Annotated in this window: 46 protein-coding genes and 1 other RNA gene; 28 read left to right on the top strand and 19 right to left on the bottom strand. The window is 60.0% G+C overall.

Annotated elements, in window-relative coordinates; translation table 11 throughout:
- Positions 1-156: 156 nt before the first annotated feature.
- Positions 157-849, bottom strand: a complete 693-nt coding sequence (locus tag QZR14_RS26690) for an alpha/beta family hydrolase (RefSeq protein WP_311998181.1) — start codon at positions 847-849, stop codon at positions 157-159.
- A 94-nt stretch (positions 850-943) separates the two neighbouring features.
- On the opposite strand from QZR14_RS26690, the gene ccoN (QZR14_RS26685) reads away from it, so the two are divergent.
- The 10 genes from ccoN (QZR14_RS26685) (at position 944) to QZR14_RS26640 (ending at position 9,046) form a co-directional block, all read left to right on the top strand.
- Positions 944-2,368, top strand: a complete 1,425-nt coding sequence (gene ccoN / locus QZR14_RS26685) for a cytochrome-c oxidase, cbb3-type subunit I (protein WP_311998180.1) — start codon at positions 944-946, stop codon at positions 2,366-2,368.
- 10 nt (positions 2,369-2,378) lie between these two features.
- Entirely contained in the window at positions 2,379-2,987 is a 609-nt protein-coding gene (gene ccoO, locus QZR14_RS26680) for a cytochrome-c oxidase, cbb3-type subunit II (protein WP_003223389.1), read from the top strand.
- Positions 2,988-2,990: 3 nt separating this feature from the next.
- The gene (locus QZR14_RS26675) at positions 2,991-3,188 is read left to right on the top strand and encodes a cbb3-type cytochrome oxidase subunit 3 (RefSeq protein ID WP_311998179.1); all 198 of its coding nucleotides are present in this window, start codon (positions 2,991-2,993) and stop codon (positions 3,186-3,188) included.
- Positions 3,185-4,135 (top strand): cytochrome-c oxidase, cbb3-type subunit III, encoded by a 951-nt coding sequence (gene ccoP, locus QZR14_RS26670; protein ID WP_311998178.1) that lies wholly within the window; start codon positions 3,185-3,187, stop codon positions 4,133-4,135. The genes QZR14_RS26675 and ccoP (QZR14_RS26670) overlap by 4 nt, the downstream gene beginning before the upstream one ends.
- A 485-nt stretch (positions 4,136-4,620) precedes the next feature.
- Positions 4,621-6,063 (top strand): cytochrome-c oxidase, cbb3-type subunit I, encoded by a 1,443-nt coding sequence (gene ccoN, locus QZR14_RS26665; RefSeq protein WP_123463551.1) that lies wholly within the window; start codon positions 4,621-4,623, stop codon positions 6,061-6,063.
- A complete protein-coding gene (gene ccoO, locus QZR14_RS26660; RefSeq protein ID WP_007905434.1) occupies positions 6,063-6,671 on the top strand; it encodes a cytochrome-c oxidase, cbb3-type subunit II in 609 nt (202 codons plus the stop codon). Before ccoN (QZR14_RS26665) ends, ccoO (QZR14_RS26660) begins: the two co-directional genes overlap by 1 nt.
- A gap of 5 nt (positions 6,672-6,676) precedes the next feature.
- Positions 6,677-6,862 (top strand): CcoQ/FixQ family Cbb3-type cytochrome c oxidase assembly chaperone, encoded by a 186-nt coding sequence (locus QZR14_RS26655; protein ID WP_003175465.1) that lies wholly within the window; start codon positions 6,677-6,679, stop codon positions 6,860-6,862.
- Positions 6,859-7,842, top strand: a complete 984-nt coding sequence (ccoP, locus tag QZR14_RS26650) for a cytochrome-c oxidase, cbb3-type subunit III (RefSeq protein WP_123463553.1) — start codon at positions 6,859-6,861, stop codon at positions 7,840-7,842. The genes QZR14_RS26655 and ccoP (QZR14_RS26650) overlap by 4 nt, the downstream gene beginning before the upstream one ends.
- 530 nt (positions 7,843-8,372) lie before the next feature.
- Positions 8,373-8,627: a type II toxin-antitoxin system Phd/YefM family antitoxin gene (locus tag QZR14_RS26645; RefSeq protein WP_191630901.1), complete on the top strand. Its 255-nt coding sequence runs from the start codon at positions 8,373-8,375 to the stop codon at positions 8,625-8,627.
- A complete protein-coding gene (locus QZR14_RS26640) occupies positions 8,627-9,046 on the top strand; it encodes a type II toxin-antitoxin system VapC family toxin (protein WP_250604035.1) in 420 nt (139 codons plus the stop codon). The genes QZR14_RS26645 and QZR14_RS26640 overlap by 1 nt, the downstream gene beginning before the upstream one ends.
- 37 nt (positions 9,047-9,083) lie before the next feature.
- Here QZR14_RS26640 and QZR14_RS26635 read toward each other — a convergent pair whose 3' ends face one another.
- On the bottom strand, positions 9,084-10,088 hold the full coding sequence (locus tag QZR14_RS26635) for a metallophosphoesterase family protein (RefSeq protein WP_250604034.1): 1,005 nt from the start codon (positions 10,086-10,088) through the stop codon (positions 9,084-9,086).
- Positions 10,089-10,667: 579 nt separating this feature from the next.
- On the opposite strand from QZR14_RS26635, the gene ccoG reads away from it, so the two are divergent.
- From ccoG to hemN, 6 genes are all read left to right on the top strand, one after another.
- Complete coding sequence (gene ccoG, locus QZR14_RS26630) at positions 10,668-12,083, top strand: cytochrome c oxidase accessory protein CcoG (RefSeq protein WP_250604031.1); 1,416 nt, start codon at positions 10,668-10,670, stop codon at positions 12,081-12,083.
- A gap of 11 nt (positions 12,084-12,094) precedes the next feature.
- The gene (locus QZR14_RS26625; protein WP_311998177.1) at positions 12,095-12,634 is read left to right on the top strand and encodes a FixH family protein; all 540 of its coding nucleotides are present in this window, start codon (positions 12,095-12,097) and stop codon (positions 12,632-12,634) included.
- Between the two features lie 320 nt (positions 12,635-12,954).
- Positions 12,955-15,405, top strand: a complete 2,451-nt coding sequence (locus QZR14_RS26620) for a heavy metal translocating P-type ATPase (RefSeq protein ID WP_311998176.1) — start codon at positions 12,955-12,957, stop codon at positions 15,403-15,405.
- 24 nt (positions 15,406-15,429) lie between these two features.
- Positions 15,430-15,642 (top strand): cbb3-type cytochrome oxidase assembly protein CcoS, encoded by a 213-nt coding sequence (gene ccoS / locus QZR14_RS26615; protein ID WP_016984738.1) that lies wholly within the window; start codon positions 15,430-15,432, stop codon positions 15,640-15,642.
- Positions 15,635-16,318: a sulfite exporter TauE/SafE family protein gene (locus QZR14_RS26610; RefSeq protein WP_016984739.1), complete on the top strand. Its 684-nt coding sequence runs from the start codon at positions 15,635-15,637 to the stop codon at positions 16,316-16,318. The genes ccoS and QZR14_RS26610 overlap by 8 nt, the downstream gene beginning before the upstream one ends.
- A gap of 167 nt (positions 16,319-16,485) precedes the next feature.
- Complete coding sequence (gene hemN / locus QZR14_RS26605; protein ID WP_250604025.1) at positions 16,486-17,868, top strand: oxygen-independent coproporphyrinogen III oxidase; 1,383 nt, start codon at positions 16,486-16,488, stop codon at positions 17,866-17,868.
- Here the strand turns inward: hemN and QZR14_RS26600 are convergent.
- Positions 17,865-18,347, bottom strand: a complete 483-nt coding sequence (locus QZR14_RS26600; RefSeq protein WP_250604023.1) for a hypothetical protein — start codon at positions 18,345-18,347, stop codon at positions 17,865-17,867. The genes hemN and QZR14_RS26600 overlap by 4 nt on opposite strands.
- A 154-nt stretch (positions 18,348-18,501) precedes the next feature.
- On the opposite strand from QZR14_RS26600, the gene fnr reads away from it, so the two are divergent.
- Both fnr and QZR14_RS26590 read left to right on the top strand, forming a co-directional pair.
- Positions 18,502-19,236 carry a fumarate/nitrate reduction transcriptional regulator Fnr gene (fnr, locus tag QZR14_RS26595; protein ID WP_123448571.1) on the top strand — a complete coding sequence of 245 codons (735 nt, stop codon included), beginning with the start codon at positions 18,502-18,504 and terminating at the stop codon, positions 19,234-19,236.
- Positions 19,237-19,314: 78 nt separating this feature from the next.
- Positions 19,315-19,863, top strand: coding sequence for an adenine phosphoribosyltransferase (locus tag QZR14_RS26590; RefSeq protein ID WP_034152844.1), 549 nt, complete (start codon positions 19,315-19,317; stop codon positions 19,861-19,863).
- A 90-nt stretch (positions 19,864-19,953) separates the two neighbouring features.
- On the opposite strand, the gene QZR14_RS26585 is transcribed toward QZR14_RS26590, so the two are convergent.
- The 5 genes from QZR14_RS26585 to dnaX all read right to left on the bottom strand — a co-directional run bounded on the left by QZR14_RS26585 (position 19,954) and on the right by dnaX (position 25,721).
- Entirely contained in the window at positions 19,954-21,102 is a 1,149-nt protein-coding gene (locus tag QZR14_RS26585) for an acyl-CoA dehydrogenase family protein (protein ID WP_311998175.1), read from the bottom strand.
- A 154-nt stretch (positions 21,103-21,256) separates the two neighbouring features.
- Positions 21,257-21,859 (bottom strand): recombination mediator RecR, encoded by a 603-nt coding sequence (recR, locus tag QZR14_RS26580; protein WP_122607290.1) that lies wholly within the window; start codon positions 21,857-21,859, stop codon positions 21,257-21,259.
- Positions 21,860-21,925: 66 nt separating this feature from the next.
- Positions 21,926-22,960: an NADP-dependent oxidoreductase gene (locus QZR14_RS26575; RefSeq protein ID WP_311998174.1), complete on the bottom strand. Its 1,035-nt coding sequence runs from the start codon at positions 22,958-22,960 to the stop codon at positions 21,926-21,928.
- Positions 22,961-23,224: 264 nt separating this feature from the next.
- A complete protein-coding gene (locus QZR14_RS26570) occupies positions 23,225-23,563 on the bottom strand; it encodes a YbaB/EbfC family nucleoid-associated protein (protein WP_016984747.1) in 339 nt (112 codons plus the stop codon).
- 67 nt (positions 23,564-23,630) lie between these two features.
- Positions 23,631-25,721, bottom strand: coding sequence for a DNA polymerase III subunit gamma/tau (gene dnaX / locus QZR14_RS26565; RefSeq protein WP_311998173.1), 2,091 nt, complete (start codon positions 25,719-25,721; stop codon positions 23,631-23,633).
- 145 nt (positions 25,722-25,866) lie between these two features.
- Here dnaX and QZR14_RS26560 point away from each other — a divergent pair, with 145 nt between their 5' ends.
- The gene (locus QZR14_RS26560; protein ID WP_311998172.1) at positions 25,867-26,616 is read left to right on the top strand and encodes a substrate-binding periplasmic protein; all 750 of its coding nucleotides are present in this window, start codon (positions 25,867-25,869) and stop codon (positions 26,614-26,616) included.
- Positions 26,617-26,827: 211 nt separating this feature from the next.
- Here QZR14_RS26560 and ffs read toward each other — a convergent pair.
- The 6 genes from ffs to QZR14_RS26530 form a co-directional block, all read right to left on the bottom strand.
- Positions 26,828-26,924: signal recognition particle sRNA small type (gene ffs, locus QZR14_RS26555), an RNA gene on the bottom strand.
- Between the two features lie 134 nt (positions 26,925-27,058).
- A complete protein-coding gene (locus QZR14_RS26550; protein WP_311998171.1) occupies positions 27,059-28,222 on the bottom strand; it encodes a zinc-binding metallopeptidase family protein in 1,164 nt (387 codons plus the stop codon).
- Between the two features lie 186 nt (positions 28,223-28,408).
- Positions 28,409-30,766: an NAD-dependent DNA ligase LigA gene (gene ligA, locus QZR14_RS26545; protein WP_311998170.1), complete on the bottom strand. Its 2,358-nt coding sequence runs from the start codon at positions 30,764-30,766 to the stop codon at positions 28,409-28,411.
- Between the two features lie 145 nt (positions 30,767-30,911).
- Positions 30,912-31,775: a cell division protein ZipA gene (gene zipA, locus QZR14_RS26540; RefSeq protein WP_311998169.1), complete on the bottom strand. Its 864-nt coding sequence runs from the start codon at positions 31,773-31,775 to the stop codon at positions 30,912-30,914.
- A 260-nt stretch (positions 31,776-32,035) separates the two neighbouring features.
- Positions 32,036-35,524 carry a chromosome segregation protein SMC gene (gene smc, locus QZR14_RS26535; protein ID WP_311998168.1) on the bottom strand — a complete coding sequence of 1,163 codons (3,489 nt, stop codon included), beginning with the start codon at positions 35,522-35,524 and terminating at the stop codon, positions 32,036-32,038.
- Positions 35,525-35,526: 2 nt separating this feature from the next.
- Positions 35,527-36,186 (bottom strand): GntR family transcriptional regulator, encoded by a 660-nt coding sequence (locus QZR14_RS26530; RefSeq protein ID WP_250604003.1) that lies wholly within the window; start codon positions 36,184-36,186, stop codon positions 35,527-35,529.
- A 268-nt stretch (positions 36,187-36,454) separates the two neighbouring features.
- On the opposite strand from QZR14_RS26530, the gene xdhA reads away from it, so the two are divergent.
- The 4 genes from xdhA (at position 36,455) to guaD (ending at position 42,622) form a co-directional block, all read left to right on the top strand.
- A complete protein-coding gene (gene xdhA / locus QZR14_RS26525) occupies positions 36,455-37,909 on the top strand; it encodes a xanthine dehydrogenase small subunit (RefSeq protein ID WP_311998167.1) in 1,455 nt (484 codons plus the stop codon).
- The gene (gene xdhB / locus QZR14_RS26520) at positions 37,902-40,301 is read left to right on the top strand and encodes a xanthine dehydrogenase molybdopterin binding subunit (protein WP_311998166.1); all 2,400 of its coding nucleotides are present in this window, start codon (positions 37,902-37,904) and stop codon (positions 40,299-40,301) included. The genes xdhA and xdhB overlap by 8 nt, the downstream gene beginning before the upstream one ends.
- 145 nt (positions 40,302-40,446) lie before the next feature.
- Positions 40,447-41,304 (top strand): xanthine dehydrogenase accessory protein XdhC, encoded by an 858-nt coding sequence (xdhC, locus tag QZR14_RS26515; RefSeq protein WP_311998165.1) that lies wholly within the window; start codon positions 40,447-40,449, stop codon positions 41,302-41,304.
- Between the two features lie 13 nt (positions 41,305-41,317).
- Positions 41,318-42,622: a guanine deaminase gene (gene guaD / locus QZR14_RS26510; protein ID WP_311998164.1), complete on the top strand. Its 1,305-nt coding sequence runs from the start codon at positions 41,318-41,320 to the stop codon at positions 42,620-42,622.
- A gap of 224 nt (positions 42,623-42,846) precedes the next feature.
- On the opposite strand, the gene QZR14_RS26505 is transcribed toward guaD, so the two are convergent.
- A complete protein-coding gene (locus tag QZR14_RS26505) occupies positions 42,847-43,611 on the bottom strand; it encodes a GntR family transcriptional regulator (RefSeq protein WP_007918375.1) in 765 nt (254 codons plus the stop codon).
- 354 nt (positions 43,612-43,965) lie between these two features.
- Between QZR14_RS26505 and QZR14_RS26500 the strand changes: the two genes are divergently transcribed.
- The gene (locus QZR14_RS26500) at positions 43,966-45,156 is read left to right on the top strand and encodes a benzoate/H(+) symporter BenE family transporter (protein ID WP_311998163.1); all 1,191 of its coding nucleotides are present in this window, start codon (positions 43,966-43,968) and stop codon (positions 45,154-45,156) included.
- A gap of 242 nt (positions 45,157-45,398) precedes the next feature.
- On the opposite strand, the gene QZR14_RS26495 is transcribed toward QZR14_RS26500, so the two are convergent.
- The gene (locus tag QZR14_RS26495) at positions 45,399-45,743 is read right to left on the bottom strand and encodes a YggL family protein (protein ID WP_095189455.1); all 345 of its coding nucleotides are present in this window, start codon (positions 45,741-45,743) and stop codon (positions 45,399-45,401) included.
- 233 nt (positions 45,744-45,976) lie between these two features.
- Between QZR14_RS26495 and dacB the strand changes: the two genes are divergently transcribed.
- Positions 45,977-47,437, top strand: coding sequence for a D-alanyl-D-alanine carboxypeptidase/D-alanyl-D-alanine endopeptidase (gene dacB, locus QZR14_RS26490; protein WP_311998162.1), 1,461 nt, complete (start codon positions 45,977-45,979; stop codon positions 47,435-47,437).
- Between the two features lie 135 nt (positions 47,438-47,572).
- Here the strand turns inward: dacB and QZR14_RS26485 are convergent, their stop codons facing one another.
- Positions 47,573-49,954, bottom strand: coding sequence for a sensor domain-containing diguanylate cyclase (locus tag QZR14_RS26485; protein ID WP_311998161.1), 2,382 nt, complete (start codon positions 49,952-49,954; stop codon positions 47,573-47,575).
- 144 nt (positions 49,955-50,098) lie between these two features.
- Positions 50,099-52,369, bottom strand: coding sequence for a bifunctional 23S rRNA (guanine(2069)-N(7))-methyltransferase RlmK/23S rRNA (guanine(2445)-N(2))-methyltransferase RlmL (gene rlmKL, locus QZR14_RS26480; protein WP_311998160.1), 2,271 nt, complete (start codon positions 52,367-52,369; stop codon positions 50,099-50,101).
- A gap of 532 nt (positions 52,370-52,901) precedes the next feature.
- On the opposite strand from rlmKL, the gene rmf reads away from it, so the two are divergent.
- On the top strand, positions 52,902-53,117 hold the full coding sequence (gene rmf, locus QZR14_RS26475) for a ribosome modulation factor (RefSeq protein WP_003223300.1): 216 nt from the start codon (positions 52,902-52,904) through the stop codon (positions 53,115-53,117).
- Between the two features lie 186 nt (positions 53,118-53,303).
- Here the strand turns inward: rmf and QZR14_RS26470 are convergent, their stop codons facing one another.
- A complete protein-coding gene (locus QZR14_RS26470) occupies positions 53,304-54,326 on the bottom strand; it encodes a quinone-dependent dihydroorotate dehydrogenase (RefSeq protein ID WP_311998159.1) in 1,023 nt (340 codons plus the stop codon).
- Between the two features lie 223 nt (positions 54,327-54,549).
- Between QZR14_RS26470 and QZR14_RS26465 the strand changes: the two genes are divergently transcribed.
- Positions 54,550-55,761, top strand: a complete 1,212-nt coding sequence (locus tag QZR14_RS26465; protein WP_311998158.1) for a CmpA/NrtA family ABC transporter substrate-binding protein — start codon at positions 54,550-54,552, stop codon at positions 55,759-55,761.
- Positions 55,762-55,776: 15 nt separating this feature from the next.
- Positions 55,777-56,352: an ANTAR domain-containing response regulator gene (locus QZR14_RS26460; RefSeq protein ID WP_007916390.1), complete on the top strand. Its 576-nt coding sequence runs from the start codon at positions 55,777-55,779 to the stop codon at positions 56,350-56,352.
- Positions 56,353-56,765: the final 413 nt, after the last annotated feature.

Raw genomic sequence — 56,765 nt, 5'->3', positions numbered from 1 at the left:
GAGGGATGGCCGTAAGGGCGAAACCCTAAGTGGCCGTTACCGCAGGAATGGATGTGCATACAGATCGAAAAATGTGTCGCGTTCAAGATCTACCCCCTCACCCCAGCCCTCTCCCCCAAGGGGGCGAGGGGGAAAGGGAGCCGATCTTCATCTGGTTCAGAATTTTGGTACACCCTTGAGAAACTCGGATACTTTCTGCGCAGCGCCGGCCAAATGCTGCTCATGGGTAAACCCGGAAACCTTCAACGGCTTCAAATCATGATCCCCTGCCACCAGCCACGCCACCTCAATACTCGGTGACAAGCTGTAAGCCTCAACCGACCCACGATTGCCCAGCGCATCCCGCTCCCCCTGCACAATCAAAGTCCGCGCCTGCAAAGAAGCCAAATGCTCAACCCGCGGCTTCTCCGGCTTCCCCACCGCATAAAACGGATAACCCAAGCACACCAACGCATCAGCCCCCAACTCATCAGCCAGCAGACTCGCCATCCGCCCGCCCATCGACTTCCCGCCAATGGCCAAAACCCCAGTGACATGACGCCGCACCTCGGCATAAACCTCACGCCAACATTCCTGCAATTTCCCCGCAGGATTCGGCGGACGCTTCACCCCATCCACCCGCCGCTGCGCCATATAAGGAAACTCAAACCGCAACACATTCACCCCAAGCCCGGCAAGGCGCCCAGCCATATCAGTCATCCACTCGCTATCCATCGGCGCACCAGCACCGTGGGCGAGGATCAACGTCGCGGAAGCGTCACCACTGGCGGCGTCCCAAAGCCATCCATGATCGAGCACACACTGCGCCCATTGATCCCCGTCAATACTGGCCTTGTGCTGTTTGTCCATGCTTGCCTCGCTTTTAGTCTGCCTATAACTCCAGACGAAGGATTCGCGGCGTTCTCGCGCGCGCTCACTTCGGCTGAACCGTGGATGGGGAACCATGAACACTTCTATCAGTACCGCCTACAACTACAAGGTGGTCCGCCAATTCGCCATTATGACGGTGGTGTGGGGCATCGTCGGCATGGGCCTCGGGGTTTTTCTCGCGGCTCAATTGGTCTGGCCCGAACTCAACTTCAATTTGCCCTGGACCAGTTTCGGCCGTCTGCGCCCGCTGCACACCAACGCGGTGATCTTCGCGTTTGGTGGCTGTGCGCTGTTCGCCAGTTCGTTCTACTCGGTGCAACGCACCTGCCAGACTCAGCTGTTTGCGCCGAAAATCGCCGCATTCTGCTTCTGGGGCTGGCAACTGGTGATCCTGTTGGCGGCGATCAGCCTGCCACTGGGTTACACCAGTTCCAAGGAATACGCCGAACTGGAATGGCCGATCGACATCCTGATCACCATCGTCTGGGTCGCCTACGCCATCGTGTTCTTCGGCACGATCATGCAGCGCAAGACCAAGCACATTTATGTGGGCAACTGGTTCTTCGGCGCGTTCATCATCACCGTGGCGATTCTGCACATCGTCAACAACCTTGAGTTGCCGGTGAGTTTCACCAAGTCCTACTCGGTATATGCCGGTGCAACCGACGCGATGGTGCAATGGTGGTACGGCCACAACGCCGTAGGCTTTTTCCTCACCGCCGGTTTCCTCGGGATGATGTACTACTTCGTGCCGAAACAGGCCGAGCGTCCGGTGTATTCGTATCGCCTGTCGATCGTGCACTTCTGGGCCTTGATCACCCTGTACATCTGGGCCGGCCCGCACCACTTGCACTACACCGCGCTACCGGACTGGGCGCAGTCGCTGGGCATGGTGATGTCGCTGATTCTGCTGGCACCGAGCTGGGGCGGCATGATCAACGGCATGATGACCCTCTCGGGCGCGTGGCATAAGTTGCGCAGCGACCCGATCCTGCGCTTCCTCGTGGTCTCGCTGGCGTTCTACGGCATGTCGACCTTCGAAGGTCCGATGATGGCGATCAAGACCGTCAACGCCCTCTCCCACTACACCGACTGGACCATCGGCCACGTACACGCCGGCGCTCTGGGCTGGGTGGCGATGATTTCCATCGGCGCGCTGTACCACATGATCCCGAAAGTCTTCGGCAAAGAGCAGATGCACAGCGTCGGCTTGATCAACGCGCACTTCTGGCTCGCCACCATCGGCACCGTGCTCTACATCGCCTCGATGTGGGTCAACGGCATCGCCCAGGGCCTGATGTGGCGCGCGGTCAACGAGGACGGCACGCTGACCTACTCCTTCGTCGAAACCCTGGTGGCCAGCCACCCAGGCTTCGTCGTGCGGCTGGTGGGTGGGGCGATCTTCCTCAGCGGCATGTTCCTGATGGCTTACAACACCTGGCGCACCGTGCGGGCCTCGCAGCCTGCTGACGTCGTTGCTGCCGCGCAGATGGCCTGAGGAGTCCGCCATGAAACACGAAACGATTGAAAAGAACGTCGGCCTGTTGATGTTGCTCATGGTGTTCGCCGTGAGCATCGGCGGCCTGACCCAGATCGTCCCGCTGTTCTTCCAGGACGTCACCAACAAACCGGTGGAAGGCATGAAGCCCTACACCGCGCTGCAACTGGAAGGCCGCGACATCTACATCCGCGAAGGCTGCGTCGGCTGCCACTCGCAGATGATCCGGCCGTTCCGCGCCGAAACCGAGCGCTACGGGCACTACTCGGTGGCCGGTGAAAGCGTCTGGGATCACCCGTTCCTGTGGGGTTCGAAGCGTACCGGTCCGGACCTCGCCCGGGTTGGCGCGCGCTACTCGGATGACTGGCACCGCGCGCATTTGTACAACCCGCGCAACGTCGTACCGGAATCGAAAATGCCGGCCTACCCGTGGCTGGTCACACAAGCGGTCGACAGCAGCCACACCGAAACCAAGCTCAAGACCATGCGCACCCTCGGCGTGCCGTACACCGACGACGACATCAGCGGCGCGGTGGCCAGCCTCAAGGGCAAGACCGAAATGGACGCCCTCGTCTCCTACCTGCAAGTGCTCGGCACTGCGATCAAGAGCAAGAGGTGAGCCATGGTCATTGAAATGAGCACAGGCCTGATACGTGGCCTCGGTACGGTCGTGGTGTTCGTCGCCTTCGTCGGTTTAACGCTTTGGGTGTTCAACCGCAAGCGCACCCCGGAGTTTGCCGAAGCGCGTCTGCTGCCGTTCGCCGATGAACCGCAACCCGACACTACCCAAGCACCTGAAACAAGGAGTACCCGGCCATGACCACCTTCTGGAGTACGTGGATCTGCGTACTGACCATCGGCAGCCTGATCGGCCTGACGTGGCTGCTGATCGGCACCCGCCGGGGCGAAACCAAGGGCAGCGTCGACCAGACCATGGGCCACAGCTTCGATGGCATCGAGGAGTACGACAACCCGCTGCCGCAGTGGTGGTTCATGCTGTTCGCCGGCACGCTGGTGTTCTCTGTGGGCTATCTGATCCTCTATCCGGGCCTGGGCAACTGGAAAGGCATCCTGCCGGGTTACGAGGATGGCTGGACCGGCGTCCACGAGTGGGAAAAGGAAATGAACAAGGCCGACGCCAGGTTCGGGCCGATCTTCGCCAAATTTGCCGCGATGCCGGTGGAAGAAGTGGCGAAGGATCCGCAGGCGCTGAAAATGGGTGGTCGGCTGTTCGCTTCCAACTGCTCGGTGTGCCACGGCTCCGACGCCAAAGGCGCGTTCGGTTTCCCTAACCTCGCCGACAGCAACTGGCGCTGGGGTGGCGACGCCGACACCATCAAGACCACCATCATGGGTGGCCGGATGGCGGCAATGCCGGCCTGGGGCGAAGTGCTCGGTGAGGCGGGAGTGAAGAACGTTGCCGCTTACGTGCGCCACGAACTGGCCGGCCTGCCATTGCCGGCGGACAGCAAAGCTGATCTGCAAGCCGGACAGCAGGCGTTCAGCACCACTTGCGTAGCCTGTCATGGGGCAACCGGCCAAGGCACTGAAGCCATGGGTGCGCCGAATCTGACGCACCCGGCCGGGTTTATCTATGGCACCAGCCTGACCCAACTCGAGCAGACCATTCGCCATGGCCGCCAGGGTCACATGCCGGCGCAGAACGAATTGCTGGGCAACGATAAAGTGCAACTTCTGGCCGCCTATGTGTACAGCTTATCGCACGGATTGAATACAGAAAAACTGATTACTGAAGACAAAAAATAGTAAGCATTGCGCACACCTCTGCCGCATCGTTCTCGGTGCGGCAGCATCCAGCCCCTTTGCGACGCATTGTCGCACCCCTTCACACCCTCTCCTTTCGGTTCCTCTGATTCGGGTCTACGCTTGCTCGATGCGGACTGGCTTGTGCCGGTTCCAGGTCAACGTTGACTGCTGTGTTCTGCGAACCGGCTGACTGATGTGGCCGCAAACGCCGGTAGATACCGGCTGTCGTGCCATATACCGTCCGTCACCCGAACCGGGCGTTTGAACACACCCCGTTACAAGCGACCTGAACCCCTCGCTTTTTTCATCCGCTGCGACATTTTGTCCGAGGCCGATTTTGTCCTTACGCGGCGCATGGAAAGGCCGCAGAATCAGCGTTGGAAAGCATTGACCCAGGTCATGGCGCGTTGCAATGACCCCCTGCTCTCTGCATACTTGCGGCCGATTTTAATCCTAATAAAACACCCAAACCGTGGAACCTTAGAATGAGCACAGCAATCAGTCCGACTGCTTATAACTATAAGGTAGTCCGCCAGTTCGCCATCATGACGGTGGTCTGGGGGATCCTTGGCATGGGGCTCGGTGTCTTCATCGCCTCGCAACTGGTTTGGCCGGAGTTGAACTTCGGTCTGCCGTGGACGAGCTTTGGACGCCTGCGCCCGTTGCACACAAACCTGGTGATTTTCGCCTTCGGTGGTTGTGCACTGTTTGCCACTTCCTACTATGTCGTGCAGCGAACCTGCCAGACGCGACTGATTTCCGACAGCCTCGCGGCCTTCACCTTTTGGGGCTGGCAAGCGGTGATCGTCGGCGCGATCATTACCTTGCCGCTGGGTTACACCACCACCAAGGAATACGCGGAACTGGAATGGCCACTGGCTATTTTGCTGGCGATTGTCTGGGTCACCTACGGTCTGGTGTTCTTCGGCACCATCACCAAGCGCAAAACCAAGCACATCTATGTGGGTAACTGGTTCTACGGCGCGTTCATCGTCGTCACGGCGATGCTGCACATTGTCAACCACGCCTCCCTGCCGGTGAGCTTCTTCAAGTCCTACTCCGCCTATTCGGGCGCGACCGACGCGATGATCCAGTGGTGGTACGGCCACAACGCGGTGGGCTTCTTCCTCACCACCGGTTTCCTCGGGATGATGTACTACTTCGTGCCGAAACAGGCCGAACGTCCGATCTACTCCTATCGCCTGTCGATCGTGCACTTCTGGGCACTGATCACCCTGTACATCTGGGCCGGCCCGCACCACCTGCACTACACCGCACTGCCGGACTGGGCACAGTCGCTGGGCATGGCGATGTCGATCATCCTCCTGGCACCAAGCTGGGGCGGCATGATCAACGGCATGATGACCCTCTCGGGCGCCTGGCATAAGCTGCGCACCGACCCGATCCTGCGCTTCCTCGTGGTCTCGCTGGCGTTCTACGGCATGTCGACCTTCGAAGGTCCGATGATGGCGATCAAGACCGTCAACTCGCTCTCGCACTACACCGACTGGACCATCGGCCACGTACACGCCGGCGCTCTGGGCTGGGTGGCAATGATTTCGATCGGCGCGATCTACCACATGATCCCGAAACTGTTCGGCCGTGCGCAGATGCACAGCGTTGGCCTGATCAACGCGCACTTCTGGCTCGCGACCATCGGCACCGTGCTGTACATCGCGTCGATGTGGGTCAACGGCATCACTCAGGGCCTGATGTGGCGTGCAATCAACGACGACGGCACCCTCACCTACTCGTTCGTTGAGGCGCTGCAAGCCAGCCACCCGGGTTACATCGTTCGTGCCCTGGGCGGTGCGTTCTTCGCCAGCGGCATGTTCCTGATGGCTTACAACGTCTGGCGCACCGTGCGCGCCTCGAACCCGGCTGAAGCCGAAGCCGCTGCCCAGATCGCTGTCGTTGGAGCTCACTGATGAAGCATGAAGCTGTCGAGAAGAATATTGGCCTGCTGGCCTTCTTCATGGTCATCGCCGTCAGCGTTGGCGGCCTGACCCAAATCGTTCCGCTGTTTTTCCAGGACGTGACCAACAAGCCGGTCGAAGGCATGAAGCCGCGCACCGCTCTTGAACTGGAAGGCCGCGACGTTTACATCGCCAACGGCTGTGTCGGCTGCCACTCGCAGATGATCCGTCCGTTCCGTGCCGAAACCGAACGCTATGGTCACTACTCGGTGGCCGGTGAAAGCGTCTGGGACCACCCGTTCCTGTGGGGTTCCAAACGCACCGGTCCGGACCTGGCCCGTGTTGGCGGTCGTTACTCCGATGACTGGCAGCGTGCGCACTTGTACAACCCGCGCAACGTGGTGCCTGAGTCGAAAATGCCGGCTTACCCGTTCCTCGTAGAAAACAAGCTCGACGGCAAAGACACCGCCAAGAAAATGGAAGTGTTGCGCACGCTCGGCGTCCCTTACACCGACGAAGACATCGCCGGGGCCAAGGATGCCGTGAAGGGCAAAACCGAAATGGACGCGCTGGTGGCCTATCTGCAAGGCCTGGGCACCATCATCAAAAGCAAACGGTGAATTAGATGGATATCGGGATGATTCGTGGCCTGGGCACCGTTGTCGTGATGGTGGCCTTCATCGGTCTCGCGCTGTGGGTGTTCAGCCCCAAGCGCAAGTCGGAGTTTGAAGACGCGACCTTGTTGCCTTTTGCGGATGATCCCGAAGCCATCAAGCACGTCGAGCAAGCTTCTAGGAGTAACAAAGAATGACTACATTCTGGAGTCTGTACGTCACAGTCCTCAGTCTCGGTACGATCTTTTCCCTGACCTGGCTGCTGCTGTCGACCCGCAAGGGCCAGCGCAGCGAACAGACGGACGAGACCGTCGGGCACTCTTTCGACGGGATTGAGGAGTACGACAACCCGTTGCCGAAATGGTGGTTCATGCTGTTTGTCGGCACCATCGTTTTTGCCTTGGGTTACCTGGTGCTGTACCCCGGCCTGGGCAACTGGAAAGGCCTGCTGCCGGGCTACAACTACCTCGATAACGACAAGCAGACCGCGTTCGCCAACGGCCAGACCGGCTGGACCGGCGTGCACGAGTGGGAAAAGGAAATGGCCCGCTCGGACGCCAAGTTCGGTCCGATCTTCGCCAAGTTCGCCGCGATGCCAATCGAAGAAGTCGCCAAGGATCCGCAAGCACTGAAGATGGGTGGCCGCCTGTTCGCCTCCAACTGCTCGGTGTGCCACGGCTCCGACGCCAAAGGCGCTTACGGTTTCCCCAACCTGACCGACGCCGACTGGCGCTGGGGCGGCGAGCCGGAAACTATCAAGACCACCATCATGGGCGGTCGTCACGCGGTGATGCCGGCCTGGGCTGAAGTAATTGGCGAGCAAGGCGTTGCCGACGTGGCAGCCTTCGTGGTGACCAACCTGGATGGGCGCAAATTGCCCGAAGGCACCAAGGCAGACCCGGCCAACGGCGGCAAACTGTTTGCGGCCAACTGCGTGGCCTGCCACGGTCCGGCCGGCAAAGGCACACCCGCCATGGGCGCGCCTGACCTGACCCACCCGGGCGCGTTCATCTACGGTTCGAGCTTCGCGCAACTGCAGCAGACCATTCGTTACGGCCGTCAGGGCCAGATGCCTGCGCAGGAACAACTGCAAGGCAACGACAAGGTGCACTTGCTGGCGGCGTATGTTTACAGCCTGTCCCACGGTGAAAAAGCACCGGAAGCGAACGCCGAGTAAGGCCAACGCTTGAAGCAAAAAAGGCCCCGCCAATGTTGATTGACGGGGCCTTTTTTCGTGCCGGCATTCATGACTTGAAACGTTTGCTCAATAGACCTGAGGAAAGCTGCCCTGTAGGTTTTTCTCACGCCGATGAGCAGCATCGGGACAACCTTCAAGGATGAAGCCCACATGTCAAAAAATCACGAAAATACACTGCCAAAACGGTTGCAACCTCGCCCTGATCATGAGGCAACGCCGGTAAAAACGCCCACGGCACCCGCACGCTCACCATCGCCAGACACCGTGGGCCATCCACGTAACGGGGGCGGTCTGGACGGTCTCGGCGGCGGCCGATTGCCCTGACAAGTGGCAGCAAAACACAGCGAATATACGTCCAATATCCTGCGCCCCAGCCCTCTGGCTGGGGCGCTTTCGCCGGTGCCGTTATGACAGTGATAAACCGATCGTCCGCAACCCACCTTTCCGATTGCTGGGCAAACGCCAACGTAGTAACGTTTCTACACCCGAATCACTGGAGGCCGAAAATGATGGCCATCACGACCATTTCCAGCCGCGAGTTCAACCAGGACACCAGTGCCGCCAAAAAAGCCGCGCATCAGGGCCCGGTCATCATTACCGATCGTGGCAAGCCTGCCCATGTACTGCTGAGCATCGAGGAATACCAGAAGCTGACCGGTAGCCAGACCAGCATCGTCGATCTGCTGGTGATGCCGAATGCGCCTGACATCGAATTCGAACCCGAGCGCGCCGTCATCACTCCTCGCAGCGTGGATCTGTCCTGATGTTTCTACTGGATACCAATGTAGTTTCCGAACTGCGAAAACCCCAGGCCGACAAGCAGGTGGTGACATGGGCACACAGCGTCGCCCCGGCCAGCCTTTATTTATCGGCAATCACTGTGCTGGAGCTGGAAACCGGCATTCTGCGTATTGAACGCCGCGACCCGCCACAAGGAGGGAAGCTGCGTCACTGGCTCGAGCATCACGTCAAACCCGCATTTTCCGGAAGAATCCTCTCGGTCGATACCGCCGTCGCTACCCGTTGCGCGCAGCTGCATGTACCTGATCGCAGCAACGAATGCGACGCCTTGATCGCCGCCACCGCACTTGTACATGGACTGACGCTGGTCACCCGTAATGTTGCCGACTTCCAACTCAGCGGCGTTCATCTGATCAACCCATGGACCGCTGCCAATCACTGATCATAAAAGCCCCGCCAGATCACTGGCGGGGCTTTTTTCATGGGCGATTGGCAAAGATCGAATGCACCGCCGTGGTATCGATCAGCGTTCGATTGCGCCACTGGTTGTCCTTCACCAGATAGACCTGCAACTGCTTGCGGTCTTCGGTAAAACTGGCAATCAGATAGGTTTGTTGAGACGTACTGCCGCTCAGGTACATGGGCACGTTACCCTCCCAATAGGAATCGCCTCCCTCCTTATGCAAATGGCCAGCAAAGATCGCCGTCACTTGGTATTTATTGACCATGTCGTGGAAGCGCTTCTTTTGCGCCTGGGTCCCCTTGTGGTTGAACGGTTTATGCATATTGATGATGATCGCGTACCCCGAGACTCGCGCCAGTCTCAGATCCGTTTCGAGCCAGTCCAGCGCATCGTTGATTTCAAACGTCGTCGGGTTCAGTGGATGAGCAATCCGGTTGGTATACGTCGGTTCGTTATTGAGCTGAACCATATGAACTTCGCCGATGTTTTTTGAATAGGCGAGACTGCCGGAGTACTTCTTGCTGAGAAGGCCACTGGTGATTTTCAGATCAAAGCTGTCGACTTTTCCCTCATGATGCTCTTTGAACTCGACGATACTTCCCGCGGCACAACTATTGGTAAAACAATCATCAACATTATTTTCATAATCGTGATTACCCAAGCCGTACAAGTAATCACCTTTGAAGTGTTTATTCAGTAAGTCCTTCATGAACGAACGCTGCCAGCCATGACCAAACGCGGTGATATCGCCATTGATCATTAAAGGTACTTGCGCTTGAGAGCCGTGCTGATTTCTGAATTCGGCAATACTCCCTAGCTGAGTATCAACCAGCCATTTCGAGCGGACCCCGAATTCGGCATCGGATTCGGGGTCGCGGTCGTCGGTCTTGTCGGTCCAGGGATATTGAGTATCCGAGGCAAACACCATGTGTTTCGGCGTTCCGGTTATAGCCTGCGCCGAGGCAACCGCCGCCAATAAACAAACACCCAGCACTACACTTGCTAACTTGTTAAAAGTCATACATTGAATTCCATTCAAACTAATCATTTACACGCGAAAGACGTTTCGCGAAAACAGAACTTATTCGAAAAAACAGAAAACTTCAAAGCACTCACGAAGAACAATCAATTAGATATATTTCAGACACAGAGAACCTACAACTTGAACAACCAGCAAAACACTTAAATCAAACATGAAAATCTGCACGACCTGGCGCCGCGCAAACAACCTTCAAAGCCTCGTTTAAAACAGGCAAGCGTCGAGTGGTGCAAGCGTTCCTGAACATGACGCCATTCGTACGCGCGCCAGATTGAACCAGGTTTTTTCGCAGGATCGCGATGGCAGTGACAGCGGATTGCTCTCCCATGGAAACAATGAAGTAGCCCTCAGGCCAAAACCGTCCATACTCAACAAGTCAATTGACCTGCATCATGCTTTGCTGCATTCGCTACACCATTCAGGTTTTTTACCCAACGCGACCAAAGGTCGCACCCTTGAACCAGAGCGACCGGCGTATCATTGCGCCACTGCAACACCCCTTTTTGACCTGGGTTGGCACGTATCGACCGAGGCATTTTTCCACTGCCGTGGGATGCAATGATGAGCAACCAGATTCCGGTACACGACGTCACACCACCGAGTAAAAACGCGAACAACAGCGTTGATCTTTACGCCTCTCGAGAAAAAATCTACACCCGTGCTTTCACCGGCCTGTTCCGCAACCTGCGGATGATGGGCGGCGCGGCATTGTTCCTGCTGTACTTCGGGACGGTGTGGTTGAACTGGGGCGGTCATCAGGCCGTGTGGTGGAACCTGCCGGAGCGCAAGTTCTTCATTTTCGGTGCGACCTTCTGGCCACAGGATTTCATTCTGCTCTCGGGCCTGTTGATCATTGCCGCGTTCGGGCTGTTCTTCATTACCGTGTATGCCGGGCGAGTCTGGTGCGGCTACACCTGTCCGCAAAGTGTGTGGACGTGGATTTTCATGTGGTGCGAGAAGGTCACCGAAGGCGACCGCAACCAGCGCATCAAGCTCGACAAGGCGCCGATGAGCGGCAACAAGTTTCTGCGCAAATTCGCCAAGCACGCGCTGTGGCTGCTGATCGGTTTCGTCACCGGCATGACCTTCGTCGGCTATTTCTCACCGATCCGTGAACTGGTCTTTGAGTTCTTCACCGGCCAGGCCGATGGCTGGTCGTATTTCTGGGTCGGTTTCTTCACCCTCGCCACCTATGGCAACGCCGGTTGGCTGCGCGAGCAGGTGTGCATCTACATGTGTCCGTACGCACGCTTCCAGAGCGTGATGTTCGACAAGGACACACTGATTGTTTCCTACGACCCGCGTCGCGGTGAAAGCCGTGGTCCACGCAAGAAAGGCGTCGATTACAAGGCCTTGGGCCTGGGCGACTGCATCGATTGCACCATGTGCGTTCAGGTCTGCCCGACCGGTATCGACATCCGTGACGGTCTGCAAATCGAGTGCATCGGCTGCGCCGCGTGCATCGATGCCTGCGACAGCATCATGGACAAGATGGATTACCCGCGCGGGCTGATCAGCTACACCACCGAACACAACCTCTCGGGCCAGAAAACCCATAAACTGCGCCCGCGCCTGATCGGCTATGCCGTGGTGTTGCTGGCGATGATCAGCCTGTTGGTCACCGCGTTCTTCATGCGCTCGCTGGTCGGTTTCGACGTCAGCAAGGACCGCGTGCTGTATCGCGAGAACGCCGAAGGCCGGATCGAAAACGTCTACAGCCTGAAGATCATGAACAAGGATCAGCGCGACCACACCTATGTGCTGGAAGCCGCCGGTCTGCCGGACCTGCGCCTGCAAGGCAAGCGCGAGATCAAAGTCGCAGCCGGCGACATCGTCAGCATGCCCGTCGAGTTGTCGAGCGCACCGGAACAACTGCCATCGAGCACCAACGAGGTGAAATTCATCCTCAAGGATGCCGATGACGACAGCGTCCACGTTGAAGCCAAGAGCCGATTCATCGGCCCACAAATCCGTTGAGAGAACTGAACATGCCCGCAGCAAACGCCGCAAGTCCCTGGTACAAGCACATTTGGCCATGGATCATCATCGCGATTCTGGCCTGTTCGGTGACCCTGACCCTGTCCATGGTAACCATCGCGGTGAACAACCCGGACAACCTGGTCAACGACAACTACTACGAGGCCGGCAAAGGCATCAACCGTTCGCTGGACCGTGAGCTGTTGGCGCAGAATCTGAAGATGCGCGCAGCGGTGCATCTGGATGACGTGACCGGCGAAGTTGATCTGCGCCTGAGCGGTGACAGTCAACCGAAAACGCTGGAGTTGAACCTGATTTCGCCGACGCAGCCGGAGAAGGATCGCAAGATTGTCCTGACCCGCAGCGAGACCGAAACCGGGCGTTACATCGGTCAGTTGGGTGACAAGGTTGAAGGTCGCCGGTTTGTTGAACTGCTCGGTAGTCAGGATGATCATGTGTGGCGCATGTTCGAAGAAGAGCTGGTGAGCCATGACAAGGAGCTGTTGTTGGGTGACGAGCCGCTGCAAGGTGCCGAAGACTTGAAGAAGTAAACAACTTCAAAAGCCCCCTCACCCTAGCCCTCTCCCCCAGGAGAGGGGACTGATCTCGAGCGTTTGCACGTTTTGTGTATGACAGTGAAAATCCAGGCGACTGAGCCTGTTTTCAGGCTCACACCGATCGGCTCCTTCTCCCTCCGGGAGAGGGGACTGATCTCGAGCGTTTGCACGTTTTGTGTATGACAGTGAAGATCCAGGCGACTGAACCTGTTTTTTCCGGCTTACACCGATCGGCTCCCTCTCCCTCCGGTAGAGGGCTGGGGTGAGGGCAAGCGGACAACTCCAATGCAAGGGCTTACTCCCTCAACGATGCCATGACCACTCCACTCCCCTGCTACCACTGCGCCCTGCCCGTCCCGTCCGGCAGCCGCTTCACCGCTGTCGTACTCGGGCAACCCCGCGAGTTCTGCTGCCCGGGCTGTCAGGCTGTGGCCGAAGCCATCGTCGCCGGCGGCCTGGAAAGCTATTACCAACACCGCAGCGAAGCCTCGGCCAACCCCGAAGCGCTGCCAGTGCAGCTGACCGATGAACTGGCGCTCTACGACCGCGCTGACGTCCAGCAACCCTTTGTTCGTCATGAAAGCGATCTGGCCGAAACCACGCTGTTGATGGAAGGCATCAGTTGTGCCGCCTGCGGCTGGCTGATCGAAAAACACCTGCGCACGTTGCCCGCCGTGGCCGAAGCAAGGCTGAACCTGTCCAACCATCGCTTGCATGTACGCTGGGCAGACGCGCAATTGCCGCTGAGCCAAGTGCTCGCCGAACTGCGCCATATCGGTTACGCCGCCCACCCGTATCAGGCCGATCGCGCCAGCGAACAACTGGCCAGCGAAAACCGCCTGGCCCTGCGCCAGCTCGGCGTGGCGGGGCTGTTGTGGTTTCAGGCAATGATGGCGACCATGGCCACCTGGCCGGAATTCAATATCGACCTCAGCCCGGAGTTACACACGATCCTGCGTTGGGTGGCGCTGTTCCTGACCACGCCGATCGTGTTCTACAGCTGCGCGCCGTTCTTCAAAGGCGCGATGCGCGATCTGCGCACACGCCACCTGACCATGGATGTCTCGGTGTCGCTGGCGATCGGCAGTGCTTACATTGCCGGGATCTGGACCTCGATCACCGGGGTCGGCGAGTTGTATTTCGACGCGGTGGGAATGTTTGCGCTGTTCCTGCTTGCCGGCCGCTATCTCGAACGCCGTGCCCGCGAGCGCACCGCCGCCGCCACGGCACAACTTGTGAACCTGTTGCCCGCCTCGTGCCTGCGCCTGGACAACGACGGTCAGAGCGAACGCATCCTGCTCAGCGAACTGCGCCTCGGCGAGCGGATTCTGGTGCAGGCTGGCTCGATTCTGCCGGCGGACGGCAAGATCATCGACGGCCAATCGAGCATCGACGAATCGCTGCTCACCGGCGAATACCTGCCGCAACCGAGAAGCCTCGGCGACAGCGTCACCGCTGGCACGCTCAATGTCGAAGGCGCGTTGACCGTGGAAGTTCAGGCGCTGGGCCAGGACACGCGCCTGTCGGCCATCGTCCGTCTGCTCGACCGCGCCCAGGCAGAAAAACCGCGACTGGCGGAAATCGCCGACCGCGCCGCGCAATGGTTTTTGCTGCTGTCGCTGATTGCCGCAGCGGTCATCGGCTTGCTCTGGTGGGAGCTGGATTCGTCGCGGGCGTTCTGGATTGTCCTCGCCATGCTCGTTGCCACCTGCCCCTGCGCGCTCTCACTGGCAACGCCGACCGCGCTTACCGCCGCCACCGGCACCCTGCACAAACTCGGCTTGCTGCTGACCCGTGGTCATGTGCTGGAAGGCTTGAATCAAATCGACACGGTGATCTTCGACAAGACCGGCACCCTCACCGAAGGCCGACTGGTGCTGCGCTCGATTCGCCCACTTGGCGCACGCGACAGCGATCAATGCCTGAGCCTAGCCGCCGCGCTGGAAAACCGCTCGGAACATCCGATTGCCCGCGCCTTCGGCCGTGCGCCGCTGGCCGCTGAAGAAGTTCATAGCAGCCCGGGGCTTGGCCTCGAAGGCTTGGTCAATGGACAGCGTTTGCGCATTGGTCAGGCGGATTTTGTCTGCGCCCTCAGCGGTGCGAGCGCGCCCGACATGCCGAACGAGGCCGGCCAATGGCTGCTGCTCGGTGACACTCAGGGGCCGCTGGCTTGGTTCGTTCTTGACGACCGCTTGCGTGACGACGCCCCGGCGCTGCTCGCCGCTTGCAAGGCGCGTGGCTGGCGCACATTGCTGCTGTCCGGCGACAGCTCGCCGATGGTCGCCAGTGTGGCGGCAGAACTCGGCATTGATGAGGCCCGCGGCGGCTTGCGCCCGGACGACAAACTGCAAGTCCTGCGACAGTTGCACAAGGAAGGTCGCAAAGTGCTGATGCTCGGCGACGGCGTCAACGATGTACCCGTGCTCGCGGCGGCGGACATCAGCGTGGCCATGGGTTCGGCCACCGATCTGGCGAAAACCAGTGCCGATGCGGTGTTGCTGTCCAACCGCCTCGACGCCTTGGTGCAGGCCTTCACGCTGGCGCGGCGGACCCGTCGGGTAATCATCGAGAACCTGCTGTGGGCGGCGCTGTACAATGGCCTCATGTTGCCGTTCGCCGCCCTCGGCTGGATCACGCCGGTATGGGCTGCCGTCGGCATGTCGATCAGTTCGCTGACCGTGGTGCTCAATGCCCTGCGCCTGACTCGTCTGCCGAGTCCGCCGCCGGCCAGCACCCGATCGCACACCCGCCCGCTGCCGGCCTGAGCCGCACGGGCACCTGGAGTACCGATGCCAGCTCTCTACGTGATGATCCCGGCCGCCCTGCTGATCGTGGCCATCGCCGTTTACATCTTCTTCTGGGCGGTGGACAGCGGCCAGTACGACGACCTCGACGGCCCGGCGCACAGCATCCTCTTCGACGATCAGGATCCTAACCACACCGCGGCGGTCGACGAAGCCAACCCCAACAAACCGGACGACAAGGCCCCACCCCATGCTTGAACTGGCGCCACTGCTGGTATCGGCATTGATCCTCGGCTTGCTTGGTGGTGGCCATTGCCTGGGCATGTGCGGCGGCTTGATGGGCGCGCTGACCCTGGCGATTCCCAAGGAACAGCGCAGCCGGCGCTTTCGCTTGTTGCTGGCGTACAACCTGGGGCGAATCCTCAGTTATGCCACGGCCGGATTGCTGATTGGCCTTGCAGGCTGGGCGGTCGCGAATAGCCCAGCGGCATTGTTCATGCGCGTGCTGGCCGGGTTGTTGCTGATCGCCATGGGTTTGTATCTGGCCGGTTGGTGGAGCGGGCTGACGCGCATTGAAAGCCTTGGACGCGGTCTGTGGCGCTACATTCAACCGGTCGCCAACCGCCTGCTACCAGTGTCGAGCCTGCCCCGGGCGCTATTGCTTGGCGCGTTATGGGGCTGGCTGCCGTGCGGGCTGGTTTACAGCACGCTGCTGTGGTCAGCGAGTCAGGGCAATGCACTGGACAGTGCGTTGTTGATGCTCGCGTTCGGCCTCGGCACCTGGCCGGTGCTGCTCGCCACAGGCCTTGCGGCGGAACGCGTCACTGCCATTTTGCGTAAACGCAGCGTGCGCATGGCCGGTGGATTGCTGGTGATCCTGTTTGGTATCTGGACATTGCCCGGCCCGCATCAGCATTGGCTCATGGGCCATTAAGATCAAAAGATCGCAGCCTTCGGCAGCTCCTACCTTTGGAATGCGTTTCCCTGTAGCTGCCGAAGGCTGCGATCTTTTGATCTTATGCTGTTGATGCAAATCAAGAGCCCCACCACCGCCCCCCGATAGACTCGCCACACTGCCAGCCTATCCGGGGGAATGCCCGCATGCTCGACGCCATTCGTTGGGACTCTGATCTGATCCGCCGCTACGACCTGGCGGGGCCGCGCTACACCTCGTATCCGACGGCCGTGCAATTTCACAGTCAGGTCGGCACGTTCGACCTGTTCCATGCCCTGCGCGATAGCCGCAAGGCCCTGCGCCCGTTGTCGCTGTACGTGCACGTGCCGTTCTGCGCGAACATTTGCTACTACTGCGCCTGCAACAAGGTCATCACCAAGGATCGTGGTCGCGCCCTGCCCTACCTGCAGCGGCTGGAGCAGGAAATCCAGTTGATCGCCTGTCACCTCGACCCGGCCCAGAAAGTCGAGCAACTGCACTTTGGCGGTGGCACGCCGACTTTTCTCAGTCATGACGAACTGCGCCAGTTGATGGCGCACCTGCGCAAGCATTTCAATCTGCTGGATGATGATTCCGGCGATTACGGCATCGAGATCGACCCGCGTGAAGCCGACTGGTCGACCATGGGCCTGCTGCGCGAGCTCGGCTTCAATCGGGTCAGCATCGGCCTGCAAGACCTCGATCCGGCGGTGCAGCGTGCGGTCAATCGCCTGCAAAGTCTGGAGGAAACCCGCGCGGTGATCGATGCGGCGCGCACCCTGCAGTTTCGCTCGATCAATATCGACTTGATCTACGGCTTGCCCAAGCAGACCCCGGAAAACTTCGCCCGCACCGTTGAGGAAGTCATCAGCCTGCAACCGGACCGACTCTCGGTGTTCAACTATGCGCACCTGCCGGAGCGTTTCATGCCGCAGCGGCGGATCAACAGCAATGAACTGCCTGCGCCCGCGCAAAAACTGGAAATGCTTGAGCGCACCATCGAGCAACTGACCGCCGCCGGCTATCGTTACATCGGCATGGATCATTTCGCCCTGCCCGATGATGAGCTGGCCATTGCTCAGGAAGAAGGAACCCTGCAGCGCAACTTCCAGGGTTACACCACTCACGGCCATTGCGACTTGATTGGTCTGGGGGTTTCTGCGATTAGCCAGATCGGTGATCTGTACTGCCAGAACAACAGCGATCTCAGCCAATACCAGAACACCCTCGCCGCTGCTCAACTGGCGACCAGCCGGGGCCTGGTGTGCAATGCCGATGATCGCTTGCGTCGCGCGGTGATCCAGCAGTTGATCTGCAATTTCAGCCTGGAATTCGCCGCGATCGAGCAGCAGTTCAACATCGATTTTCAGGGTTATTTCGGCGCGCTGTGGCCGCAGCTGCAAGGCATGGCCAGCGATGGCCTGATTGAACTGGATCGCGAGCGGATCGTCGTGTTGCCGGCAGGACGTCTGCTGGTGCGCTCGGTGTGCATGGTGTTCGATGCATACCTGGAACAGCAGAACCGTCAGCGTTTTTCGCGGGTAATCTAGTTTTTTGTCAGCAACGAACCAACGCTCAGATTCTGATCCGCGGTCAGCCCGGACTGCCCGACCACTTTGGACAAAGCCAGATTGGCCGTGATCAGACCGGTATTCAACGCGGCGATGGCGCCGCGCAGTGCAGCAGCCTTGATGATCTTTTCTTCGTTGGAAAGGCGCTTGTCGGCCATGATCGCTTCGATGAGTGCCTTTTTCTCGGCAATCTGTTTTTGCAATTTGCGGATCATCTTCAGCAATTGCTGGATGTTCTCGGGGAGGCCGCTGTTCTCGATATCGCTGTTTTCGCCCCCGACACTGGCGGATTTTGCAATCGATGCACCGGACAGCGACACTTTGACGCCCTCGACCAAGGTCGGGGTTGCCTCTTCGGACAAACCGGGATCGCGCGCATTGCCGGACGCAACTTTAAACGCTTCCGGCGTTGCCGCAATGTCGCTGCTACCGGGGCCCAGCGTACCAATGGCGGCCATCGAATCGTTCCTTGTATGCACGTTGATACCTGTTTATCGGCTGCTGGCCCTGCGGCTTTACGCCCGTAGGGCAAAGTCGCCCCAGACTGGCCTGAATGTCCTCCCGTGGGTTACCCTTACGGCTTATGTGTGTTTTCCCACAAGGATCTAAGAAATGTCCGAGCCAGTTAAACTGCGCGCTCACAACCAGGCCCATTGCAAGGATTGCAGCCTGGCCCCTCTCTGCCTGCCACTTTCTCTGAATCTGGAAGACATGGATGCGCTGGACGAGATCGTTAAACGCGGCCGCCCGCTGAAAAAAGGCGAGTTCCTGTTCCGCCAGGGCGACACGTTCGATTCCGTTTATGCAGTACGCTCCGGCGCCCTGAAGACCTTCAGCCTGAGCGACGGCGGCGAAGAACAGCTCACCGGTTTCCACCTGCCGAGCGAACTGGTCGGTCTGTCCGGCATGGACACCGAGAAACACCCGGTGTCGGCCCAGGCGCTGGAAACCACCTCGGTTTGCGAAATTCCCTTTGAACGCCTCGACGAACTGGCCCTGCAACTGCCGCAACTGCGCCGCCAGTTGATGCGCGTGATGAGCCGCGAAATCCGCGACGACCAACAGATGATGTTGCTGCTGTCGAAAAAAACCGCTGACGAGCGCATCGCCACATTTCTGGTCAACCTGTCGGCACGCTTCCGCGCTCGCGGTTTCTCCGCCAACCAGTTCCGTCTGAGCATGTCGCGCAATGAGATCGGTAACTATCTCGGTCTGGCCGTCGAAACCGTGTCTCGTGTGTTCACGCGTTTCCAGCAGAACGAACTGATTGCCGCCGAGGGCAAGGAGATTCACATCCTCGACCCGATTCAGCTCTGCGCGCTGGCCGGTGGTTCGATCGAAGGCTGATCTCGATCCGCGGTTGAGCGAAGCGTTTCAGCCGCGGGTATACTGCGCCGTTTGCAGCCCTGCCAGGACACCTCGACGATGGTCTTCGACTCCTTCGACATCAAATCGCTTATCCGCCCTGTGATCGACTTCCCGAAACCGGGCGTGATCTTCCGCGACATCACCCCGCTGTTTCAATCGCCAACGGCCCTGCGCCTGGTGATGGACAGCTTCGCCCACCGTTACGTCGAAGCTGATTTCACCCATATCGGCGCGATGGATGCCCGAGGTTTTCTGATCGGCTCGGTGTTGGCCTATCAGTTGAACAAACCACTGGTGCTGTTCCGCAAGCAAGGCAAACTGCCGGCGGACGTGCTGGCCGAAGGTTACGCGACCGAATACGGCGAAGCGTTCCTGGAAGTGCACGCCGACAGCCTGTGTGAAGGCGATTCGGTGGTGATGTTCGATGATTTGATCGCCACCGGCGGGACGTTGATTGCAGCAGCCAACCTGATTCGCCGCATGGGCGCGCGGGTGCATGAGGCGGCGGCGATTATTGATTTGCCGGAGCTGGGCGGGTCGCAGCGGCTTGAGGACATGGGCATTCCTAGCTTCTGCCTGACGCAGTTTGCCCTGACCGATAAATAGTAAAGATCAAAAGATCGCAGCCTTCGGCAGCTCCTACAGGGAAACACACATCCCTATGTAGGAGCTGCCGAAGGCTGCGATCTTTTGCTTCTAAAGCCCCATCTGCTTGCTGATGATCTCGTTCATCACCTCTCGCGTCCCGCCGCCAATCGACAGAATGCGATTATCCCGATACAGCCGCTCCACCAGACTCTCGCGCATGTAACCAAGCCCGCCAAGAATCTGCACCGCCTCGGTGGTGATCCGGTCCGAGGTGTCCGTGGCAAAGTTCTTCGCCATGGAAATTTCCTTGATCACACTCTGCCCCGCCGCCATCTTCGCCGCTTGCCGGTAAGTGAATTCCCGCGATACCTCAAGCGCTGTGGCCATCTCGGCGAGGCGATGCTTGATCACCTGAAACTTGCCGATCGGCTTGCCAAACGCTTCGCGCTCGCGTGCCCACTTCAGGCTTTGCTCCAGCGCAAGCTGTGAGGTCATGTTGGCCATCAGCGCCAGTGCCAGTCGTTCACTCTGAAAATTGCCCATGATGCAGGCGAAGCCCATGTTCTCGGCGCCGATCAGGTTTCCTGCAGGCACACGGCAATCGTCGAGGAACAACTCAGCCGTGTCCGACGCCCACCAACCCATTTTTTTCAACTGACGGCCAACGATGAAGCCCGGCGTACCCTTCTCGATCAGCAGCAGGCTGATGCCGCCAAACCCCGGCGCACCGGTACGCACCGCGACGGTGTAGAAATCCGCGCGCACGCCACTGGTGATAAAAGTTTTGCTGCCGCTGACGCGATAGACATCGCCGTCGCGCACGGCGCGGGTTTGCAGGTTGGCGACGTCGGAGCCGCCGCCCGGTTCGGTGACCGCCAGGGCGCTGATCTTCTCGCCACGGAGTACTTGCGGCACGACGCGCTCGCGCACTTCGGGGCGAGCCCATTTGACGATCGGCGGCAGGCCGATATCCAGCGAGCCCAGCCCCGCTACCACGCCGCCAGAGCCGCAACGCATCAACTCCTCACTGGCGGCGACCTTGGCGAACAGATCGCCTTCATGGCTGCCTCCCAGCGCTTCCGGGTAACCGATGCCGAGGATGCCCGCCGCGCCAGCCTTCAGATACAACTCACGGGGAAAGCTTTCGGCTTCTTCCCACTGATCGATGTCCGGCAGGATCTCGCGTTCGACGAAACGCCTGACGCTGTCGCGGACCAATTGATGGCTGGGGTCGAAGTATTCCTGAAAGGCAGGCATGGGCGAGCTCCACGGAAGGGTTCACCGAACTTAACCGAGCGCTTGCTTGGTTTACAAGGTACAGAAGATCAAAAGATCACAGCCTTCGGCAGCTCCTACAGGGAAACGCGTTCCAAGGTAGGAGCTGCCGAAGGCTGCGATCTTTTGATTTTTATTAGAGGGAAATCGGTTTACGCCCGGCAAACGAATGCGCCAGCGTGCCGCCATCGACCAGCTCCAGCTCACCGCCCAACGGCACGCCGTGAGCAATCCGCGAGGCGATCAGGCCTTTGTTGCTCAACAGCTGAGCAATGTAATGCGCCGTCGCCTCACCTTCCACGGTCGGGTTGGTCGCGAGGATGACCTCGGTAAACGTACCCGCCTCTTCAATCCGCGCCATCAGCTGCGGAATACCGATTGCCTCCGGCCCCAGGCCATCGAGCGGCGACAAATGCCCCTTGAGCACAAAGTAGCGCCCACGGAAACCGGTCTGCTCGACCGCATACACATCCATTGGCCCTTCCACCACGCACAGCAAGGTGTCGTCACGGCGGGTATCGGCGCATTGCGGGCACAGATCGTCTTCGGTCAGCGTACGGCACTGGCGGCAGTGACCGACCCCTTCCATGGCCTGGCTGAGGGCCTGGGCCAGGCGCAAGCCGCCACTGCGGTCACGCTCGAGCATCTGCAACGCCATGCGCTGGGCAGTTTTCTGACCCACGCCCGGCAAGGTGCGCAAGGCGTCGATCAGTTGGCGAATCAAAGGGCTGAAGCTCATGGGTAAAAAGTCCGACAAAACAACGAGACGCGGTTTATACCCGCGCCTCTGGCCAGCGTCAAATACTCAGTCCTGGGCGACCTTCACCACCAGTTTGCCGAAGTTGCGCCCCTCGAGCAGACCGATAAACGCCTCCGGCGCCTGCTCAAGGCCTTCCACCACGTCCTCGCGGAATTTCACCTTGCCATCGCGCACCCACGGCACCATGTGGCTGATGAATTCCGGCTGCCGATCACCATAATCATCGAACACGATGAAGCCCTGAATGCGCACGCGTTTGGTCAACAGTGTGCGTTGCAGCATTGGCAGACGATCCGGGCCTTGCGGCGCTTCGGAAGCGTTGTAACCGGCGATCAGGCCGCACAGCGGAATGCGCGCCTTGGGGTTGAGCAACGGCACCACGGCATCGAACACATGCCCGCCGACGTTCTCGTAATAGATGTCGATGCCATTCGGGCAGGCCTTGGCCAATTGCTCGGCAAAATCGGGCGCCTTGTGATCGATACAGGCATCAAAACCCAACTCTTCGACTACGTATTTGCACTTCTCGGCACCGCCGGCCACACCGACTGCGCGCAGGCCTTTGATCTTGGCCACTTGGCCGACCACCGAGCCGACCGCGCCGGATGCAGCCGCCACCACCAGCGTTTCGCCTTCTTTAGGCTGACCGATGTCCATCAGCCCCATGTACGCGGTCATACCGGGCATGCCCAACACACCCAGTGCCATCGACGGACTCGGCAACCCGGCCGGGATCGGAATGATATTGCGGCCATCGCTGATGCTATGGCTCTGCCAACCGGTAGCGCCGACCACCAGATCGCCTTTGTGGAATTTTGGATGACGCGAATCTTCGACACGGCTGACCGCGCCGCCGGTCATCACTTCGCCGATTTGCACCGGTGCGGCGTAGGACGGTGCGTCACTCATGCGCCCGCGCATGTAGGGATCAAGGGACAGGTAGAGGGTTTTCAGCAGCACCTGGCCATCCTGCAGATCCGGCAAGGCTTCGCGTTCGAGGCGGAAGTTTTCCGGGGTCGGCGCGCCAACCGGACGCGAGGCGAGGACAAAGCGTTGATTGAGGGTGAGAGGATCGGACATGTCAGCGTCTCCTGTGAAGTGTGAATTCAGCGGGTATAGGGAGCAGACCGTTGAGGCTTTTGCGCGTTCGATGTTTATTCAGTTGTAACGAGGTGAGTTCATTCGCGAGCAGGCTCGCTCCCACCTTTGGAATGCATTTCCCTGTGGGAGCGAGCCTGCTCGCGAAGGCGACCTCAAAGACACCGCACTTCCAAGAGTCAGAAACAAAAATGCCAGGCGCAATGCCTGGCATTTTGTGTAGCTCATCTGCCGCCGAATGGCGAATCAGAATGGCAGTTTCATACCGGCCGGCAGGTTCATGCCGGCGGTCATGTTGCCCATTTTGTCCTGGCTGTTCTTTTCGATCTTGCGCACAGCGTCGTTGACGGCAGAGGCAATGACCGCTTCCAGCATCTCTTTGTCGTCTTCGCTCATGCCTTCGACCAGGCTTGGGTCGATGCTCACGCTTTTGACGTCGTGACGACCGGTCATCACCACGGTGACCATATCGCCGCCGGCCTTACCGGTGACTTCGGCGTTGGCCAGTTCTTCCTGCATCTTGGCCATTTTTTCCTGCATCTGCTGCGCCTGCTTCATCAGGCCGGCCATGCCACCTTTCATCATGGGAATCACCTCAAAAGTACTTGGATCAAAACAGCGTCCGGCCAGCGAGGCCGGGCACCTTCAGTTATTAGCCTTGGGCGACCAAGGCGTCGACAGGTTCAATAGTATCGTGTCGCACCACCGCGCCGAACTGCTGAACCATCTGCTGGATGAACGGATCGCCGTGGATCGACTCTTCCGCCTCGCGCTGACGGTTGGCGCGCCGGCGGGAGGCGGCTTGCGCCGGGGTTTCCTGCTCGGGCTTGATCAGCTCGATGGTCAGGCTCAGCGTGCGACCGTGGAACTGGTTCAACGCGTCGTTCAGACGTCGCTGCTGCGTGGCGTTGAACAAAGCGCTATGCGCCGGATCGAGGTGCATCAGCCAATGGTCACCATCGACGGCGATCAGCGTGCAGTTGGCGGCGATGCTCCCGGTCATGCCGGAGATCGGCAATTTCGGGAACAGCTCCAGCCACTGCAACGCCAGCCCTGTGGCCGGTGCCGCAGCCGGTTCTGGCTCAGGTTCCGGTGCCGGCTCGGCGGCGTGTTCGCTGGCCAGTTCATCGAGGTAGCTGTAAGCCGAATCCATGTCCGGTTCGATGTAATCCTCGTCCAGCGGCGGCTCGTCGTCCAGATCAATGCCCGGGGTGGCGGCATCGACGTCGGCGACCGACGGCTCGGGAATCGGCGCGGCGGCCCACTCAGGCGCCTCCGGAACGACGCTGTCCGGAGTCGGCAGCGGCATCGGTGGCAACTCGGGTTGCTCGGCGGTGGTTTCCAGTACCGGTTCGACCGCGGGTTGCTGCGCAGGCTCGGCTTCAGCCTCGGGTTCTACCGGGTCATTCCACGGCAGGTCGACGACCTCTTCGGCGACGACCGACGCCGGTTCAGGCTCTGGCGCGGCGACCGGCGCAACCTGCGCAGGCTCGGGAGCCGGTGCAGGGGTTGCAACAGGCGCCGGCGCTGGAACCGGCGCAACCGCCGCAGCGACTACCGGCGCAGGTTCAGGCGCGGCAGCCACTGAGTTTGCGGAATCAACTGTGGCCTGGCTGATCCCCACTGGCTTTAGCGGTTGCCTCGGGGCGTCCGCGGTATCGGCGGGCCGGAACGCGAGCATCCGCAGCAGGACCATTTCGAAGCCACCGCGCGGATCCGGCGCCAGCGGCAAATCGCGGCGGCCGATCAGGCCCATCTGGTAATAGAACTGCACGTCTTCGGCCGGCAAGGCCTGCGCCAGTGCCAACACGCGATCGCGATCGCCGTGCCCGTTGTCGACACCTTCCGGCAACGCCTGAGCGATGGCCACGCGGTGCAGCACGTTGAGAATTTCCGAGAGCACGCCGTTCCAGTCCGGGCCTTGTTCGGCCAGGTGACGCACGGCTTCGAGCAACGCCTTGGCGTCACCTTCGATCAATGAATGCAGGACGTCATAGACCTGACCATGATCCAGCGTGCCAAGCATTGCTCGCACGTCGGTGGCCAGAACCCTGCCTTCACCGAAGGCAATCGCCTGATCGGTGAGGCTCATGGCATCACGCATCGAACCGTCAGCGGCGCGACCGAGCAACCACAGTGCATCGTCTTCGAACGGCACGTTTTCGGCGGTCAGTACGTGGGTCAAATGCTCGACCACACGCTCCGGCGTCATGTTCTTCAGCGAGAACTGCAGGCAGCGCGACAAAATCGTTGCCGGAAGTTTCTGCGGATCCGTGGTCGCCAGGATGAACTTGACGTACGGCGGCGGCTCTTCGAGGGTTTTCAGCAGCGCATTGAAGGAATGGCTGGAAAGCATGTGCACTTCGTCGATCAGGTAGACCTTGAAGCGCCCACGGCTTGGGGCGTACTGCACGTTGTCGAGCAGTTCGCGAGTGTCTTCGACCTTGGTGCGGCTCGCGGCGTCGATCTCGATCAGGTCGACAAAGCGCCCTTCGTCGATTTCCCGGCACACCGAGCACTCGCCGCAGGGGCTGGAAGTGATACCTGTCTCACAGTTCAGGCATTTGGCAATGATCCGCGCAATCGTGGTTTTACCCACCCCACGCGTACCGGTGAACAGGTACGCGTGGTGCAGCCGCTGGCTGTCCAAGGCATTGATCAGAGCCTTGAGCACATGGGTCTGGCCGACCATTTCGCGGAACGAGCGCGGACGCCATTTACGTGCAAGAACCTGATAACTCATCGAAAACCGTCGCAACGAAGGAAGCTGAAGCGGCTAATGCTAGCGGAGCAAGGGCAAAATTGCATCCGGTGTCCTCGTCTAATATGGCTAAGCTGCATGAGCAGAGGCTTTTATCGGCTCGGGATCGGGAATTACCGGAGCGTTTATGCGGTGGGCCGTGGGGGCGTTGCTGGGAATCAGTCTGAGCGTAACGGCAGCGGAAACCCCGTTGCGCTTCGCCATGCCCGACAGCTGGGCGATGCCGATGGTGCAATTCGAACGCGGGCGCCCGACCCAGGGCATCCTCTACGACCTGATGCTCAGCCTGGCCACCCAGGTCGGCGTTCCGGCCGAATTTAGCGTCCTGCCTCGCGCCCGCGTGCAGACCGCCATGGAACACGGCGATATCGACGTGCGCTGCTATGCCGCGCAGTCGTGGCTGCCGAATCAGTCGGGGGATTACATCTGGAGCATTCCGCTGCTGTTTCAGCGTGATCTGCTGGTCAGCCGCAAAGATCAACCCGCCAGCGCCAACCCCGCGCACCTGCCCCGCCAAGCCATCGGCACCGTTCTTGGCTACACCTACCCGACTCTGCAACCGCTGTTCGATGCCGACCGACTACAACGCGAAGATGCGCGTAATCAGGAGCAGGTGCTGGAAAAACTGCTGGCCGGGCGTTATCGCTATGCGGTGAGCAACCAGTGGACGCTGGACTGGTTCAATCAGCGATTGATGCCGGAGCAACAACTGCAAGGGGTAGCGGTGTTGCAGGAGCAGAAGGTCGGTTGTTATGTGAGGAATGATCCGCAGGTGCCGGTGCAACGGATACTGCGCACGTTACTGCGGATGAAAATGTCGGGGGAGATTGATGAGATTATCCGGCTCTACACCGGCCACTCCGACAACGCCCCATAACCTCGTGGGAGCTGGCTTGCCAGCGATTGCAGATTTTCAGTCAAATAGATGAACCTGACCCACCGCTATCGCTGGCAAGCCAGCTCCCACAGATTCCTCATCAACAGATGGGATTTGTGTCGATTTGGTAAATCGCAGGCACAAAAAAACCGCAGTGGGCGAAACCCATGCAGTTCTGGTTGAAGCGTTCGATTGTTCGTTAAGGTGGTAACCCCACCAGCCACACCCCGGCACACAATGTTCCCGCTGTGGCTGCTGCCTTCCGGCTCTGACCAGGTTCACGGGTAATCGTTGCGGGGGGACCGATGGGGTCACCATAACGACGCTTGCCTGTCGGCGAGCCGCGCCATTGTACCTATCTGAGACGAAGTTACAACCGTTGGTTGCAGAATAAAAATATGAACGGGTTCAAGGACATAAAGATCGCAGCCTGTGCCAGCGCCTACAGGGCCAGAACTTCATCCGCCCTGCCGCCCGCCTGCTGGATCACCAGATGAATAAAGTGCAGTTTGGCAATCGCCGGCGCCGGCAATACGAACGGATAGAAATCCGGCTGGCCCATGCTCCGTGACAACTCATTGAGCATCCCGGCCAGTTCAATCCACGCGTTGACGAACGACAAAAAAGCCGCGCCGCCGGGATGCTCCGGGTCGTACAGCGTGCTGGTGGGAAACGGCTGGTAATCAAAATCCATTTCCCGCGCGCTCATGCCAAAGCCCAGCGCCGTGTCCACCGCGTCCATCATGTGCAGGTAATGCGCCCAGGTTTCCGCCCAGTCTTCCCACGGATGCATGGTTGCGTAGGCGCTGACGTAATGCTGCGGCCAGTCCAGCGGTGCGCCTTGTTGATAGTGACGATCGAGCGCTTCGGCGTAACTGGCGCGTTCATCGCCGAACAGACTGCGGAATGAATCGAGCCAGGGGCCGTTGGCGATCAGGCGATCCCAGTAGTAATGCCCGACCTCATGACGAAAATGCCCGAGCAGTGTGCGGTAGGGTTCGTGCATCGCCGCCCTCACCTGCTCGCGATGGGCGTCGTCGGCTTCCTTGATGTCTAGGGTGATCAGGCCATTGGCGTGGCCGGTCATCGGCGCGTTGCCTTCGAGGTCGACGCCAATGAAGTCGAACGCCAGCCCGGTGTCTTCATCGACGGTTTTCGAGATGACTTGCAGGCCGAGGGTGATCAATTGCGCAACGAGGCGGCGCTTGGCGATTTCGACTTTGCGCCAACGCTCGGGGTTGTCCGGGGTGGACAGGTCGGGGATGGTGCGGTTGAGGCTGCAAGCGATGCACAGGCTGTCGTGATCGTTGGCCGGCAGCAGCCAGTTGCACGCGGCAGCTGTATCGAGGTTGGCGCAGCGGCGGAACAGCCCGGCCTCGGGGTCAGCGTCGAGCGTCCAGGTGCCCTCGTATGGCCCCGGTTGCAGCGAAGTCAGGCGACTTTCTTCGGGTTGATAACCAAGCAATGCGTTGCAGGCCAGGCACTGGCTGTTGCGAAAGAACAGCGACTGGCCGCAGCGGCACGGCCAGACTTTGCTGTTGCGTGAGGACTCGCCCATGAACGGCGCGATGATGCGGGAACTGAGCTGCTCGAAAAAGCGGTGCATGGCGATCTCTCCCTGGGGCTTGCCAAGACTAGATCATTCTCGCGGGTTGATCGTTCCAACGCTCTGCGTGGAAAAATCAAAAGATCGCAGCCTTCGGCAGCTCCTACAGGAGATCAGTGAACACCCGCGTTATCGTGGTGGAACATTAACCCTGTAGGAGCTGCCGCAGGCTGCGATCTTTTGATCTTAAACGGCGACGCCGTGGGTTTTGAGGAAGGCGATGAAGGTTTCTTCGTCCATCACCTTCACGCCCAGCTCATTGGCCTTGGTCAATTTGGAGCCGGCGCCGGGGCCTGCGACCACGCAATGGGTCTTCGCCGACACCGACCCTGCGACTTTCGCGCCAAGGCTTTCCAGATGCTCCTTGGCGACATCACGACTCATCAACTCAACCTTACCGGTCAGCACCCAGGTCTCGCCGGACAATGGCAACCCTTCAACGACTTTCTTCTCGCTCTGCCAGTGCATGCCGAAATCGCGCAGTTGCTTCTCGGATTGCTCAGCCAGTTGCCGATGCTCAGCCGACGCAAAAAACTCGCGAACCGAATTCGCCTGCTTCTCCGGCAACGCCTGGCGCATGTCCAGCCAGTCCGCGTTCATCACTGCTTCCAGCGAACCAAACTTGTCCGCGAGTTTCTGCGCGCCGCCCGGGCCGACCGAAGGAATGTGCAGCTTGTCGAGGAAGCCGCCCAGCGTGGTGCTGGCAGCAAACTCGGCGCCCAGCTCACCCTGATCCTGAATCTGCAGACCATGGCCCAGCAACTCAGCGATGACCTGCCGGTTATGCGCATCTTCAAAGAAGCTGTGAATCTCGTGCGCCACTTCCAGCCCGACATCCGGCAGGTAGGTCAGCACCTGCGGCAACGCCTGCTGCACGCGGTCCAGCGAACCCAGCGAGCGCGCCAGCACCTTGGCGGTCTCTTCGCCGACATCGGGGATCCCCAGCGCATAGATGAAACGCGCCAGCCCCGGTTCCTTGCTGTCTTCGATGGCCGCCAGCAGTTTGTTGCTCGACACCTCGGCAAAGCCTTCCAGATCGACGATGTCGTCGAACTTCAGCGCATACAGATCGGCCGGCGAACTGACCAGACCTTCGTCCACCAGTTGCTCGACACTCTTGTCACCCAAGCCTTCGATGTCCATCGCCCGACGCGAGACGAAATGAATGATCGCCTGCTTCAACTGCGCACCGCAGGCCAGACGCCCGACGCAGCGATACACAGCGCCTTCGCTGACGGTTTCCTTGCCCTTGCTGCGCTTGATCAGTTGCGTGCGCTCGACGTGCGAACCACACACCGGGCAGCTCTCTGGAATCTGCACCGCGCGCGCGTTTTCCGGGCGGCGATCCATGACCACTTGCACCACTTGCGGAATCACATCACCGGCGCGGCGGATGATCACGGTGTCGCCGATCATCAGGCCCAGACGCGCAACTTCATCCATGTTGTGCAACGTGGCGTTGGCCACGGTGACACCGGCAACTTTCACCGGTTTCAGACGCGCCACCGGCGTAACGGCGCCGGTGCGGCCTACCTGGAATTCCACATCGAGCAGCTCGGTGAGTTCTTCCATCGCCGGGAATTTATGCGCAATCGCCCAACGCGGTTCGCGGGCGCGGAAGCCCAGTTCGCGCTGGTCGGCAATGCTGTTGACCTTGAACACCACGCCGTCGATTTCATAGGCCAGCGCGTTACGGCGCTCGCCGATGTCACGGTAGTACTCCAGGCATTCGCCGATGCCCTTGGCCAGCTTCAGTTCGTGGCTGATCGGCAGGCCCCACTTCTGCAACTGTTTGAGGTTGCCGATGTGGGTATCGGAAATATCGTGGGAGACCTGACCGATGCCGTAGCAGCAGAATTCCAGCGGACGGTTGGCGGTGATCTTCGAATCGAGCTGACGCAAGCTGCCGGCTGCGGCGTTGCGCGGGTTGGCGAAGGTCTTGCCGCCGACTTCCAGTTGCGAGGCGTTGAGCCGCTCGAAACCGGCCTTGGACATGAATACTTCACCGCGCACTTCCAGGGTCGCCGGCCAGCCTTCGCCGTGCAGCTTCAGCGGAATGTTGCGCACGGTGCGCACGTTGACGCTGATGTCTTCGCCAGTGGTGCCATCGCCGCGTGTGGCGCCGCGCACCAGCACGCCGTCCTGATACAGCAGGCTGACCGCCAGGCCATCGAGTTTCGGCTCACAGCTATATTCCACCGCCGCACCGCCACCGAACAGATCGCCGGCCGGCAGGTCCAGACCTTCGGTCACCCGGCGATCGAATTCGCGCATGTCGGTTTCTTCGAAGGCGTTGCCGAGGCTGAGCATCGGCACTTCGTGACGCACCTGGGTGAACGCGGTCAGCGCCACGCTGCCGACGCGCTGGGTCGGCGAGTCGCTGGTGATCAGTTCCGGATTGGCCGCTTCCAGCGCCTTGAGCTCGTGGAACAACCGGTCGTACTCGGCGTCCGGAATGCTCGGCTCGTCGAGGACGTGGTAACGGTAGTTGTGCTGATCGAGTTCAGCGCGCAGCTCTAGAATGCGGTTTTTGGCGGCGGTCATGGGTGTTCTCTCATAAAGCAAAAGAGCAGCCGAGGCTGCTCCAGTTTCATCCTTAAAAGATCGCAGCCTCGTTGCACTCGACAGCTCCTACAGGATCGCGATCCTCTGTAGGAGCTGCCGAAGGCTGCGATCTTTTGATCAGGCCTTAGCGCTTCTGGGTCAATGCGCGGCGTTCGAATTCAACAATGCGCTGACGGTAGTGTTCGATGGTCTGCGCGGTGAGGACGCTGCGCTGGTCATCTTTCAGTTCGCCGTTCAGCTCCTGCGACAGCTTGCGAGCGGCGGCCACCATCACGTCGAAGGCTTGCTTCGGATGACGCGGGCCTGGCAGGCCGAGGAAGAAGCTCACCGCCGGGGTGCTGAAATGGTCGATGTCGTCCAGATCGAAGATGCCCGGCTTGACCGCATTGGCCATGGAGAACAGCACTTCACCGTTGCCGGCCATGCTTTCGTGACGGTGGAAAATATCCATCTCGCCGAAACGCAGACCGCTTTCGAGAATGTTCTGCAACAGCGCCGGGCCTTTGAAGCCAGCGGCGTCACGGCAAATCACGCTGATCACCAGGACTTCCTCAGCTTGCGGCTGATCCTTGTCGGCCACTGCCGACGCAGGCTTGCTGCCTTCAACAAAATCGTCGTCACGGCTGCTGAAGCTCGGGCCGCCGTCCAGATCCAGGTCGAGGTTCAGGTCGCCCTGAGCCGGGCCGTTGCTGCCACGCTTGCCACGTTTCGAACCCGATTCGCGAGGCTCGCGTGCTTCGCGGGCCGGCATGCTCACCGACGGCAGATCGTGTTCATCCAATTGCGGCTCTTTATGAGTGTCCAGCACGCGAGCCGGGCCCAACAGCTCAGCGCTGGTGTCCTCGTCCGGCAGGTTGGACAGACTTCGGTCAAGACGGAATTTCAGTTTTCCCTTGCCGCCGCGCATACGGCGCCAGCCATCGAAAAGAATACCGGCTATCACAATGATGCCGATGACGATCAGCCACTCGCGCAGACCGATTTCCATGTAATCCCGTGCCTCTATAAAAAATGCTGAAAAATAAGGGGTTTACATTGTGCAAACCGCTTTAAAACGTGGCGCCAACTCTATGTTCTGACAGGCGTTTTGCCCACGTATACGAAAAATTGACATTAAACTAGCACGACCAAAGACAACTTTACACCGTCTGTCTCATTGGCTTGCGCGAATATGTCGATTGGCCAGCAAGTCGAGCCCCGGTAAAAAAGTCCTACAACCCCCAATTACCTTTCCGACACCACGCTGGCTCAGGCGTCCACCATCGCCATCGCCTCCTCGACATCCACGGCTACCAGTCGCGAACAACCCGGTTCATGCATCGTTACGCCCATCAACTGCTCGGCCATTTCCATGGCGATCTTGTTATGGGTGATGTAGATGAACTGCACGGTCTGCGACATCTCTTTGACCAAGCGTGCGTAGCGTCCAACGTTAGCGTCATCCAGTGGCGCGTCAACCTCATCGAGCATGCAGAACGGCGCCGGGTTCAATTTGAAGATGGCAAAAACCAGTGCCAGTGCGGTCAGGGCTTTCTCCCCGCCGGAGAGCAAATGGATGGTGCTGTTCTTCTTCCCGGGCGGCTGCGCCATGATCGTTACCCCTGTATCGAGTAGATCTTCGCCCGTCAGTTCCAAATACGCGCGCCCGCCACCGAAAACTTTCGGGAAAAGCGCCTGTAAACCGCCATTGATCTGATCAAAGGTATCTTTGAAGCGGTTACGGGTTTCCTTGTCGATCTTGCGAATGACGTTTTCCAGGGTCTCCAGCGCTTCGACCAGATCGGCGTCCTGCGCATCCAGATAACGTTTACGCTCGGACTGTTGCGTGTATTCGTCGATGGCCGCGAGGTTGATCGCGCCCAGGCGCTGAATCCGCGCATTGATGCGTTCGAGTTCTTCCTCGGCTTCGCGTTCACTGGCTTGAGCTGTCAAGGTCGCGAGCACGCCGTTGAGATCGTAGCCGTCTTCGAGCAATTGATCCTGCAACGCCTTGCGGCGCACGGTCAGGGCTTGCCATTCCATGCGTTGCTGTTCGAGTTGGCCGCGAATCAGTTGCGACTGCTGCTCGGCCTGAGTCCGGCGTTTTTCTGCGTCGCGCAGTTCACGGTCGGCATCTTCCAGCGCGATCTGCGCGGTTTTCAGTTCTTCGTCGACGGTCATGCGCTTGTCGAGCAGTTCTTCGAGTTTCAGGCGCAGCTCTTCCAGCGGTGCCTCGCCCTCCTCCAGATTCAGACTCAACTGCTCGCGCTTTTCGGTCAGGCGCTCGGCCTGCATTTCCAGGCGTTCCAGCGCCTGTCGCGTGGAGTCGTGCTGCGCGCGCAACGAGCCTAGACGCACGGCCAATTGATGCGCATGGTCCTTGTGCTGCCGCGCTTCCTGACGCACGCGGTCGAGGCGTTCGCGCAGGCTGTCGCGCTGAGCCAGCAGTAACTCGCGCTGCTCGGTGTCCAGCGCCATGGCATCCAGCGCTTCCTGCAATTGCATGCGCGCTTCGCCGATCTGTTCGTGCTCGAGTTCGCGTTGTTCGCCGAGCTCGACCAGCTCCTCATCGAGGCGCGTACGACGCAAAGTCAGCTGTTCGGCCTTGGCTTTGCCGGCGGACAACTGAGCTTTCAGTTCGCCTTGCTGACGCGCTTCGTCTTGCAGCAAACGGCGCAAATGTTCTCGACCGTTTTCCTGCTGGCGCTGTTGCGCACGCAGGGTTTGCAAACGGGTTTCCATGGCCTCGACCGTAGCTTCTTTCTCTTCGCGCTCAAGGTGCAGCGCTTCGATTTCCTGACCACGGGCGAGCATGCCGCTCTCCGCTTCGCTGGCCCGGCGCACGCGCAGGAAGTGCCGGCCGACCCAGTAACCGTCGCGGCTGATCAGGCTCTCGCCAGCGCTCAACTGCCCGCGCGAGGCCAAGGCCTGCTCAAGGCTGTCGACCGGCTTGACCTGACCGAGCCACGGCGACAGATCGATCTGCGCGTCGACCTTGTCGAGCAAACTGCCCGCAATCCGCACGCCATCGCTGGCCGGGCTGAGCAGGCGCAGATCGCCTTGAGTGAAACCGGATAAATCAAAACCGCTGAAATCGTCGACCAGCACCGCTTGCAGATCGGCGCCGAGCACGGTTTCCACCGCCAACTCCCAACCGGCCTCAACCTTCAAACCTTCGGCCAGACGCGGGCGCTCGGCGAGGTTGTGTTCCTTCAGCCATTCGGCGGTGCCGGTGCCCGGATCGAGCGCGGCTTGCTGCAAAGCTTCCAGAGAAGCCAGGCGACCGTTGAGGCGCTGCAAATCGCCCTGCGCCTGTTGCTGCGCGGTCAGCGCTTGCTGCAATTCCTGGCGCAGTTGTTCAAGCTTTTCGACCTGCGCTTCTTCGCTGGTCTGCAAATCTTCGAGGGTCGCTTCGGACTCGGCGAGCTGCTCATTGAGCTCCATGATCGCCGCGTCTTCCGGGTCAGCCGAGAGCAACGCGCGCTCCTCGCCGAGACGCTTTTGCCGGTCAGCAAGGCGTTCCATGCTGGTTTCCAGCTGCTGGATGCGCGACTGCTGCACTTCGGCCTGCCGGCGCGGTTCGGCGGCGGTCAGGTTGAAGGCGTCCCACTGCTCCTGCCAGCCGTGCATGACGCTTTCGGAATCCTCCAGCGCAGCGGCGGCCTCTTCGGCGGCGGCGCTGGTGACTTCCTGCTCGGGGGTGAGCAGGTCCAGCTCTTCGCCGAGGGTCAGCAGCAACGTGCGGTCGTGGCCCAGATGGGATTCGGTTTCCAGACGCGCGCGCTCGGCTTCTTTCAAATCGTCCTGCAACTGCCGCAGACGTTGCTGGCCGTGCTGGATGCTCTGCTCGACCCGGGCGATGTCGCCGCCGACCGAATAGAAGCGCCCTTGCACCAGATTGAAGCGTTCGGACAGGTCATGGTGACCGTCACGCAGGCGTTCGATGGCCGCATCCGCATTACGCTGCTCGGCGACCAGCGCTTCGAAACTGATTTCCTGGGTGCCGATGATCGACTCGCGCTGGCCGACCTGATCGTTGAGATCCTGCCAGCGCAGGGCCGACAGTTGCGCTTTGAGCTGGCGTTCTTCGGCTTTGAATTCCTGGTACTTCTTCGCCGCTTCGGCCTGGCGGTGCAGACGTTCGAGTTGCCGTTCGAGCTCTTCGCGCAGGTCAGTCAGACGCGCGAGGTTTTCGTGCGTGCGGCGGATACGGTTTTCAGTCTCGCGGCGGCGCTCTTTATATTTCGAGATGCCGGCAGCTTCTTCGATGAAGTTACGCAGGTCTTCGGGCTTGGATTCGATCAGCTTGGAGATCATCCCCTGCTCGATGATCGAGTAGCTGCGCGGGCCGAGGCCGGTGCCGAGGAAGATATCGGTGATGTCGCGACGACGGCATTTGGTGCCGTTGAGGTAATAAGTAGTCTGGCTGTCGCGGGTCACTTTACGACGGATGGAAATCTCCGCGTAGGCCGCGTATTCGCCGAGCAAGGTGCCGTCGGAGTTGTCGAAGACCAGCTCGATACTGGCCTGACTCACCGGCTTACGGCTGGTCGAGCCGTTGAAGATGACGTCGGTCATCGACTCGCCACGGAGGTTCTTCGCCGAACTTTCGCCCATCACCCAGCGTACGGCGTCGATGATGTTCGACTTGCCGCAACCGTTCGGCCCGACGACCGCCGCCATGTTACTGGGGAAGTTCACCGTGGTCGGGTCGACGAAGGATTTGAATCCCGCCAGTTTGATGCACTTGAGCCGCACGCTTAGGCAACCGTCAGGGCGGAAACCACCAGATCACAGCTGCGCTGGGCGTAAGCCGTCAGCACGATGCGGATCTGCGGCAAATCACGGGCGAGCACGGCGGCGAGCAGGCGTTCGAACAGTTCAAGGAACTCGCTCATTTCCGCCTTGCGCTGTTCGAGGGCGAGGAAGTAGGCGCGACTCATGGCCGGCTGCAGGTTCTCGACCGTTTCTTGCAGATACGGGTTGTTGGCGAACGGATAGGCGGCGCGCATCACGGCGAAGCTGTCGTCGACGAAGCTGCGAATGTCCTGACGCTCGTAGCTGGCGGTCAGGCGCTGCTGGATCTGCACGAACGGCGCCATGTCCGATTGCACTTGCCAGCCATTGGCCACCGCGTTGCCGAGCAGGATGTACAGCTCGCTCATCAGCGTGCACAGGCTCTGCACCTTGTGCGGTGTCAGCTCGGTGACGTGCGCACCACGGCGCGGCAGGATCGCGATCAGGTGGCGGCGTTCGAGGATCAGCAAGGCTTCGCGGACCGAACCGCGGCTGACATTGAGCGCCAGCGTGACCTTCTGTTCCTGGATGCGCTCTCCCGGCTTCATTTCGCCACGAATGATGCGTTCGGCGAGGTGGTGAGCGATTTGCTCGGCGAGGCTGTCCGGCGCCTTGAACGTCATGGTTGTCCTTCAAACTCTATCGATCTGCACAAGCGGCGCAGTGTAGCGCAAATGCACGGTCATGGCGGAGTGCCCACTCAGCGGTTTTTGGCACGAATCCCGCAAAAAAGCAGGGGATCCAATGAGGGTCAATACTGAATAGATACGTTGTTGATCGTCAAAATGCTTTTTCCTGACCTTTAAGTCAGAAAACCATTGACCGAAAAGTCAGACCTGCTAAATTCGGTTCACGTCGGTTAACAACAATAATGAGTCTGCGAGGCCTTCCGTGATCCAGTTTTTACTTAACCAGGAACTCCGTAGCGAGCACGCCCTGGACCCGAATCTGACTGTGCTCAATTACCTGCGTGAACACGTCGGTAAATCGGGCACCAAAGAAGGTTGCGCCAGCGGTGACTGCGGCGCCTGCACCGTGGTGGTCGGCGAGTTGCAAACGGATGACGATGGCCGCGAACACATTCGCTATCGCAGCCTCAATTCGTGCCTGACGTTCGTGTCGTCGCTGCACGGCAAACAACTGATCAGCGTCGAAGACCTCAAACACAAAGGCGAACTGCATAGCGTGCAGAAAGCCATGGTCGAGTGCCACGGCTCGCAGTGCGGCTTCTGCACCCCCGGCTTCGTCATGTCGCTGTTCGCCCTGCAAAAGAACAGCGATGCACCGGATCACGCCAAGGCCCACGAAGCGCTGGCCGGCAACCTCTGCCGCTGCACCGGCTACCGGCCGATTCTGGCAGCCGCCGAACAATCGTGCTGCGGCAAACAACCGGATCAATTCGATGCTCGTGAAGCCGAGACCATCGCCCGCTTGAAAGCCATCACCCCGACTGATATCGGCGAACTAAACAGCGGCGACAAGCGCTGCCTGGTGCCGCTGACCGTCGCCGATCTGGCCGACCTCTACGACGCTTACCCACAAGCGCGCCTGCTCGCCGGCGGCACCGATCTGGCCCTGGAAGTCACCCAGTTCCACCGCACCCTGCCGGTGATGATCTACGTCGGAAACGTCGCCGAAATGAAGCGCATCGAAACCTTCGAAGACCGCATCGAAATCGGCGCCGCCACCGCCCTCTCCGACTGCTACGAAGCGTTGAACGCCGAGTACCCGGACTTCGGCGAATTGCTGCACCGCTTCGCCTCGCTGCAAATCCGCAACCAGGGCACCCTCGGCGGCAACATCGGCAACGCCTCGCCGATTGGTGACTCGCCACCGCTGCTGATCGCCCTCGGCGCGCAGGTCGTACTGTGCAAAGGCGAAACCCGCCGGACCTTGAACCTCGAAGATTACTTCATCGATTACAAAGTCACGGCCCGTCAGGAAAGTGAATTCATCGAGAAAATCATCGTCCCACGCGCCAGCGCCGAGCAGATGTTCCGCGCCTACAAAGTCTCCAAGCGTCTGGACGACGACATCTCTGCCGTCTGCGCCGCGTTCAACCTGCGCGTGGAAAACGGCGTGATCAGCGATGCGCGCATGGCTTTCGGCGGGATGGCCGCGATCCCGAAACGCGCAGCCCATTGCGAAGCCGTGTTGCTCGGCCAGCCGTTCAACAACGCCGTGATCGAACGCGCCTGCGCCGCGCTGGCCGAAGATTTCACACCGCTTTCGGACTTCCGCGCCAGCAAGGAATACCGCCTGCTCAGCGCGCAGAACCTGCTGCGCAAATACTTCATCGAACTGCAAACACCGCACATCGAGACTCGGGTGACCGCTTATGTCTAACCATCACGGCGTAGAAAAAACCCAGGCTGAACTGGCTGAACTGTTCGCCAAGGATCTGACCTCGGGCGTCGGCCGCAGCGTCAAGCACGACAGCGCCGCCAAGCACGTGTCCGGTGAAGCGCAGTACATCGATGATCGCCTGGAATTCCCCAACCAGCTGCACCTGTATGCACGCCTGTCGGACCGCGCCCACGCGAAAATCATCAGCATCGACACCAAGCCTTGCTACGCCTTCGAAGGCGTACGCATCGCCATCACCCACGAAGATGTGCCGGGCCTGAAAGACATCGGCCCGTTGCTGCCGGGCGACCCGCTGCTGGCCATCGATGACGTGCAATTCGTCGGTCAACCGGTGCTCGCCGTGGCCGCGAAGGATCTGGAAACCGCGCGCAAAGCCGCCATGGCCGCAATCATCGAATACGAAGACCTCGAGCCGGTGCTCGACGTGGTCGAAGCCCTGCGCAAACGCCACTTCGTCCTCGACAGCCACACCCACCAGCGCGGCGATTCGGTTTCCGCTCTGGCGACCGCTGAACACCGCATCCAGGGCACGCTGCACATCGGCGGTCAGGAGCACTTCTACCTGGAGACGCAAATCTCCTCGGTGATGCCCACCGAAGACGGCGGCATGATCGTTTACTGCTCGACGCAGAACCCGACCGAAGTGCAAAAACTGGTCGCCGAAGTGCTCGACGTGTCGATGAACAAAATCGTCGTCGACATGCGCCGCATGGGCGGTGGTTTCGGCGGCAAGGAAACTCAAGCTGCGAGTCCGGCGTGCCTGTGCGCGGTGGTGGCGCACCTCACCGGCCAACCGACCAAGATGCGTCTGCCGCGCGTCGAAGACATGCTGATGACCGGCAAGCGGCACCCGTTCTACGTCGAGTACGACGTCGGCTTCGACAGCACCGGGCGTCTGCACGGGATCAACATGGATCTGGCCGGCAACTGCGGCTGCTCGCCGGACTTGTCCGCGTCGATCGTTGACCGGGCGATGTTCCACTCCGACAACTCGTACTACCTCGGCGATGCGACCATCAACGGTCACCGCTGCAAGACCAACACCGCGTCGAACACTGCTTACCGTGGTTTCGGTGGCCCGCAAGGCATGGTCGCGATCGAAGAAGTAATGGACGCGATTGCCCGTCACCTGCACCTCGACCCACTTGCGGTGCGCAAGGCCAACTACTACGGCAAGACCGAGCGCAACGTCACCCACTACTACCAGACCGTCGAGCACAACATGCTCGAGGAAATGACCGCCGAGCTGGAAGAAAGCAGCCAGTACCACGAACGCCGCGAAGCGATCCTTCGCTACAACGCCAACAGCCCGATCCTGAAAAAAGGCCTGGCGCTGACCCCGGTGAAATTCGGCATTTCCTTCACCGCCAGTTTCTTGAACCAGGCCGGCGCGCTGATCCATATCTACACCGACGGCAGCATTCACCTGAACCATGGCGGTACGGAAATGGGCCAGGGTTTGAACACCAAAGTCGCGCAGGTCGTGGCCGAAGTGTTCCAGGTGGAAATCGACCGCGTGCAAATCACTGCGACCAACACCGACAAAGTGCCAAACACCTCGCCGACGGCGGCCTCCAGCGGTGCCGACTTGAACGGTAAAGCGGCGCAAAACGCGGCAGAGATCATCAAGAAACGTCTGGTCGAATTCGCTGCCCGCCACTTCAAGGTCACTGAAGAAGACGTCGAATTCCACAACGGCCATGTGCGCGTGCGCGATCACATCCTGACCTTTGAAGCGCTGATCCAGCAGGCGTATTTCAATCAGGTCTCGCTGTCGAGCACCGGCTTCTACAAGACCCCGAAAATCTACTACGACCGCAGCCAGGCCCGTGGTCGTCCCTTCTACTACTTCGCCTTCGGCGCGGCGTGCTGCGAAGTGATCGTCGACACCCTGACCGGCGAGTACAAGATGCTGCGTACCGACATCCTGCACGACGTCGGCGCCTCGCTGAACCCGTCCATCGACATCGGTCAGGTTGAGGGTGGTTTCATCCAGGGCATGGGCTGGCTGACCATGGAAGAGCTGGTCTGGAACAACAAAGGCAAGCTGATGACCAACGGCCCGGCCAGCTACAAGATCCCGGCCGTGGCGGACATGCCTCTGGACCTGCGCGTGAAGCTGGTGGAAAACCGCAAGAACCCGGAAGACACGGTGTTCCATTCCAAGGCTGTCGGTGAACCGCCGTTCATGCTCGGGATTGCCTCGTGGTGTGCGATCAAGGATGCGGTGGCGAGCCTCGGTGATTACCAGCATCAACCGCAGATTGATGCGCCGGCGACGCCGGAGCGGGTGTTGTGGGGGTGTGAGCAGATGCGTCAGCTCAAGACTGTGAAAGCGGTCGAGGCTGAAACCGAATTGGCTCCGCTCTAACGACCGAGGCGCGGCCAATCGCTGGCAAGCCAGCTCCCACAGGTTTTTGTGGTGTTTAACCGATAGGCGTTACACCGCAGATCCTGTGGGAGCTGGCTTGCCAGCGATGAGGCCCGAACAGACAACGATGTTGTAGGGGTGAACTATGTACAACTGGATCGACGCCCTCGCCGACCTGCAGAACCAGGGCGAGCCATGCGTTCTGGTGACGATCATCGAAGAACTCGGCTCGACGCCGCGCAATGCCGGCTCAAAAATGGTCGTCAGCGCGCACCAGAGCTTCGACACCATCGGTGGCGGGCACCTGGAATACAAAGCCCTGCAGATCGCCCGCGACATGCTCGCCAGCGGTAAGCAGGACACCCATCTGGAGCGCTTCAGCCTCGGCGCCAGCCTGGGTCAGTGCTGCGGCGGCGCCACCGTGTTGCTGTTCGAACCAATGGGTCAGGTGCAGGCGCAGATTGCCGTGTTCGGTGCCGGCCACGTTGGCCGCGCCCTCGTGCCGCTGCTCGCCAGCCTGCCCTGCCGGGTGCGCTGGATCGATTCGCGCGAGGCCGAATTCCCCGAACACATCCCCCACGGCGTGCGTAAAATCGTCGCCGAAGAGCCTGTGGATGAAATCGATGACCTGCCCACCGGCAGCTACTGCATCGTCATGACCCACAACCATCAGCTCGACCTGGAACTCACTGCCGCGATCCTCAAACGCAACGACTTCGCCTGGTTCGGCCTGATCGGCTCGAAAACCAAACGGGCGAAGTTCGAACACCGTTTGCGCGATCGCGGTTTCGACAGCAGCGTCGTGCAACGCATGCGCTGCCCGATGGGCATCGGCGAAGTCAAAGGCAAACTGCCTGTGGAAATCGCCATCTCCATCGCCGGCGAAATCATCGCCACCTACAACGCCAACTTCGGCCAGCAGACTGCCAGCGCCGAACCGATTGCCAGACTGCTGCCGGTTTCCCGACGCAGTCAGGCCGCCAAACTCAAAGCCTCAAACTGATTAGAGAACCCTCATGCCTCTGACTCGCAAAGCCTACCGCGCCGCCATCCTGCACAGCATCGCCGACCCCGCCGAAGTCGGGATCGAAGCCTCCTACGAATATTTCGAGGACGGCTTGCTGGTGGTCGATGGCGGCAAGATCAGCGCCCTCGGCCACGCCAGTGAGCTGCTGCCGACCCTGGCGGCGGACATCGAAATCGAGCACTACCAGGACGCGTTGATCACCCCGGGCTTCATCGACACCCACATTCACTTTCCGCAAACCGGCATGGTCGGTGCCTACGGCGAGCAACTGCTCGACTGGCTGAACACCTACACCTTCCCGTGCGAAAGCCAGTTCGGCGACAAGGCCCACGCCGACGAAGTCGCTGACATTTTCGTCAAGGAGCTGCTGCGCAACGGCACCACCACCGCGCTGGTGTTCGGCAGCGTGCACCCGCAGTCGGTGAACTCGTTGTTCGAAGCCGCCGAGAAACTCGACCTGCGCATGATCGCCGGCAAGGTGATGATGGATCGCAACGCCCCGGATTACCTGACCGACACTGCTGAATCGAGCTACGTCGAGAGCAAAGCGCTGATCGAACGCTGGCACGGCAAGGGCCGTCTGCACTATGCCGTGACCCCGCGCTTCGCCCCGACCAGCACCCCGGAACAACTGACCCTCGCCGGGCAACTGCTGACCGAATACCCGGATCTGTACATGCAGACCCACATCAGCGAGAACCTCAAGGAAATCGAATGGGTCAAGGAGCTGTTCCCGGAGCGCAAGGGCTACCTCGACGTTTACGATCACTACAAACTGCTCGGCGAGCGCTCGGTATTCGCTCACGGCGTGCACCTGTGCGACGACGAATGCGCACGACTGGCGGAAACCGGTTCGGCGATCTCGTTTTGCCCGACATCGAACTTCTTCCTCGGCAGCGGCCTGTTCAACTTGCCGATGGCCGAGAAGCACAAGCTGAATGTCGGCCTGGGCACTGACGTCGGCGGCGGTACCAGTTTCTCGCTGCTGCAGACGCTGAACGAAGCGTACAAAGTGATGCAGTTGCAAGGTGCACGTCTGAGCCCGTTCAAGTCGCTGTACCTGGCGACATTGGGCGGCGCGCGGGCGCTGCGTCTGGAAGACAAGATCGGCAACCTGCAACCGGGTTCCGACGCCGACTTCCTGGTGCTCGATTACAATGCCACGCCGCTGCTGAGCTACCGCTTGAAGCAGGCCAACAACATTGCCGAAACGTTGTTTGTGTTGATGACGCTGGGCGATGACCGCACGGTGCAGCAGACGTATGCGGCGGGGGCTTTGGTGCATCAACGCTAATTTTCTCCCGCCCCATGATCGTTCCCACGCTCTGCGTGGGAACGATCATGCAGGCACAAAAAATCCCCCGGTACTTTTCAGTCCGGGGGATTTTTATTGCCTGTCAGATTGCTATCGCTGGCAAGCCAGCTCCCACAGGGCTTTTTGGGGTTTACCAAATCTGCGATACACCGAGAAACCTGTGGGAGCTGGCTTGCCAGCGATTGGGGACAACTCGGTCTGACTTAGAGCTTGGCCGCAGGGCGCCCCGGCTTCTTGGTCTGCAACAAATGCGAGAACACCGCATGCAGATCATCCGACGCGCCTTCCTCGTCGAGGTTGAGCTTGCTGTCGATGTGATCCATGTGATGCATCATCAGATTCACCGCCAACTCACCGTCGCGTTTCTCGATCGCGTCGATCAACTGGGTATGTTCGTCGTACGAGCAGTGCGAGCGGTTGCCGCTTTCATATTGGGCAATGATCAGCGACGTCTGCGAAACCAGGCTGCGCTGGAAACTGATCAACGGAGCGTTCATCGCCGCTTCTGCCAGTTTCAGGTGGAATTCGCCCGACAGACGAATACCGGCGCCGCGATCGCCACGGGAAAAACTGTCGCGCTCGTCGTTGACCATCTGCCGCAATTCGGCGATCTGCTCGGCCGTCGCGTGTTGCACCGCCAATTCAGTGATCGCACGTTCGACCAGACGGCGAGCGAGAAACACCTGACGGGCTTCTTCAACACTTGGGCTGGCGACCACGGCGCCACGGTTTGGCCGCAACAGCACCACGCCTTCATGGGCCAGACGCGACAGCGCGCGGCGAATGATGGTGCGGCTGACCCCGAAGATTTCCCCCAGCGCTTCTTCGCTCAATTTTGTGCCGGGCGCCAGACGCTGTTCGAGGATGGCCTCGAAGATATGCGCGTAGACAATATCGTCCTGGGTTCCGCTGCGGCCGGCTTTGCCTGCTCGCGGTTGTTTCTTGAGGGGTTGCAACTGTTCGTTCATGGGCACTCGAGTCGGGAGAACTGCGGCGAATAGACCGTGACTGTAATACGGCACAGTAGGTCGCTGGCAAGTATCGCGTAAAAAACAGCGCGATTGTACACAATGGAAGGTGGCAACACGACTGTACGGCTGTTTGTGACTTCCGCTGTATTGCAACGATCCGTTACGTTTGAGTTTAGGCTTGATCGCAGAATCCGCCGTCAGAACACCACCTCCCCTGTAGGAGCTGCCGAAGGCTGCGATCTTTTGACTTTGATTTTAAGAAGCAAGATCAACAGATCGCAGCCTTCGGCAGCTCCTACAAGGGCTGGCGCCATGGCGGACATCTTCATCTGTATAAGGAACACCGCCGTCATGAACGACGCCACCCACACTCAACTGCGCCCCTTGGCCGACACTTCGCCGTCGGCCATCGTCGCCGGTTTCATTGCGATGATGACCGGTTACACCAGCTCACTGGTGCTGATGTTTCAGGCCGGGCAAGCGGCGGGCCTGAGCAGCGGGCAGATTTCTTCGTGGATCTGGGCGATTTCCATCGGCATGGCGGTGTGTTCGATCGGCCTGTCGCTGCGTTATCGCACGCCCATCACCATCGCTTGGTCGACACCCGGCGCAGCGTTGCTGATCACCAGCCTCGGCGGCGTGAGCTATGGCGAGGCCATCGGCGCCTACATCACCTGTGCAGTGCTGGTGACGATCTGCGGCCTGACCGGCAGCTTCGAACGCCTGGTAAAAAAGATCCCCGCTTCACTGGCAGCGGCATTGCTGGCCGGGATTCTGTTTAAGATCGGCAGCGAAATCTTTGTCGCCGCACAGCACCGCACCGGGCTGGTGCTGGTGATGTTCTTTACTTATCTGCTGATCAAACGCCTGTCGCCACGTTATGCCGTGCTCGCCGCGCTGCTGATCGGCACCGCGCTGTCGGGCTTTATGGGCCTGCTGGATTTCAGCGGTTTTCATCTGGAAGTAGCGACGCCGGTATGGACCACGCCGCACTTCTCGCTGGCGGCGACCATCAGCATCGGCATCCCACTGTTCGTGGTGGCCATGACTTCGCAGAACATGCCCGGGATCGCCGTACTGCGCGCCGACGGTTACAACGTGCCGGCCTCACCGCTGATCACCACCACCGGCATCGCCTCACTGCTGCTGGCGCCATTCGGCTCCCACGGCATCAACCTCGCCGCCATCAGCGCGGCGATTTGCACCGGGCCACACGCCCATGAAGATCGCAACAAGCGCTACACGGCTGCAGTCTGGTGCGGGATTTTCTACGGGATTGCCGGAGTGTTCGGCGCGACATTGGCGGCGTTGTTTGCCGCGTTGCCGAAAGAACTGGTGCTGTCGATTGCCGCATTGGCGCTGTTTGGCTCGATCATTAACGGTTTGAGCATTGCCATGGCCGAGGTGAAGGAACGTGAAGCGGCGCTGATTACCTTTATGGTCACGGCGTCGGGGTTGACGCTGTTTTCCATCGGTTCGGCATTTTGGGGGATTGTGGCGGGGGTTTTGACGCTGGTGATTCTGAATTGGCGTAAAGCTTAGGATCAAAAGCCCCTCACCCTAACCCTCTCCCGGAGGGAGAGGGGACTGACCGAGGTGTTTGGAAGACATACGCCGACGTGGGATACCGAGTCGAACTCAAATTTTGAAAAGCCTACAAATCGGCCCCCTCTCCCTCGGGAGAGGGCTGGGGTGAGGGGCAGCTCCACCGCAAATCCCAAACCGAACAGCCAAACCCCAGACGAAAAAAAACGGCGACCCGAAGGTCGCCGTTTTTTTCAGTATCACTTAGCCGCGTTGATCGGCTTTTCCGGATACCAAACGTCCAGCAGCGGGCTGATTTCAGCCTTGGTCAGCTCGGAACGGTTTTTCAGCCAGGCTTCAACGGCAGCGCGCTGCTCTTCGTTGACCGAGCCACGCTTCTGCAGGCATACCAGACCGAAGTCGTCGCCGCCCACATAACCCAGACCATTGGCTTCCATGGCTTCTTTGATGAAGGCTTCGAGGAAAGCGTCAATGGCTTCTTCGGACAAGTCTTCTTTGAAGTCCAGGTTCAGTTCGAAACCCAGCTCTTGAAATTCATCAACGCACAGTTTTTTGCGCAGACGCTGGGAACGGTTAGTCGCCATTGGAACAATCCTCTTAAGTATTAACGGCCGGCACTTTACCAGTTTAAGCCGCCGATTGCCCGACTCTCTGGCCCCTGAAGCCGACCGCCTGTAAAAAAATAACGTATTGGCCGGCCCCGACAAGGCACAAGCTGTAACACCTTGGGGCATAATGCCGACACTTTCATGACCGCTGAGGGCTTTTTCATCCATGCCCTCGTTATTTTCCCCTCGGCTGTAGGGTTTTATTTCATATGATCAAATCGTTGCGTCCTCTATTGCTCGCCGGCCTTCTTTTGCCCCTGGCCCTGCCTGTTTCTGCTGCCACCATCAATACTTCCCTCACCCCGAATGTCGAAAAGGCCCTCAAAGCGAGCAAATTGCAGCCCAGCGCCCTGTCGTTGGTGATGGTGCCGCTGGACGGCCCGGGCACGCCGACCGTGTTCAACGCCGACGTGTCGGTCAACCCGGCCTCGACCATGAAACTGGTGACCACTTACGCGGCGCTGGAAATGCTCGGCCCCAACCATCAGTGGAAAACCGAGTTCTATACCGATGGCGATCTGAACGGCGGCATCCTCAACGGCAATCTCTACCTCAAGGGCGGCGGCGATCCAAAGCTGAACATGGAAAAGCTCTGGCTGTTGATGCGCGATCTGCGCGCCAACGGTGTGACGCAAATCACCGGTGACCTGATCCTCGACCGCAACTTCTTCGTGCAGCCAGTGCTGCCGGAGTTCAACGATGACGGTAATGACGAGAACAAGCCGTTCCTGGTCAAACCCGACTCTTTGCTGGTCAACCTCAAGGCCCTGCGCTTTGTCGCCCGTAACGATAACGGCCGGGTACTGATCTCGGTTGAGCCGCCGATTGCCAGCGTGCGCATCGAAAACACTGTCAAAGCGCTGCCCTCCAAGCAGTGCACCGGCGGCGTGCGCTACAACCCGGTGCCGCAGGCCGATGGCAGCGTAACCGTGACCGTGGCCGGCCAGTTGGGCGAAGGCTGCAGTTCGCAGACTTATCTGTCGCTGCTCGACCACGCGACCTACACCGCCGGCGCGGTGCGCGCGATCTGGAAAGAGCTGGGTGGCAGCATTCAGGGCAAGGATCGTCTGGCCTCGACACCGAGCAACGCCAAACTGCTGGCTCGTGCCTACTCGCCGGACCTGGCGGAAATCATCCGCGACATCAACAAATACAGTAACAACACCATGGCCCAGCAGCTGTTCCTCAGCCTCGGTCAGCGCTTCCGCAACGACGCCGACGGGGATGACGCCAAGGCAGCGCAGCGCGTAGTGCGTCAATGGATGGCGAAGAAAGGCATCACCGCGCCACATCTGGTAATGGAGAACGGCTCTGGTTTGTCGCGTGCCGAACGTGTCAGCGCCCGCGAGATGGCGAGCATGCTGCAAGCGGCGTGGCACAGCCCGTATGCCGCGGAATACATCAGCTCGCTGCCGATTGCCGGTACCGACGGCACCATGCGTAAACGCCTGAAGACCACCGCGATGCGCGGAGAGGCGCACGTCAAGACTGGCACCCTGAACACCGTGCGCGCGATTGCCGGCTTCAGCCGTGACGTGAATGGCAACACTTGGGCGGTGGTGGCGATCCTCAATGACAAGGCACCGTTTGGTGCGTCGTCGGTGCTGGATCAGGTGCTGCTGGATCTGTACAAGCAGCCGAAACTGCCGCAGACCGCTTCGGCCCTGTAACGCAGTCAGAAAACACCACAAAAACTTGTGGGAGCTGGCTTGCCAGCGATTGCGGGATGTCAGTCACTGAATATGCTGACTGAAATGACGCCATCGCTGGCAAGCCAGCTCCCACAGGGTTTGTGGTATTGAATGTCAGCTCATCTGCTCGACGCGATCGCGCCCGCGCTGTTTTGCCATATACACGCCCGAATCCGCCCGCAACAGCAGCGCATCCGCGCCCTCCCCCGGTCGCCAACTGGCGATACCAAAACTCGCCGTGACCACGCCGACCACATCCACCGGCGCACTGCGCAAGCCCTGCCAGAGCTCGATCGCCAGCGTGTGCGCATGCTCGCCGTCGATGTCCGGGCACAGCACCATGAACTCTTCGCCGCCCAACCGACAGAACACATCGGTGCGCCGCAGACGATGGCCGATGCGTTCGCACACCGCTTGCAGCACCCGATCGCCCACAGCGTGGCCGTACTGATCGTTGATACGTTTGAAATGGTCGATGTCGAGCATGATCACCGACAACTCACCGCCGCCGCGCTCGACCCGGGCCATTTCCGTGGTCAGGCGCTCTTGGAAGTAGCGACGGTTGTGAATGCCGGTCAGCGAGTCAGTCACTGACAGCGCGCGCAATTCTTCTTCCACACGTTTCAGGTCGGAAATGTCCGAGATATAGCCGTGCCAGAGCACGCCGCCGCCCGGCAGTTCTTCCGGCGTCGCCTCGCCGCGCACCCAGCGCAGGCCGCGCTCGGGCAGTTGCACGCGGTATTCCTCGCGCCATGGGCTGAGGCTGTCGGCCGAGGCGCGAATCGACGAGCGCACCCGGGAAACGTCTTGTGGATGAATGCGCGTGAAGATCGCCTCGGCATTCAACAGCAGCACGTCCGGCTCCAGCTCGTAGATCTCGCGGATGCCGTCGCTGGCGTAGATCACGCTGAAACGCCCGTCGAATTCCATCTTGAACTGATAGATGCCACCAGGCACATGCGCGCTGAGTTTCTTCAGCAACACGTCCCGCGCCGCCAGCACCTCATGCACGCGCTTACGCTCGGTGATGTCGATGCAAATCGCCAGATGGCCGACCCACAAGCCCTGCTCATCCAGTACCGGGGTGGCGAGCATGTTCACCGGTAGATGACTGCCATCGCTGCGCACCAGCGTCCATTCACGGGCCTCGTGGCCGCCAACTTCGCCGCCTTCGACCAGCATCGCGTGGCAGGTCGGGATGGTTTTGCCGTAGCGCGCGCTCAGCTCGGCAGCGCGGCTGGTCAGCTCACGGGACAGGTGCAGGTTTTCCAGGGTCATGTGGCCGACCACCTCGGCACTGCTGTAACCGAGCATTTGTTCGGCGCCAGGGTTGAAGGTATTGATCACACCGCGCAAGTCGGTGGCGATGATCGCCACTTGCGTCGCCGCATTCAGCACGCCGCGCAACTGTCCGTGGGTGCCGCGCAATTCCTGTTCGCTGGCGTGCAGCTCCTGCGTGCGCAGCTCGACCATGCGCAAGGCGCGCTGACGCTGACTGACCAGCACGTAGAGCAAAGCGCTGAGCAGCAGACTGAGCAATCCACCCAGAATGATCACGCTGCCAACCGAGGAATGGTTGGCCTGTGCGAAGGCGTCGCTCGGCATAATATCGACCTGATAGTCGTGATCGGCCATGCGCAACAAGCGCGTGGCCGACAGGTCACTTGGTGCTGGCTCGTTGGTCGACTCGAACAACACTTCGTGCTGATCATTGGTCGACATGTCGAGAATGCGCACCGACAGATAATCATGGAAGGCATCCGGCAAACCGTCGGCCAGCAACTGACGCATGCTGATCACCGCCATCACATAGCCAAACGATTGGCGCTCGCCACTGTGGCTTACCGGTGCCACCAGCAGCACGCCGCGCGCATAGGACGGCTCGATGCTGACCAGGTGCATCGGTTGCGACACCGCCAGCCCGCCGCGTTTGTCGGCACGTTGCAGGGTGTCCCGACGCAACGGCTGCGCCAGCAGGTCATAGCCCAGCGGTGAGCCGAGCCGACTTTGCGTCTGGCTATAGAGCACCGGCACGTATTCATCGCGCACGCCCGCCAGTTGCAGCTCGCCCTGTGCATTCAGCTCACGGATCGTGAAGTGGGTCTGGCCTTCGTCACGCACTCGCTGCTCGAATGCGGCGCGCTCGGCGCCATTGACCTTGCGGGCAAACGAATAAGCCTGGGTGCGCATCAATAGGGGTTGGGTGTAGCCGTCGAACTCGGCGCGGGACACCGATTCGGAGTTAGCGAAGAAGCGGCGCAGGCCGTCAAGGCGTTGTTCCTGATCCTGAAAGCGTTCTTCGATGCGGGTGTAACGTTCATTGGCCAGCAGTTGGAAACGCTGACGGGTCTGTTGCTGAAACTGATTGAGGGTGGCCCAGGCGAGCAGCCCCGTGAGAATCCCGCCGGCGAGCAATACCAGCAGCGCGACCAGCCAGGCCGAGACGTCTTCACTGATGAAACCCAGAATCTTTGGGCGCACGGGGTGCAACGACATAAGACAACTCACTACGCCAGCATTTACGGGAAAACCCCATTGACCGTGTGTGAGTTATAGCTATTAGCCACTAATTTAGCTAGCGCGGGCAGATCCACGGAGCCTTTAAAAATCAAGGCTCTGTGGATCCAATTGCGCAAAGCGTCAACGAGCCGTGATTTTCCAGGCGCGGTGGATCTTGGTGTTGCGGGCAAAATCCGGATCGATGGTCTGTGCGCTGATTTCCTCGACCGCGTAACGCTCAGCGAGGTTTTCTTCCAACTGGAACTTGCGGAAGTTGTTGGAGAAATACAGCACACCACCTGGCGCCAGACGCGCCATGGCCAGGTCGATCAAGTGCACCTGATCACGCTGCACGTCGAAGATGCCTTCCATGCGCTTGGAGTTGGAAAAGGTCGGCGGATCGATGAAGATCAGGTCGTACTCGTCCCGGCTGCTTTCCAGCCACGCCATCACATCGCCCTGCTCCAGACGGTTCTTGTCCGAGTAACCGTTCAGCGACAGGTTGCGGCGCGCCCAGTCGAGGTAGGTTTTCGACAGGTCGACGCTGGTGGTGCTGCGCGCACCGCCCTTGGCCGCGTGCACGCTGGCGGTCGCGGTGTAGCAGAACAGATTGAGGAAGCGCTTGCCGGCGGCCTCTTTCTGGATGCGCATGCGCATCGGGCGGTGATCGAGGAACAGACCGGTGTCGAGGTAGTCGGTGAGGTTGACCAGCAACTTCACGCCGCCTTCGCTCACTTCATTGAACTTGCCTTGCGCCGCCTGACGCTCGTACTGCTTGGTGCCGCTCTGGCGCTCGCGGCGTTTGACCACCACGCGGCTCTTGTCGACGTTCAGCGCCTGCGGAATGGCCGCCAACGCGTCGAACATACGCGCCGAGGCTTTTTCCGGGTCGATCGACTTCGGCGCGGCGTATTCCTGGACGTGCACCCAATCGTGGTACAGGTCGATGGCCATCGCGTACTCAGGCATGTCGGCATCGTAGACGCGGTAGCAATCAATGCCTTCGCGCTTGACCCACTTGCCCATCGCCTTGAGGTTCTTCTGCAACCGGTTGGCAAACATCTGCCCGCCTTCGCTCAAGCGCGGCTGCTCGATCACCGGCGCCGGGGCAGGCGTTGGTTTGATCGGGTTGCCGTTCTTGTTGAACTTGCGTTCTTGCGGCTCGTCCGGGGTTTGATCGTAAGCCGCTTGCTCACGCTCGGCCTGACGCTGTTCCGGGGTGCGACGCTCGCCAGTGACGAACTGATCCGGCAGCACTTTGATCAACAGCAGTTTGCACGGCAACGCGCCGTTCCAGAACGAATACTGTTTGTGGCTGCGGATGCCCATGCGCTTGCCCAGGTCCGGCGCGCCGGTGAACACCGCCGCTTCCCAGTTCAGGCAGGCCTGACGCAGGCGCTCGCCGAGGTTCTGGTAGAGGTAGAGCAGGCTGGCTTCGTCACCGAGACGCTCGCCGTATGGCGGGTTGCAGATCACCAGACCTTTCTGGTTCTGATCCGGACGTGGCTCGAAGGTCGCGACTTCGCCCTGGTAGATCTTGATCCACTCGCTCAGGCCCGCACGCTCGACGTTGTTGCGGCCCGGCTGAATCAGCCGAGGGTCGGCTTCATAACCGCGAATCCACAGCGGTGGCTTGGCCAGACCGGCAGCGGCACGCTCGACGGCTTCTTCATGGAGTTTTTTCCACAGCGCCGGCACGTGCCCGAGCCACGCGGTGAAGCCCCACTGCTCGCGGCGCAGGTTCGGCGCCATGTCGGCGGCAATCATCCCGGCTTCGACGAGGAACGTACCGACACCGCACATCGGGTCAGCCAGCGCCCCGCCTTCGGCAGCAATGCGCGGCCAGCCGGAACGGATCAGGATCGCCGCTGCGAGGTTTTCCTTCAGCGGTGCAGCGCCCTGCTGCAGACGGTAACCGCGCTGGTGCAGGCTGTGGCCGGACAGATCAAGGGACAGAATCGCTTCGCCGCGATCCAGACGCAGGTGAATGCGCAGGTCCGGGTTGAGCTTGTCGATCGACGGACGGTCGCCCTGCGGGGTGCGCAGTTTGTCGACGATGGCATCCTTGACTTTCAAGGCGCCGAAGTGGGTGTTGTCGATGCCCGAGCCATGGCCACTGAATTCAACAGCCAGGGTGCCATCGCTGAGCATGTGATCTTGCCAGTCGATGTCGAGCACGCCGTGGTACAGGTCTTCAGCGTCTTTCATCGGGAAACGCTTGAGCACCAGCAACACGCGGTTGGCCAGACGCGACCAGAGGCACAGGCGATAAGCGGTTTCCATGGTCGCCATGCCACGCACGGCGGAAGTGTGCTCGCGCGCTTCTTCAAGGCCAAGCCCGACGGCTTCCTCGATGAGCAGGCCTTCAAGGCCTTTAGGGCAAGTGAGGAAGAGTTCGAAACGGTCGGACATGGTATTTCCAGAGCCTTTGGCTAGTGAATCGGCAACGCATTGCCGATCCGGTTTTCAATCAGGCGCTTTTCTAAAAGAACGCCCGCGTGGCACGAAGGTGTGCCGTTCCATCCCCGCTGCTCGGGTTAAAAGAGCTTAGATGCCGGGACAGATAAAAAAGTTGATGAAACAAAAAGTCTTAAAGCGACCCTTCGTCGCTTTATAACCCAGCGCAAACGTGGGTCATTCTCACTAAAGAATTAACCCCATCATCCAGCGCGGGGCCGATCATACCGGGGTTTGCTGAAAAACCGTGCATGAAACCCGTCGTTACTTATGGCTGTAGCACTAATTTCGTTACGTCCTTATGACAAAACGATCATTCCCTCGATGTGACTCATTGGTTAGAACTGAGCACAGGTTGACGTCGCAACGGCGTCAACACCTTGGCTCGCCACGCCGGCAGCGAGCCGCACCATGGCAGGTTTTTTCTGCCAGACCTCAGTTGAGGTCAACGCGACACAAAACAGTCAACAAGTGAGGGAAACACCCTATGAGAAGACTTAAGCGTGATCCGTTGGAAAGAGCATTTTTGCGCGGATATCAATATGGCGTTGGTGGTAAATCCCGTGAGCTTTGCCCATTTACTCTACCGTCGGTACGTCAAGCCTGGATCAACGGCTGGCGAGAAGGACGCGGCGACAACTGGGACGGTATGACCGGCACTGCGGGAATCCACAGACTCAACGAACTTCACGCCGTCGGCTGACACAGGGCATTTATTCCGACACGACAATCTGAATTTGTAACGACTTACCATGCACGTCCTTCCCGGACGGCGGGCTGCGGCCCAGGGGCTCCTTCGAGGAGCCCTTTTTTATGCCTGTCTGGCTGACACACATCTCGTGTAGGAGCTGCCGAAGGCTGCTCCTACATTGGCCTGGTCAGCCTAGGGTTATTTGCGCAGGGCGGCGATCGCGTCTACCGACTCACGAATCAGCGCCGGGCCTTTATAGATGAAGCCCGAATAGATCTGCACCAGACTCGCACCAGCGGTGATCTTCTCGGCCGCATGCTTGCCTTCAGTAATCCCGCCAGCCGCAATGATCGGCAACCGCCCCGCCAACTCACCGGCCAGCACCTTCACAGTATGGGTGCTCTTCTCACGCACCGGCGCGCCGGACAAACCGCCCGCCTCGTCGCCATGCTCCATGCCTTCAACGCCAACACGGCTGAGGGTGGTGTTGGTCGCGATCACCGCGTCCATGCCGGTTTCGATCAGTGCCTGGGCCACCTGCGCGGTTTCTTCATCGGTCATGTCCGGTGCGATCTTGATCGCCAGCGGCACATGCTTGCCGTGACGCAAGGCCAGTTCGGCGCGGCGTGTGGCCAGATCGGCGAGCAACTGCTTGAGCGAATCACCAAACTGCAGGCTGCGCAGGCCCGGGGTGTTCGGCGAACTGACGTTGACCGTCACGTAGCTGGCGTGGGCGTACACTTTGTCCAGGCAGATCAGGTAATCGTCGACCGCACGTTCAACCGGCGTATCGAAGTTCTTGCCGATGTTGATGCCCAGCACGCCTTTGTATTTCGCCGCAGCCACCCGCGCCAGCAGGTTATCAACACCGAGGTTGTTGAAACCCATGCGATTGATGATCGCCTCGGCTTCCGGCAAGCGGAAGATTCGTGGTTTCGGGTTGCCCGGCTGCGGACGCGGGGTCACGGTGCCGATTTCAACAAACCCGAAACCCAGTTGCGCAAAACCGTCGATGGCCGCGCCGTTCTTGTCCAGACCGGCCGCCAGACCCACCGGGTTCGGGAATTCAAGGCCCATGACGGTGACTGGCTTCTTCGCCGGTGCCTTGCACAGCAAGCCGTTGAGGCCCAAACGCCCACCCGCGCCGATCAGATCCAGCGACAGATCGTGGGAGGTTTCCGGGGAAAGTTTGAACAACAGCTGACGGGCCAGGGTGTACATGGGCGGCGATGACTCGGGCGGCGAAAAGAGGCGGCGATTATAGCCGGGCATCGACCTGCGGCGCGAGGCGCACGCGCAAATCGCTGTCTCTGGCATATGCCTTGCACCCTCCTGGCTATCAGCGCGCCGGCCAATGACGGCAGGCGGGCACGGACAATGGCGTCGTCTTCGGGGTTTGCCTGCGCAAAGTCCGTGGCGGCGCTTTTTTTTCGAGGTACGCAGGATGAATGAACCTTCGGTAGGGCCACTGGCCTGGGTCAATGGCAGCGATGCCCCGGAAAAAAGCGCAATCAACCTCGGTTTCATAGCCCTGAGCGATTGCGCCTCGGTGGTGGTCGCAGCCACACAGGGCTTCGCCCAGCCTTACGGATTGACGCTGAACCTCAAGCGCCAGACGTCCTGGGCCAACTTGCGCGACAAACTGGTCAGCGGTGAACTGGATGCCGCGCACAGTCTGTACGGCCTGATCTACGCCGTGCACCTGGGCATCGGCGGGGTCGCCCCGACTGATATGGCCGTGTTGATGGGCCTCAACCAGAACGGTCAAAGCCTCAACCTCTCCCACGGCCTGCAAAACCTCGGCGTGAACAGTCCTGAAGCGCTGGACCGCCACGTGCACCAAAGCCGCGCAAAACTCACCTTCGCCCAGACCTTCCCCACCGGCACTCACGCGATGTGGTTGTATTACTGGCTGGCGAGTCAGGGCATTCATCCATTGCAGGATGTCGACAGCGTGGTGGTGCCGCCGCCGCAAATGGTCGCGCACTTGCAGGCCGGGCGCATTGATGGTTTTTGCGTCGGCGAACCGTGGGCGGCCAGCGCGGTGCAGCAAGATCTGGGTTTTACCCTGGCCACCAGCCAGACCATCTGGCCCGATCACCCGGAGAAAGTCCTTGGCTGTACCCGTGAATTTGTCGAGCAATACCCCAACACCGCGCGGGCGCTGGTGATGGCGATCCTCGAGGCCAGCCGTTTCATCGAAGAAAGCCCGGAAAACCGCCGTAGCACCGCGCAGTTGCTTAGCGCGCCGGAATATCTCGATGCGCCAGTGGCGTGCATCGAACCGCGTTTTCTCGGTGACTATGCCGATGGCCTCGGCAATCGCTGGCAGGATCCGCACGCGCTGCGCTTTCACGGTAACGGCGAAGTGAATCTGCCGTATCTGTCGGACGGCATGTGGTTCATGACCCAGTTCCGCCGCTGGGGCTTGCTGCGTGAGGATCCGGATTACCTCGCCGTTGCCCGCCAGGTTCAGCGTCTGGACGTCTACCGCGACGCCGCCACCGCTGTCGGCGTCGCCGCGTGGGGCACCGACATGCGCAGCAGCCAGTTGCTCGACGGCAAGATCTGGGACGGCAGCGACCCGGCCGGCTACGCGCGCAGTTTCAAACTGCACGCGTTGAACGACGATGCCCCCCTTCTCGCCCGCCGCTGACAGGAGACCGCGAACATGTTGCGCATTCTGTTGATCAACGACACGGCGAAAAAAGTCGGCCGCTTGAAAGCCGCACTGACCGAGGCCGGTTTCGAAGTGATCGACGAATCCGGCCTAACCATCGACCTGCCCGCGCGCGTCGAAACGGTGCGCCCGGACGTGATCCTGATCGATACCGAGTCACCCAGTCGCGATGTCATGGAGCAAGTGGTGCTGGTCAGCCGCGACCAGCCACGACCGATCGTGATGTTTACCGACGAGCATGACCCTGGAGTGATGCGGCAAGCGATCAAGTCCGGGGTCAGTGCCTACATTGTCGAAGGCATTCACGCCCAGCGTTTGCAGCCGATTCTCGATGTGGCGATGGCGCGCTTCGAAAGTGATCAGGCCTTGCGCGCGCAATTGCAGGCCCGCGACCAGCAATTGGCTGAGCGCAAGCGCATTGAGCTGGCCAAAGGGCTGTTGATGAAGATGAAGGACTGCAATGAGGAAGAGGCCTACACCCTGATGCGCCGCCAGGCCATGAGCCGGCAGCAGAAGCTGATTCAGGTGGCGGAGCAGATTATCGCGATGAGTGAGTTGCTCGGGTGAAAGCGCTGACCGCTTGAAAAGCCCCTCACCCTAGCCCTCTCCCAGAGGGAGAGGGGACTGATTTGGGGGATGCTCACGAAGTACGCCGATCTGTGATTTCTGCTGTGAATCCATAATCGACCCGGTCTTTCAGGTCGGTGTTTGACGTCAGACACCTCGGTCAGTCCCCTCTCCCAGAGGAGGGGGAAATGCTCGCGAAGTACGCAGACCTGTAGTTTTCTGATGTAAATCCATAATCGACGCGGTCTTTCAGGTCGGTGTTTGACGTCAGACACCTCGGTCAGTCCCCTCTCCCAGAGGAGGGGGAAATGCTCGCGAAGTACGCAGACCTGTAGTTTTCTGATGTAAATCCATAATCGACTCGGTCTTTCAGGTCGGTGTTTGACGCCAGACACTTCGGTCAGTCCCCTCTC

The organism is Pseudomonas sp. rhizo66 (assembly GCF_031931925.1).
Classification (GTDB): Bacteria; Pseudomonadota; Gammaproteobacteria; order Pseudomonadales; family Pseudomonadaceae; genus Aquipseudomonas.
Note: the sequence above shows the minus strand (reverse complement) of the source record. Positions and strands in the feature narration are given on the sequence as shown.

Coding starts and splice junctions, on each gene's coding strand:
- QZR14_RS26690 (WP_311998181.1), bottom strand. CDS start 849: ATGGACAAACAGCACAAGGCCAGTATTGACGGGGATCAATGGGCGCAG.
- ccoN (WP_311998180.1), top strand. CDS start 944: ATGAACACTTCTATCAGTACCGCCTACAACTACAAGGTGGTCCGCCAA.
- ccoO (WP_003223389.1), top strand. CDS start 2,379: ATGAAACACGAAACGATTGAAAAGAACGTCGGCCTGTTGATGTTGCTC.
- QZR14_RS26675 (WP_311998179.1), top strand. CDS start 2,991: ATGGTCATTGAAATGAGCACAGGCCTGATACGTGGCCTCGGTACGGTC.
- ccoP (WP_311998178.1), top strand. CDS start 3,185: ATGACCACCTTCTGGAGTACGTGGATCTGCGTACTGACCATCGGCAGC.
- ccoN (WP_123463551.1), top strand. CDS start 4,621: ATGAGCACAGCAATCAGTCCGACTGCTTATAACTATAAGGTAGTCCGC.
- ccoO (WP_007905434.1), top strand. CDS start 6,063: ATGAAGCATGAAGCTGTCGAGAAGAATATTGGCCTGCTGGCCTTCTTC.
- QZR14_RS26655 (WP_003175465.1), top strand. CDS start 6,677: ATGGATATCGGGATGATTCGTGGCCTGGGCACCGTTGTCGTGATGGTG.
- ccoP (WP_123463553.1), top strand. CDS start 6,859: ATGACTACATTCTGGAGTCTGTACGTCACAGTCCTCAGTCTCGGTACG.
- QZR14_RS26645 (WP_191630901.1), top strand. CDS start 8,373: ATGGCCATCACGACCATTTCCAGCCGCGAGTTCAACCAGGACACCAGT.
- QZR14_RS26640 (WP_250604035.1), top strand. CDS start 8,627: ATGTTTCTACTGGATACCAATGTAGTTTCCGAACTGCGAAAACCCCAG.
- QZR14_RS26635 (WP_250604034.1), bottom strand. CDS start 10,088: ATGACTTTTAACAAGTTAGCAAGTGTAGTGCTGGGTGTTTGTTTATTG.
- ccoG (WP_250604031.1), top strand. CDS start 10,668: ATGAGCAACCAGATTCCGGTACACGACGTCACACCACCGAGTAAAAAC.
- QZR14_RS26625 (WP_311998177.1), top strand. CDS start 12,095: ATGCCCGCAGCAAACGCCGCAAGTCCCTGGTACAAGCACATTTGGCCA.
- QZR14_RS26620 (WP_311998176.1), top strand. CDS start 12,955: ATGACCACTCCACTCCCCTGCTACCACTGCGCCCTGCCCGTCCCGTCC.
- ccoS (WP_016984738.1), top strand. CDS start 15,430: ATGCCAGCTCTCTACGTGATGATCCCGGCCGCCCTGCTGATCGTGGCC.
- QZR14_RS26610 (WP_016984739.1), top strand. CDS start 15,635: ATGCTTGAACTGGCGCCACTGCTGGTATCGGCATTGATCCTCGGCTTG.
- hemN (WP_250604025.1), top strand. CDS start 16,486: ATGCTCGACGCCATTCGTTGGGACTCTGATCTGATCCGCCGCTACGAC.
- QZR14_RS26600 (WP_250604023.1), bottom strand. CDS start 18,347: ATGGCCGCCATTGGTACGCTGGGCCCCGGTAGCAGCGACATTGCGGCA.
- fnr (WP_123448571.1), top strand. CDS start 18,502: ATGTCCGAGCCAGTTAAACTGCGCGCTCACAACCAGGCCCATTGCAAG.
- QZR14_RS26590 (WP_034152844.1), top strand. CDS start 19,315: ATGGTCTTCGACTCCTTCGACATCAAATCGCTTATCCGCCCTGTGATC.
- QZR14_RS26585 (WP_311998175.1), bottom strand. CDS start 21,102: ATGCCTGCCTTTCAGGAATACTTCGACCCCAGCCATCAATTGGTCCGC.
- recR (WP_122607290.1), bottom strand. CDS start 21,859: ATGAGCTTCAGCCCTTTGATTCGCCAACTGATCGACGCCTTGCGCACC.
- QZR14_RS26575 (WP_311998174.1), bottom strand. CDS start 22,960: ATGTCCGATCCTCTCACCCTCAATCAACGCTTTGTCCTCGCCTCGCGT.
- QZR14_RS26570 (WP_016984747.1), bottom strand. CDS start 23,563: ATGATGAAAGGTGGCATGGCCGGCCTGATGAAGCAGGCGCAGCAGATG.
- dnaX (WP_311998173.1), bottom strand. CDS start 25,721: ATGAGTTATCAGGTTCTTGCACGTAAATGGCGTCCGCGCTCGTTCCGC.
- QZR14_RS26560 (WP_311998172.1), top strand. CDS start 25,867: ATGCGGTGGGCCGTGGGGGCGTTGCTGGGAATCAGTCTGAGCGTAACG.
- QZR14_RS26550 (WP_311998171.1), bottom strand. CDS start 28,222: ATGCACCGCTTTTTCGAGCAGCTCAGTTCCCGCATCATCGCGCCGTTC.
- ligA (WP_311998170.1), bottom strand. CDS start 30,766: ATGACCGCCGCCAAAAACCGCATTCTAGAGCTGCGCGCTGAACTCGAT.
- zipA (WP_311998169.1), bottom strand. CDS start 31,775: ATGGAAATCGGTCTGCGCGAGTGGCTGATCGTCATCGGCATCATTGTG.
- QZR14_RS26530 (WP_250604003.1), bottom strand. CDS start 36,186: ATGACGTTCAAGGCGCCGGACAGCCTCGCCGAGCAAATCGCTCACCAC.
- xdhB (WP_311998166.1), top strand. CDS start 37,902: ATGTCTAACCATCACGGCGTAGAAAAAACCCAGGCTGAACTGGCTGAA.
- xdhC (WP_311998165.1), top strand. CDS start 40,447: ATGTACAACTGGATCGACGCCCTCGCCGACCTGCAGAACCAGGGCGAG.
- guaD (WP_311998164.1), top strand. CDS start 41,318: ATGCCTCTGACTCGCAAAGCCTACCGCGCCGCCATCCTGCACAGCATC.
- QZR14_RS26505 (WP_007918375.1), bottom strand. CDS start 43,611: ATGAACGAACAGTTGCAACCCCTCAAGAAACAACCGCGAGCAGGCAAA.
- QZR14_RS26500 (WP_311998163.1), top strand. CDS start 43,966: ATGAACGACGCCACCCACACTCAACTGCGCCCCTTGGCCGACACTTCG.
- QZR14_RS26495 (WP_095189455.1), bottom strand. CDS start 45,743: ATGGCGACTAACCGTTCCCAGCGTCTGCGCAAAAAACTGTGCGTTGAT.
- dacB (WP_311998162.1), top strand. CDS start 45,977: ATGATCAAATCGTTGCGTCCTCTATTGCTCGCCGGCCTTCTTTTGCCC.
- QZR14_RS26485 (WP_311998161.1), bottom strand. CDS start 49,954: ATGTCGTTGCACCCCGTGCGCCCAAAGATTCTGGGTTTCATCAGTGAA.
- rlmKL (WP_311998160.1), bottom strand. CDS start 52,369: ATGTCCGACCGTTTCGAACTCTTCCTCACTTGCCCTAAAGGCCTTGAA.
- rmf (WP_003223300.1), top strand. CDS start 52,902: ATGAGAAGACTTAAGCGTGATCCGTTGGAAAGAGCATTTTTGCGCGGA.
- QZR14_RS26470 (WP_311998159.1), bottom strand. CDS start 54,326: ATGTACACCCTGGCCCGTCAGCTGTTGTTCAAACTTTCCCCGGAAACC.
- QZR14_RS26465 (WP_311998158.1), top strand. CDS start 54,550: ATGAATGAACCTTCGGTAGGGCCACTGGCCTGGGTCAATGGCAGCGAT.
- QZR14_RS26460 (WP_007916390.1), top strand. CDS start 55,777: ATGTTGCGCATTCTGTTGATCAACGACACGGCGAAAAAAGTCGGCCGC.